Source organism: Cupriavidus sp. UME77 (assembly GCF_014170355.1).
Taxonomy (GTDB): domain Bacteria; phylum Pseudomonadota; class Gammaproteobacteria; order Burkholderiales; family Burkholderiaceae; genus Cupriavidus; species Cupriavidus basilensis.
Genome location: NZ_LZZU01000090.1, coordinates 228115 through 284699, shown reverse-complemented (window position 1 = coordinate 284699; position 56585 = coordinate 228115). Strand labels below are relative to the sequence as shown.

Here is a 56585-nt window from a genome sequence, read left to right as displayed (position 1 = left end):
GAGCGGCTGCGCGGAGAAGGCCGAGATGACGCCACCCAGCGAGACCACCGCCATGGCCACGGGCACCGCCGTGGCGCGGGCTGGCGTCATCCGCCTGGGGACGGTTTGCGAGAGGCCGAGCGCAATCAGGCCCGCGAGCAGGATCCAGACCCATCGGGGCGTTTGGTGGAGGATTTCAGTGAGCATGCGAGCGTCCAGTCTTGTCGGGGGAAACGCGATGGTGCTCATGTTCGGCTGACGCTGGCTCGGTGCGCTGGTCAGTGCGATGAAACGCCGGATGGTGTCGCGAAGTGCAGGCGGTGAAGGTCGAGTTGCCAGCGCTTGACTGCCGGTCCCGGGCGAGGTGGTCGGATCCGGGTGTATCCGGCTTCGCTTCTTGGGGGCGCCCGGGCCGGCCTCTATCCAGGCTGAGGAAACCTGGCCATGGAGATATCGGCCAGATAGGACCCGTCGGGCAGGCGTATCCGCTTCTCGAAACGTCCTTCTTGAACAAAGCCAAAGCGCGCATAGAGGACGCGAGCCCGCTTGTTGGTTGCGCGCACGCGCAGTTCGATCTTTTCTACGGCCGGCGTGCGATCCGCCCATTCCAGCAACGCTGTCATCAGCGCCCCTCCGATCCCAAGGCCAAGGTGCCCGGGATGGACGACGATCGTCAGCGTGAACACGTGCGCAATGGACTCCAGTCCCAACGGCTCAAGCAGCGCGTGGCCCACCGGTTCGCCGTCGACCTCGGCTACGAGATAGGCGCCTTTTGTGGAGAGGACTTCGATCTTTTGCTCGAATGCGGATTCGTGGAACTCATAGGGCTGCGATACAAGCAGTCCGGGGGTGGCGGCGGTTGTCCGCTCGGCGGAACAAAGCGCAGGGGCATCTGCCTTGGTCGCTTTCCGGATTTTCAGGGTCTCTGGCATGGCAGGCTTGTCTATGGAGTGCATTGGTACGGGAGGACGTCCCTGGCTGACGCAGGTTTTGCTACTTCCACGAACCTCGTAATCAGCTAGCACCACCCGATAAGCCGCAACGGCGCCACTGGAAAGAAACAGCCGGCGTGACTCAAATGCGCGCAGCCAGAATTGAACCACGGCCTGAGAAACGCCCTTCTGGTTTGCCGCTTGCTCGACAATATTGGCGACCTCGATTTCCAACAGCGCTGCATAGGTGTCTCTGCTGATGACAACCCGATGCCCATTCGCCGCCGCAACCATGTGAAACGGACCCGCGATCGGCACGTCGTAAAGCGCTCGCCGGTCGGCCGTGCAGAAGGAGTAGGCAAGGTTCTCTGCCTCGGTTCCTATCAGGCCAGCAATCGTCCCACGGCTGGAAAGTGGCAGTGCCTTGGCCGCGAACTCTTCCGTGCCGTAGATGCTGTGGAACGCTCCGGCTAATGCAACGAAGCCGGGATTGCCCCAGGCGCCAAGAAGCGCATAGGTTCCGATCAGATGCGCGGACAGTGGGCGGCCGTGGTGATCGATGTCATCGGCGCCCAGTTCTGACAGCACGTCCCGCAGCGTTGCCGCGTCAGCGATCTCACGGTTCATTTTTTGCCTGGCCTCATTTCGCACCAGGCAAATGATAGCCGCAGCATCGGCTGTAAACCATGAAAAGCCACCAAGGCTGGAGGCCGGTTGCGCGAAGTGCGCACGCCACTACGCCGCCTCGAAGACCGCCTCGACCTTTCCCTCGCGGATCGCAGACTTGAGCGTGGCGTGGTCCTGTTCGTTCTGGTCGGCGTAGGCAACAGAGAAGGCGGCGATCGCCTTGTCGAACGCGTCGCTCTTTCCCATGTACCCGCTGATCACGGCGGCATCCCCGGAGCGCGCGTGGGATAGCGCCAGCGAGTTGCCACAGGTCTCGGCGAAGAAGTTCATCTCGGTCGTGTGGAACGTCTCGACGGCGGGCTTGATCTTGACGTCCCGGAGCTGGCGGACATAGAAGTGCCGCCCTCCCTTCCCGCCCTCGAGCCAGCCGAGGAAGATGTCGCTGGCTGGCTGCATGAGCCGGTGGCCGTTCACGACACGCTCCCCGTGGTTCCGATAGACGCTCTTCCCCGCATAGGCTTCCAGGACCGAGGCGCGCGCCTCCTTGATCTGGAGAATGAGCGGATCTCCTGCGCGGGCCATCAGCAGGGCCACCCAGCAGGCGGTGCCGACGCTCCCGACGCCGACGACCTTGAGCGCGGCGTCCTTGATCTCGTAGCGGTCGAACAACATGCGATGGGCTGGCGTCAGGCTCTCGCGGTACCGGGCGATGCCGTGCGTGACGTCCGGATGGATCTCCCCCGGGTGGTGGCCTTTAATGTGGTAGATCGACGGGAGCTGGTCCTTGATGACCGGCGCCCCGCCCGAATCGCCTACGAGCTTCGGGAAGATGGCTTCCGAGGTGCTGCTGGCGCGCTCCTTCGCCAGGCGGTCGATCACGCGGCGGCGCAACCCCGCATCCTTGATGGTCGAGATCAGCATCTCGGCCTCCAGCGCGAAGTACCACAGCTCCAGCACTTTCATTTCGCTGTACTCGGCCATGTGCTCGCGGTAGGACCTGACACAAATGAGGGCCGCATCCCTGGCGGCGGATTCGGGCAGGCCGTTGTCGCGACTTGCAATCACGAAGCTCGCCGCGAGGCGTTTGAGGTCCCACTCCCAGGGCGCCGGGAGGGTCTCGTCGAGGTCATTGATGGCGAAGATGACTCGCCTCTCCGGGGTGGCGAGACCCCGGAAGTTGACCAGGTGCGAGTCTCCGCCGCATTGCACGTGCACGCCGGTAGTCGGAGTCGCCGCCAGATCGTTCGCCATGGCGAGCGCGGAGCCGCGGTAGAAGGTGAAAGGGGACAGCACCATGCGCCCGTGGCGAAGGGGAAGGAGCTCGGGGATGCGCCCCTCGTCCGCCTTCAGCACCAGGCGGACCGGGTCCGGCCGGTTGTGCGGTGGCTTCCATTCCGCGTGCGAGATTCGCGGACACTTTTCGCGCAACGCTTTGCCCATCGCCTTGAACTCGGCTAGCGAGCCAGCGCGCGGCGATGGCGCAGGCTTGGGGAAGGGGGGAGCCATGACGGGCATTTCGTCGGTGTGGTTGGCCATCGCCTTCTCCTTTGTGGTGATCGTGCTTTTAGTCCTCCAGGAATCGGTCGAGGGCATCGCACGATAATCTGGATGAGCGCACAAATAGAAGGTAGAAGCCGGGGCACAACGCATGTTGATCTATATCAGCGCGATGGCGGGTTCAGACCAAAAAAAGCCAATTGGGCACGCTTGCGGAATCGCCTCGGATCAGCACGGATGCGCCATGGCGGCGCCCCCCGGCTATTGGGCGGGAATGGTGATCAACGGTAGTGGCTCCTTGCTGCCGGTATCCGTCAACGTGAAAAACAGCATGATGGCCGAGAGAGCACGTTTGGTCGCCAGGTCGCCCTGGTCAATCCAGAACCAGTAATCACGGTAGCGCACGGCGGCATACGTCTCCGCCGGCTTGTCCTTGCCACTGTGAATCCGCACGCTGCCTTGCTGCGCTGCGGTCTGCGCGAGGCCCGGCAGTGCGCTGTGGTCTTTCATGTGTGCCTCCGGGACTTCCAGATAGCTGGAAAAGGCAAGCATGATCTGCAGCATCGAGCGGCTGTTCACAGACAATTCGTCGTCCGCGCCGCGGGCCGGGGAATACCTTAGCGTGAACCTCTGCGTCCCGGGTGACATCTTGAGCAAGCGACGGATCTCGGTCATCTTCTCCACGATGTCGGCAGGCATGTCTTCGCGTCGGAAGAACAATACGCCGGTCGATCCCTTGATTTTGTCGTCCTCCACGCGCATCGAGAACGCGCCGGCCGCCTGCACGTCGCGCAGGAGTTCGATGGCGCGCCGGAATTCCGGGTCTGCCTCCCGCACCATCCCGGCTGCCGTCGCGCGATTGCGCACGCCGTTGAGAGACTCCACCGTCATGCCCAACACAAAGTCGGCGGCGTAGCCGCTCTGGAGCATCAGAAAGATGTTCTTGGGATCGATCGGCTCCATCAGCCCGCGCACGAATTTCTGCCCGGTCGAAGGTGTGTAGGTAATGGTGGGCCGATCTGTATAGACGCCTTGTATCCCCGAAGCAAGAAGATTGCCCTGTACCGCATTGGCCGTCGAAACCGTGCCGCTCACGGACACACCGGCTTGCAGCGAATAGCCGCTGACAACCGACGCCACGTCCACAAAGATTGGCAGGTCCACGTAGCGGAGCTTGACGATGTTGAGCAGCGTTTGCTGTTTCCACGAATCGGCGATCGCGGCGCTGTAGTCGAAGCGGTCCGCAACGATGGTTGTGGGGCCAAGTGACGCGCAGCCAGGCACTAGCGCGCACGCGCCGAGCCATATCCAGAGTCTCCGGAAAATCAGGATAGCGAGGTCGCTAGTGGTGCCCGCGAGCCTTTGATCATGTGCGCGTGCGGATTTCATGGCTGTGCATGTTGACTGCTATTTCGGCGCTCCGATGCCGCGCGTCTTCGCGTCAGAATCCGCCGCTACCTGAAGCTCTCGCTTCTACATGTGATGCACCGGCTACAGAAACATGAGGGGGCAGCGGGATCCGAGGCGCAAGCCGTCACGACGAATGCCTCTGTACCTTATGCACCACATGCACCAAGCCGCGAAGGATCACACGATCCGCGCGAAGGCAACTTCCAACGCCGCGCGTACCTTCCTGTTCACTATAGAGTGCATTCGGGACGCAAGTTGATCTGACGAAGGTCTTTCCAGCCGAAGGGATTGACGTAGGACACGCTGACCTATGTCAATGAACCGATGTTCCACGGGTCTATGCTGACAAGGGGCAGTGCGCTCCAGAGTTGCCAGGCCGTGTGCTCACACTGCATCTACGGAGACTTGACTCATGGTCATCATCGCCGCGTTCCTCTTGATCGTCTTTCTCTACAGCTTGGTATCGCGGCGGCTGGAGCGGACGATTTTCACAGCGCCCCTCCTGTTTACCGCTGCCGGCGTGCTGATGGCGGCTTCGCCCGCGGCACTAAGTGAACTGGCGCTTGACCGCAAGGGCCTGCTGCTGGTCGCAGAGCTCGGGCTCGTCATGACGCTCTTCACCGATGCATCGCGCGTGCGTCCGAGTATGCTCAAGGGTAACGCGAATCTGCCCGTACGCCTGCTAAGCACGGGCATGTTGCTGACCATCGCGCTTGGCGCGCTTTGCGCGATGGCCATGTTCGGGACGCTCTCCTGGTGGGAAGCGGGAATCCTTGCGGCGATCCTGGCGCCGACCGATGCCGGGCTCGGGCAGGTGATCGTCAACAGCCCACATGTGCCACAACGGATCCGGCAGGCGTTGAACGTCGAGGCGGGGCTGAACGACGGGCTATCGGTTCCCATCATGATGTTCTTCATTGCGCTGGCCGTGGCCCAGGAGCAAAGCGCAGGCGGCGCCGTGCTCAGCCGCTTTCTCGTCGAGCAGCTTGGCTACGGCACACTGATCGGGCTCGGCGTAGGGCTTTTGGGCGGCTGGCTGCTGGGACTTGCGCGCCGCAGGGCGTGGATGGCAGAACCGTTTTCGCTACTCGGCGTCGTGGCGCTGCCGCTCGCTTGCGTGCTCGCTTCGGAGGCCACTGGCGCCAGCATGTTCATTGCCGCATTCGTCGCCGGGCTATCTACGCAAGCGGGCTTCGGCGAGGTTGGCGAACACAGCGTCGAGTTCACTGAAGAATGGGGTCAGCTCTTCAACCTCTTCGTCTTCTTCCTCTTCGGCTTGCTCGTCACTCGCTTCTGGGCGCAATTCAGCTTTGCCGTGCTGGCCTACGGCGTGCTGAGCTTGACGGTGATTCGCATGCTTCCGGTGGCGATTGCGCTCAGAGGTACGGGCCTTAGCCGGTCGACCGTTCTGTTCATGGGCTGGTTCGGTCCGAGGGGACTGGCGTCTATCGTGCTCGGACTCGTGTATCTCGAGGGAGAAACCAACCTGCCGGGAGAAACGACCATCAAAGTTGCCGTCGCTGCGACAGTGCTGCTCAGCATTTTCGTGCACGGGCTCACCGCGATCCCTGGGATCAGCCGCTACGCCACGGCGATTGCGCCGTTGGACAACAACGCGCCAGAGCATGAGCCGACTGGTCTGCGCGGGGAAAATACCGAGGCCGGCTGAGACACTGCCCGTTCGAACTCGCCAGCTTTCGCGTCGCAGTTCGACCCGCCGGGAACAACGGCACGATGGGAAGGCGGGCTCACAGCTTCATTAGCGTGGGAGCGACAATGAGACACACACATCCAGGGCCTGTCCGCGCCGCGCAACTGCGCGTCGTGAGTATGTTGGCGCTTCTGTCGTTCACCATCCTCGCTGTATTCGTCGTTCCATTCTCCATCGCGCCGACGAGCGTCCCGGCAAAGATGGCGCAGGACGTGCTCCTGTCGCTGGTTCTTCTGACCGGCGTGGTGGCTGTATCGGACCACCGCGCACAGACGGTGCCGATCGCGATCGTCGCCGGTGTGGCGCTACTCATCCGCTGGGCCGCATGGCTTTTGCCACCGGACATGACAACAGGGCTACGTGACGAAACGGCGATCGCTTCACTCGGCCTGCTTAGCGTGCTCATCGGGATCAAGGTGTTCGGCGCGGGCACAGTCGCAATCGACCGGATACTTGGCGCGATCACGCTCTACATACTGATCGGCGTGGTGTGGTCAGAGGCCTATCAGCTCATCGGCATCTACGACTCCGGTGCTTATGCCGGAATACCGCCCGGCGACATGCCGGCCGATCACTCCACGTGGATCTACTTCAGCTTTGTCACGCTCACAACCGTGGGTTATGGCGACATCACTCCGGTTGCTCACGCAGCCAGGTCGCTTGCGATCCTCGAGGCGTTGATCGGCCAGCTCTATCCAGCGATCGTGCTGGCGCGGCTGGTGTCGCTATACGTCGCGGTGGACCGCTCCGGCACGAACCAGGAGTGACCCTGCAATGGGCGGGCGGCGAACGCCACAGGCGTTTCTATTCAGGCGTCGCGGATTCCCCGCTGATACCTGGCGACAGCGTGCTCCAGATCAAGGAACATCCGCTCGCGCCCCAGCGTCTCGCCCAGCGGCGAGCGTTGCACCAGGGCCAGCACCCCAGGGTTCAATCCCACGAGCCACAGCTTCCAGCCGCTTTCGTGGGTTGTCTTCTCTGCTTCGGTCAGCATCTTGAGCGCCGTGTATTCGAGATCAAACACGGCGCTAAGATCCAGCGCAACGACGCTCGGCCTGGCCTCGGCAACCAACGGACGTATCTTCTGGGCGAGGCGCTGGGCATTGGCGAAAAAGATGCGCCCCTCCGGGCGCAGCATCAGCAGGCCAGGAAAGTCCTCGTCTTCCGGGTGTTCCGCGGTCACCGGCCGGAACACGTTGGTGCCCGGCTTGCGACGGACAACGTGGACTGGCGGGTCGGAAACCTGTTGAGCCAGTGCCACGAGCGAGACTACGATGGCCACCACGATGCCCTGCAGGGTGCCGAGGAGCACGACACCGACCATCGCGGCCAGCGCCCAAACGAACTCCGTGCGGCGCACTCTGAGGATGGCGCGAAACTCCGCTGGCTCGATCAGGCCAACCGAATACACAATGACCACGGCGGCCAGCGTAGCGTGCGGCATCTTTGCGATAAACGGTCCGAGTAGCAACATGGTTGCCAGCGCCAATGCGGCGGTGACCATTGCGGCCAACTGCGAGCACGCACCGGCGAGCCGGTTCACTGCGGTCTGCGATGTCCCGCCCCCCGCCGGCATGGCGCCCAGCAGGGCTCCGCCAATATTCGCCATGCCGATCGCCAAGAGCTCCCGGTTTGCCGCGGGTAGAGGCTCCCCACTCTTGGCAAACGCGCGGCCCGCCGCGATCGTCTCGGTAAAGCTCATCAGCGCAATGCCGATAGCGGGCGGCCAGAGATCCGCGAGCAGCGACATGTCGGGCATGGTGAGCGTCGGCAGGCCCGCCGGCACATGGCCGACCGTTTCGACGCCTTGGGCCGGCAAGCCGAGCAAGCTCACGCCGGCTATCCCTGCCGCTATGGCAATCAGCGGCGCCGGCGCCCGGGGCGCGAAATGCTCCAATGCCAGCAGCATGCCGACGGTGGCGGCGCCCACAGCTAGCGTGGCGACCGATGTGTGCGGCAGCCCTGCGGCGATGGCCAGCAGATTGTGGAGGAAGGCACCCTTTGCAAAGTGTATGCCCAGCAGCTTTGGGATCTGATCCAGCACGATGATGATGGCAATCCCCGCCTTGAACCCGGTCAGGACCGGGTCCGAGATAAAGTTGGCGACGAAGCCAAGCCGCAACAATGAAGCCAGCACCAGTATGCCGCCCACAAGCATGGTCAGCGTCGCTGACGCGATCATCAGGCTGGCCGGATCGGCGTCCGGTGCGACCCGGCCCAGGGCCGCCGCCCCCAGGATGGCCAGCGTTGCGGTTGTACTGACGCTCAGCGGGCGCGATGTTCCGAGGACGGCGTAGATCACCATCGGCAGGAACGCCGTGTAGAGTCCAACCTCGATCGGCAATCCGGCGACCGTTGCATAGGCCAGGGCCTTGGGAATGACCACGGCGCCGGCAGTCAGGCCGGCGATGATATCCGGCTTGATCCACGCCTTCTGGTACACACGGAGCCACTCTGGCACCGCAAGGTGAAAGAGGCCGTGGGCCGAGATTGGTGATTCCTGGTTCATGGGGTTGTCCCGCTGGTAACAACGACGATTCAAATCGGGATGGGGCCGCGCGCTGCTACAACAGACGCTCCGCCTCGTCGAGCAGGCGCATCGGCGACAGCATTGCCACGCGTGCGAAGCGCACCAGTGCAAAGGTGCGCACCAGCGGCGGATCGCCGCGGACCCGGGCCGTCAGCAATTCGAGATCGTCTCCAGGCGATGCGCTTGCCTCGGGCAACAGCACGTTCATCCGGCTCAGCCGCAGGCGCCCGCGATCGATGGAAATGTAGGACCTCGCATCCGCGAACACCTCCGCCAGGGCTTCAAGCTGACGCTCAAGCGCGCCGGACTGCTCGCCGAGTTCGCCCAGCTCCCGGCCGTTTTGCTCGATCTGCTCGCGCAGCCGGGTCCGCTCACCAGGATCCGTCTCGCCTTCTCCACACAGGACCGAGCGCATGCCAGCGCCTTGCCGCTCCAGCAGGCGCAAACGCGTCTTAAGCAACCCAAGCTCGCGCTCCAGCACATCGCGCCTGGTCCTGTCAGCGGCAATGTTGGCCAGGCCCTGCAGGGCCAGTTGATCCAGCATGTGCCGGGCGATTTCCTCACGTAGCGCGGAGTCCGAGCGTGCGCAGATCCTGACTTGATGGTCACTAAAGCTGATCGTGGTCTGGGGCACGTCCACGCGCATCACGTCGCCTTGCAGCGCCACGCCCAGGGTGCGTCGCTCGGTCATCGCCATCCCCAGCACGGCGTATGCCTCTTGCGCGTGCGCCGCCGTCTCGAAGAACTCGCGCAGGTCAGACGAGCGGCTGAAGGCAAGCTCCACGTCATGCGCCACGCCAAAGAAGGCGTGAATATAGGGATCCGAATCCCAGGCCGCCACGCTGGCCTCCCGTGGCGCGGGAAGGCTGGCGATGAGGTCTCTCGCGAAATCCAGTGCGATGCCGACCTTCGGCCCGAGCCTTTTTTCATAGCGGGGCACCAGCCGCAGGCGCGGACTGAGCCCGAGCACACGCTCCGTCAGCTCGGCGACTTCTTGCTTGTTGTGCCGGTGCGCGCCAGCCTCAGGCCGGCGTAGCCAGTTAAGGATGCCCATCAGACCGCTCCCTGTGCCACGCCCCAAGGCGGATCAGCCAAAGCGCTCCGTCATGACATGCGCGTTGACGGTACGGCCGTTCCAGAACATGTTGTGAATGCGCGGCTGCAGCTTGCGCAGGCTCTCCGGATCGAGGCAATGGAAGGTGAGCGTCACGGCCGGCCGCGTGCCGTCCCCAGGAACATGCTCGATTTCATCGAATGGCGGGAAACCGTACTTGACGAGGAATGCCTTGATTTCCTCGTCGGTGATGCCGTTGTCGATGTTTCCCATAAATAGCATGGACATGATTCACTCCCCTTCGAGAACGAGCGACATGGCTCGGCCTTTCTTCCACGTTTCAAGGTAACGCAGAGCGGAGAACGTACATTGACCTGCATCAACGAACCCGCTGGCTTCCATTGCTGGGCGGCAGTGCCGCAGCATGGCATCCCGGCGGGCGCTTTGTCATGGCGGCTTTGTCCCGCGCGGGTGGTCGAAAGCGCATGAGGCTGGGGGTTGGAATTGGCAGCGCTGTCTTCAGAACTGCTCCGGAACGTACTTGTAGGGATAGTGCGGGTCCTGGTAGCCGGCAGCCTTCTGCCGTTCCGGTAGCTTCACCTTCTTGGGCGGCAAAGCCTCGTAGGGAATCTTGCTCAGCAGGTGACTGATGATGTTGAGGCGCGCACGTCGCTTAATGTTCGAGTTGGCCACGTACCAAGGGGCGAGATCCGTATCGGTCGCAAGGAACATTTCGTCGCGCGCACGGGAGTAGTCATACCAGCGACTGTAGGATTTCAGGTCCATGCCCGATAACTTCCAGGTTTTTCGCCCATCGTTGATACGGGCCTTGAGGCGGCGGGTCTGCTCTTCCGGGCTGACCTCCAGCCAGTACTTGATCAGGATAATGCCGGAGTCGGCAACGGCTTCCTCCACCAGTGGCACCGCTTCCAGAAACTTCGCCACGGCCTGCTCATTGCAAAAACCCATGACCCGCTCGACTCCCGCGCGGTTGTACCAACTGCGGTCGAAGATGACCACTTCGCCGGCGGCAGGCAGATACTGGATGTATCGCTGGATAAACATCTGGCTCTTCTCGCGTTCGGTCGGGGCCGGTAAGGCAACCACGCGGAACACGCGCGGACTGACACGCTCGGTAATGGCCTTGATCGTGCCGCCTTTGCCCGCGCCATCGCGCCCTTCGAAGATGATGCAGATCTTGCAGCCGGTCGTCACAACCCATTCCTGCAGCTTCACGAGTTCCACGTGCAGGTTAAACAGCGCTTTCAGGTATTTCTTGTGGCTGAGCTTGCCTTCGCCGCCGGGATGGGATTCCATGGCCTGCTTCGTTGTTTTTGCCATGATTCCTCCTGATGCCGCTGAAGACCCGCGTGGAATAGGCATTGCATATGCGCTAGATTTACCCGCCTGCACGAAAGTTGCCTATTGAACCTTGGTCCAATATCGCAGCGACTTTCAACCATCTAGTCTAGAAAAAAATGTAGCTGGCGAACCAGGAATGTCGCAGCCGGTGGAAGACAAACCAGACCTGAAGCGCCGCCACGCCAGGTCAGGCCCCCGGCAACGCCTTGCCAGCCACATCTGCACTCGCGTTGTAGGCGCTCGCAGGCGCTCCCACCACGCACCGGGAATACCCGTATTGGAAGAATCGTCCAGCCGATCATAATCATGATAATTATGATCATAAATAGGTTGTAAGCGATGTCCAAGGATCCCAAGCCCCAAATCTCTGGCACCAGGCGCGTGAAGCGTTCAGACCAGGTGGTCAGTGACATCAAGCGCTGGATCGTCCAGACCCACCAGAAAGTCGGCGATAAGCTGCCGCAGGAGGCGGCCCTCATCGAGCAGATGGGCGTGGCGCGCGGGACCGTGCGCGAGGCGCTGGCCGCGCTGCAGGTGCAGGGCCTGGTCACCGTCAGCACCGGGCCCAACGGCGGCGCCACGCTGGCCCAGCCCTCGTACGATCGTTGCCTGGAGGCTGTCTCCAACTTCCTGTACTTCCAGCCGGTCGATATTGCCACGCTGTACGCCTTGCGCCGCGCGGTAGAGCCCGAACTGGCTGCCAACGTGGCACTGCGCCTGACCGACGCTGACCTGGCCGAGCTCGATGCGTTGATCGGGCTGAGCCATCCGGCGCACGGGGGCAGCGCGGACTGGAACGAGCGGCGCGAAGCGGACCTGCTGTTTCACGACCGGCTGACCGATGCGTGCAGCAGCCCCATGCTGGCACTGTTCTGCCGCTTGCTCAACGACATCATTCGCCGCGTGATCGTCGTGCGCAATGCGCAGGATAGCTTCGCGCGTTTTGACGATGAAATCATCCACAGCCACACGGGCTTGATGGACGCCTTTCGCGCGCGCGATTCCGAGCGGGCACGCGCGCTGATGCACGAGCATATGGAGCACGCCGAAGCCCTGGCCCTGGAGGCCGAATCACGCGTCGACCGGGCAAGCCTGCTGATGAGCCCTAGCGACTAAGCCACCGCTGCGCGGGCCCCGCTCGCCGGCATCCACCATCCGCCTCGCCAACTTCCCACTTCGCGTTTTGCATTTCGCATTTCGCATTTGGGGCGGGATCGCTTTTGCCCGAAATTCCTGGAGTCTCAACGTGAAAACCCCCGAAACGCTGTGGCGCTGGAGCGCCGTCGACATTGCCGCCGCCGTGCGCCGCCGCGACATTTCCTGCCGCGAGGCCACCGCCAGCGCGCTCGCACGCATCGAACAGCTCAACCCGCGCATCAACGCGCTTGCAGAAGTGCTGGCCACGCAAGCGCTGGCGAGTGCCGATGCGGCTGACCAGCAAGTCGCCAGCGGCGCGCAACTTGGGCCGCTTCATGGTGTGCCGGTCACGATCAAGATCAATGTGGATCAGGCCGGGCACGCCACCACCAATGGCGTGATCCCGCTCAAAGACAACATCGCGCGCGAAGACGCACCCGTGGTGGCGCACTGGCGCAATGCCGGCGCCATCATTGTCGGGCGCAGCAACACCGCCACCTACTCGTCGCGCTGGTTCACGGACAACGGCCTGCACGGCCGCACGCTCAACCCCTGGGATCACGATATCACCCCCGGCGGCTCCAGTGGCGGCGCCGCCGCCGCGGTGGCTTGCGGCATGGGCGCGCTAGCGCATGGCAACGACATCGGCGGCTCCATCCGCTATCCGGCCTATGCCTGTGGCGTGCCCGGCTTGCGGCCAACGGTCGGCCGCGTGCCCGCATACAACCCCAGCGCCAGCGCCGAGCGCAGCATCACGCCGCAACTAATGTCGGTGCAGGGTGCCATGGCCCGCAGCATGGCCGACCTGCAGCTTGGCTATCACGCCATGGCGCGCTACGACGCGCGCGATCCGGCGTGGGTACCCGCGCCGCTAGAGTTGCCACCACCAGCGGGCCCGATCCGCGTGGCGCTCTTCAAGCATTGCCCGGGCATTCCCATCGATCCGGCGGTGAGCCACGCACTGGACAGCGCCGCCCACTGGTTGCAGCAAGCCGGCTATGCGGTGGAAGAAGCCGCCTTGCCCGACTTCCTCGAAGCCGCCGCGCTATGGCGCACGCTGATCACGGACGACAGCCGCCGCAACATCATCGCCGGGGTGGACCAGCACGGCGACGAAGCCATGCGGCGCAGCCAGAGCAACATGATCGCGGGCATGGCGCAGACCAGCCGCGATGGCTTTCTCGATGCATTGGCGCGGCGCCAGGCACTGGCGCGCAACTGGTCGGTCTTCCTGGATAGCTATCCGCTGGTGTTGATGCCGGTGTCATGGCAGCGGCCCTGCACGCAGGACGCGGATATCGGCACGCTCGAACAAACGCACGCACTGCTCGACGCCCAGAGCCCGCTGCTTGCCACCGCCATGCTTGGCATGCCGGGCCTCTCGGTACCCACGGGCATGGCCGGCGCCGTCCCCGTTGGCGTGCAACTGATGGCCTGGCGCTTCAGGGAAGACCTGCTGCTGCGAGCAGGGCAGGTCATCGAAGACGCAGCGCGCTTCACCCCATTCACCGCCCGGTAATCCCCTCCCGCAAACCAACCAGGAGCATCCAATGAACGACCGCAACCATAACGCCGCTGTGCGGCAATCGCGCCGCGCCATGCTGGCCGGCACTGCCGCCGTCCTGTGTGCGGGCAGCGTGATGTCGCGTGCAGCATGGGGCCAGGCCGTCTCGCGCATCATCGTGCCGTTCCCGGCGGGCGGGCCAGCCGATTTCATGGGGCGCTTGCTGGCGGAGAAGCTGAAGGACGCGATGGGCCGCACCGTGATCGTCGACAACCGTCCCGGCGCCGGCACCCGCGTGGCGGCCGAAGTCCTGAAGAACGCGCCCGCGGACGGCAACGCCGTGCTGCTGGCGCCAGTGGATCCGATGTTCATCGGCCCGCTGATCTACAACAACATGCGCTTTAATCCCGTTACCGATTTCAAGGCCATCACCGATGTGGCTGGCGTTCAGTTCGGGCTGGCGGTGAGCGCCAGCTCGCCGATCAAGACGCTGGCAGATTTTGTCCAGGCGGCCAAGGCCCGTCCCGCCGAGTACTCCATCGGCATCAGTACCGTTGGCACGTTGCTTCATTTTCTTGCGGTGGAATTCGTCGCCCAATCTCATACGGGCAGCACCCTGGTGCCCTATCGCGGGGGCGGCGCCCTGGTCACGGACCTGATGGGCAACCAGATATCCGCCGGCATGGATGCAACCACCACCTTCGTGGAATACCACCGCGCCGGCAAACTCCGCGTGCTGGCCGTGGCCGGCGACAGGCGCGCCGATGCGCTGCCCAATGTGCCCACGTTCGCGGAGTCCGGGTTTCCAAACCTGGTGACCTCGTCGCGCTATCTGCTGTATGTGCGCGCGGGCACCGCGCCCGACGTGGCCGCGCAGTGGAGCGACGCCGTGCGCAAGGTCCTGGCCATGCCGGATGTGCGGGAGAAGCTGGCGCGCACCGGGTATGACCTGCTGCCTGGTGGCGCGCCGGATGAGGTGGCCAGGTATGCAAACGCGCTTGCCGCGCGCTGGACGCCGGTGATCAAGGCTTCGGGATTCAAGGGGGACTGAGGGCGCGCCCGGTTGCCCGCGCGCGCTGGCAGCCGGCGTCGCCCGGCCCATGCAACTTGGTCTGTCGTCTCCGACGATTTCGCCTATAACTGTACGGTGGTACGTCCGGCACACCAATGCAAGGGAGGCTTTCCATGGGCAAGCGCATCACCATCGACGTGGCCGACGGCAGCTTTGCCGCCTATCTGGCCACGCCAGCCGCCAACGCGCGCGCCACCGCCATCGTCGTGATCCAGGAGATCTTTGGCATCAACGCGGACATGCGGCAGACGTGTGACGACTTTGCCAGCCAGGGCTTCGTTGCCATCTGCCCCGACCTGTACTGGCGGCAAGAACCCAATGTGGAGCTGACCGACAAGACCGAGGCCGAATGGAAAAAGGCGCTGGCGCTTTACACCGCGTTCGACGTGGACAAAGGCGTGGCAGACCTCGATGCCACCATTCAGGCCGCGCGCAAACAGCCGGGCGTGCGCGGCGGCGTAGGCACGGTTGGCTATTGCCTTGGCGGCCTGCTGGCGTTCCTGACCGCGGTGCGCACCAACGCGGATGCCGCGGTGTCTTACTACGGCGTTGGCATCGACCAGCATCTGGCCGAAGCCAGCAAGCTGTCAGCGCCGCTGTTGATGCACATCGCCGAAGAAGACGAGTTCGTGCCACCGCAGGCGCGCGCAACCATCATCGAAGCCCTGCGCGACCGCCCCAAGGTGGAGATCCACACATACCCCGGCTGCATGCACGCCTTCGCGCGCAACGCTGGCGTGCACTACAACGCCGACGCAGCCAAGGCCGCCAACGCGCGGACGCTGTCTTTCTTCCAGGCGATGCAGTAGTCCGGCAAGTCCCGCTGCAACCCACAAGGAGGTCATTCCATGAGTGAGATCACGACCAAGGACGGCACGCACATCTTCTACAAGGACTGGGGCACGGGCCAGCCCATCGTGTTCCATCACGGCTGGCCGCTCAGCGCGGACGACTGGGACGCGCAGATGCTCTTCTTCCTCTCCAAGGGCTTCCGGGTGATCGCGCACGACCGCCGCGGCCACGGGCGCTCCACGCAGACCGACACCGGCAACGAGATGGACACCTACGCCGCGGATGTCGCCGCGCTGGCCGCCCATCTGAACCTGAAAAACGCCGTGCACATCGGCCACTCCACCGGCGGCGGGGAGGTGGCACGCTACGTCGCGCAGCACGGCGCTGGCCGCGTAGCCAAGGCGGTGCTGATCGGCGCCGTGCCGCCGATCATGGTCAAGAGCGCCGCCAACCCGGGCGGCCTGCCGATGGAGGTGTTCGACGGCTTTCGCAGGCAACTGGCTGCCAACCGGGCACAGTTCTACAAGGACGTGCCGTTCCCGTTCTACGGCTACAACCGCGAGGGGGGCAAGCCATCCGAAGGCATCATGGCGAACTGGTGGCGCCAGGGCATGATGGGCGGGATCAAGGCGCACTACGATTGCATCAAGGCGTTCTCGGAAACGGACTTTACGGAAGACCTCAAGAAGATCGATGTGCCGGTGCTGATCCTGCATGGGGACGATGACCAGATCGTGCCGATTGCGGATTCGGCTTTGCTGTCAGCGGAGCTGGTGAAGCAGGGCACGCTGAAGGTTTACAAGGGGTTGCCGCATGGGATGTGTACTACCCATCCTGATTTGATCAATCAGGATTTGCTTGAGTTTATTCGGAGGTAGGGGGATGACAAGGGGAATAGAGTGATATTTGGCGTGGCGCCTGCGGGTTTGGGGTTGCGCTGATGTGCGAGGTTTTTAGCCCCGCTGACGCGGGGGGTGTCTCTTGGGGGTGGGGTTTTACTGCTTCTAGCTGCTGTCGCGGCTGTACGGTGTTGGCCGTTTTGGAACGTGTGAGATGTCACTTTTCTTTACTCGTAAAGAAAAGTAACCAAAAGAAAGCGATCCTTGCAGGAGGCTGGCGTGGCGTCATTGGGAGCCCCAATGGTTTCGTCGTACGGCCCCGGGTGCTAATGGACTCGTGCCGTTACCAGTTTAGACCACCACGACGCAGCCAATGCCCAGGGATTCGTGGTGGTCCCCCCGGTAGCGGCCACCACGAACTTCAAGCCGTCTGTCGCTCGCGGGGTGACCGGCCACGAAGTTGCAGGCGTCCCGTTTCCGTCGTGGGCGCGGTGGCACCGAATGGATAGGACCAAGAACTTCTTCGCCGCGCCCACCCCACCACGAAACCATCACAGCGTGATATATCGTGGCACTTCGAGCCGGTACCGGCAGATGCGTGAATGAGCAGGGATGCCGCTACCGAGCAGCCTCACCACGAAACCGGTGTCATTGACAGGATCGTGGCCATTCACACCGGTAACGGCACGAGGCCATTAGCACCCAGGGCCTGACGACGAAACCACCGGGCTACGTAACCGCAATAAGCCAGCCTCCTGCAAGGATCGCTTTCTCTTGGTTACTTCTCTTTACGAGTAAAGAGAAGTGACATCTCACACGTTCTAAATCGGCCAACACCGTACAGCCGCGACAGCAGCTAGAAGCAGTAAAACCCCGCCCCCAAGAGACACCCCTCGCGTCAGCGGGGCTACAAGCGAACAAGTCTCGTCTCAGCGTCCAGGAACTAGCCTACCAACTCGAGGAACTTCGTAGCCGTGCGCAAAGCATCGCGCAAGATAGCTGCGCCGACCTGCTGCGCGTCAGTGCAGGGCTTGGTGCTGTTCTCAGGCTGCTGGATTTTGATAGCGACGATGTGGAGGACAGCCACGGTCTGCACTGTCTGCTGACCCCGTTGAAGCAGCAGCTGGATGAGGCTTTGAACCGCGTGCAAGGCATGCTCTAGGCCAGCGCGGCAGGGCGAGTTGTGCCACCCTCGCGCACGCGGGGGAGTGGCCGCTCGTAGCCGCCGTATCAGCCACTCAGCCACTAAACACCGCAATACACTCCACCTCCACCCTGGCCCCGAGCGCCAAGCCATTCGCCCCAAGCGCACTGCGCGCCGGATAGGGCGCCTGGAAGAACTCCTTGTAGACCTCGTTGAACACCTGCCATTCGCTGATGTCGGCCAGAAAGATGGTGCATTTGGCGACGTGCTTGAGCGACAGGCCGTGTGCTTCCAGTGTGATGCGGATGTTCATCAGCGCCTGCTTGGCTTCTTCGCGGATGCCGCCGGGCACCAGGCGGGTGCTGCCGTGGACGATGCCCATCTGTCCAGAGAGGTAGAGCATATCGCCAACGCGCACCGCCTCGGAGAATGGCAGCCCTGCGGGGAGGACTTTGCCGGAGTTCAGGAATTCCATAGTGCACCCTGTCGGTGAGAGCCTTGAATGCCGCTTTGCCATCCGCCGGCCAATGCGCAGCCGTGTGGTGGCAATGCGGTCTTCAAGTCTAGGACACGGGTGTTCAAGACCCCAACCGCCGGCCATCAAAAGTCCGCTTCGGTGCTGTCAGTGCTGTCGGCGCTGTGCCGCCCACGGCCGGCAGCACCAGGACGATCATTGCGCCGCCGCAAACCGGTCGGTAGCGGCAATCAGCTGATCCATGATGCCGGGCTCGGTCCAGGCATGCCCCGCCCCTTCAATCAGATGCAGATCCGAGTCTGGCCATGCCTGGTGCAGCGCATAGGCGTACCGGGCCGGGCAGGGCATGTCGTAGCGCCCGTGCACGATCACGCCGGGGATGCCGGCAAGGCGATGCGCGTCGCGCAGCAACTGGCCGTCTTCCAGCCAGGCGAGATGCGTGAAGTAGTGGTTCTCCAGCCGCGCGAACGCCAGCGCGAAATGGCCGTCGTCATGCTTGGCGGTGTTGGCCGGGTCGGGCAGCAGGGTGATGGTTTCCCCTTCCCATACGCTCCATGCGCGGGCGGCCTCCAGCTGCTTTGCCGTATCGCTGCCGGTCAGCACCTTGCGGTAGGCGGCCATCATGTCGCCGCGTTCGGCTGGCGGGATGGGCGCCTGGAAGCGGGCCCATTTCTCGGGGAACACCTCGGATACGCCGTACTGGTAGTACCAATCCAGTTCCGCTCGGGTGGCGGTATAGATCCCGCGCAGCACCAGTTCGCTGGTCCGCTCGGGGTGTTTTTGCGCATAGGCCAGCGCCAGCGTGGAGCCCCAGGAGCCGCCAAAGACCAGCCAGCGCTCCACGTTGGCGAGCTTGCGCAGGCGCTCGATGTCGTCCACCAGGTGCCACGTGGTATTGGCCTCCAGGCCCGCGTGGGGCGTGGAGCGGCCGCAGCCGCGCTGGTCGAACAGCATGACGTCGTAGCGCGCCGGATCGAACAGGCGGCGGTGGTCGGCCGATATGCCGCCACCGGGGCCGCCATGCAGGAAGACGGCCGGCTTGGCGCCGGGTGTGCCGACGCGTTCGTAGTACACCACGTGGCCGTCGCCGACATCGAGCATGCCGGTTTCATAGGGTTCGATGGCGGGATAGAGCGAGCGAGGTTGCGGCATGGATCGGGTTCCCAGGGTGAGCGCGTAGTGCAAGAGTGTATCGCCGTTGCCGGTGCCATCTCCACCCGGGGTGCCGCAGTGCAATCAGAGGGGTGGGGGCTGCCAGGCCGCTGCCATGCACGCCTGGCAAGCCCCCGAACGCGCTAGGCGTTCCAGGTGTCGTCGCTCAGGAAGTCGTCGTTGCCCGATGCGTCATCCAGAAGGCCGCTGTCCAGTGCCGCATCCGGCGAGCCCAGCGGCGAGCGGTCGTCATTGCCGTAGTAGTTGTTGACGACTGTCTCCGCTGGCTGCGCCCCTGCGCCTGGCTGTCCCAGAAAGCCGTTTGCGCCGTTGCCATTGCTGTTGCGATGGAACATGTTTTCAATGCCCTGGAACAGGAGCGCGCCGCCGGCCACGCCGGCTGCCGTCGTGGCAATGCCGCCCAGCGCGCCGCCCAGGCCGCCACTCAGGAAGCCGGGCCGGGATGGCTGCACGGGCGCAGGCTGGGGCGCCTGGACGGCCTGCGGCACTGCCACGGGCGCGGCCATCGGCGGCGCCATGACGGGGCTGGGTGCCACGCGGTTGGCACTATTGCCCCAGGCGTTTTCCGGGTCGAGGAAGCGATTGGCGCCGTTGGCTTGCGCCATCTGCAACTGGCTCTGCAGCGTGGCGATCTGCGCCTTTGCCGTCGCCAGGGCATGGTCAAGCATCATGGCGCGCTGGACCAGCAGGTAGGCGGCATCCGGCTGCCTGGCAACCGCGTCGGCGATGAGGGCGTCCGCCTGGGGGTCCTTGGCGCCAGCCCTGGCCTGCGTGAGTTGGGTCAGGAAGCCTTCCAGCGCTTGCATCTCTTGGGGGGTCATGGCAGCTCCTATCCGGGATCCGGGTTGTCTTGTGTGATCGCAGTCTACGGGCCGAGTCTTAAGCGAGCCTTAAAAATCCAGATCGGATGTGATTGTCGCGCCTCGCGGCCAATTCAGGCCAAATCAGGCCACGTTGGGTCGAGTTGGGCCGATTCGGGCCGGGCAGGCTTGCCGCCAGATACTTTGGCGGCGGTGTCGATTTCCGGTATCCCGATTCGTCGTAGTATCAGAGCCGCCCGTCAATCCTGATCCGGGCTAAGGACGTGCGGCACCCTCAATCCACTCAAGGAGAGCGACGATGCGTGTCATGGTGATGGTGAAGGCAACGAAAGAATCAGAGGCTGGCGAAATGCCCAGCACGGAGCTGCTTACCGCAATGGGCAACTTCAATGAAGAACTCGTCAAGGCCGGCGTGATGCTCGCGGGCGAGGGCTTGCACCCGAGCGCCAAAGGCAAGCGGGTGCGATTTTCTGGCAGCCGGCGGTCCGTGGTCGACGGACCCTTCGCAGAGACCAAGGAGGTGGTCGCCGGGTTCTGGCTATGGCAAGTCAAGTCCATGGAAGAGGCCGTCGAATGGGTCAAGCGCTGCCCCAACCCCATGCAGAGCGACTCCGAGATCGAGATTCGCCCGCTGTTCGAGCTTGATGATTTTGGTGCCGAGCTTACGCCTGAGCTGCGGGCCCAGGAGGAGCGCTTGTGGGCGCAGGCGCAAGACGCTGCGAAGAAGACGAGCTAAGGCTAAGCCAAGGGCAGCTCATGACCGTGTTGAGGCAGTGTTGAGGCCGTGTTGGGGCCGAGTCAATGCATGCGCACCAAGGCGCTCTGGCGGCGCCTTTCTGCTCTAAACTTGGCTTTTTCCACCTCACCATCAGGGAATCGAATGCCAAAACAGCAAAGCACATGGGCCCGGCATATCTCGGCGGGCGCAATCGTGTTCGCAACGCTCATGGCGGGATGCGCCGCCCAACCCCCCGTCAGTGCGGTGCCCAACCCGGGCCCGCAGGGCGGCCGTGGCACGCCAGAGGGTTGCCAGGCGGACAAACTTGGCGATGAAGCCCTGATCGGCAAGAGCGAGGCCAATGCCGTCGCCTTGCTCAACGGCTGCGCATGGCGATTTGGTGAGCGGGATGGCCAGCAGATGCCCGGCACCATGGACTACAACCCGCAGCGCCGCACGCTGGACGTCAAGGACGGCAAGGTGACCGCGGTACGCCGGGGCTGAGGCCGTACCAAGGCCTGGATCGCGTCGTGCTTCGCGTCTAGGACGCGATCCGCATTGCCTTGTGCGGCCATTCAACCGACGCGGATACCGGCTTGCCCGACAATCTCCGCGGCTTGTTCAACCGAGATGATGGCGCCCTTGAGCGAAGCCGCGGCAGCCATCAGGTTCAGTCCGCCGAGTTCGGCCAGGCTGCGCGCCGGCAAAGGTGCACATCAGGAATTCCACGGACGAAAAATCCAGCCCGCCATCGGCAAGACAGCGCTGTCCGAGGCGGCTCCAAAGGACGCGCTGGCGTATGCGCAGCTACGCTTTCACTTTCGCTGCCGCCTGGGCAATCCGGTCCCGCACGACGCCGATCGCCTGCTTGAGCGCGTAGACATCCTCAAAATAGCGCTCCGGAATCCGTATCCGGCTGGCATGCGCATCGATGTTCTCGATCTCATCGCGCCATTGCGCAATCTGGTCGGGGGTTGGCTGCGTGTTCATCCATATTTCATCTTCGAGCGCCTTGATTTCCCGGTACCAGACCACTAGCCGGTTTTTTATCCGCGCTCGCGCCATGCGCGGCAATGCCTGCAGCAAGCCGAGCAGCAAGGCCATGAAGGGGAGCAGGATCAGCAAGCGCCGCTCGATAAAGCTGGCAAGCCAGAACGGAAGGTAGCGCTGCAGGAAGGGACGGCCCGATTTGAAGTAGCGCGTGCTTTCGTCGGAAACGGGAAATTCACTGGTATTCAGGTTGGGAAACGTGCCGAGTGGCGTGAAGTAATCATCGCCGCCGTGGACGGATCTGGCGGCCTCCAGCAGCAGGTAGACCAGGGCGGGGTGCAGGGTGTCCTTGGAGACGAGCAGGGCCGTGGCTGCAAGCAGCGTGACATCGGCCTGCGGAAGATCGTTGACGATACTGGTGGAGGCGCGCGGAAAGACAATCTTGGACAGCGACGGGAATTTCTGCACGAGGGCGTCGGCCTGGGCAAAACTCATCAGCTTCAGATTGCTGTTCAGCAACGTTTGCTGCATTTCGGCATCAGGCCTGCCGATAAAGAAGGCCGCATCCAGCTGGCCCTCTTCGAGGCCTTGATAGGCCTGCATGGCATTCATTTCCAGCAACTCGGTATTGCTGGCCGTGATGCCGCTGTATGTGAGCAATACCCGGGCGACGTTGAGCAGGCCGCTGCCGGGAACGCCGATGGCGACCCGCTTGCCGCGCAGCTGTGCCAGGCGGTCCACGGTGGCCTCACCCCGGTAAAACACCCAGATCGGTTCATAGGAGACCGCGGCGATGGTTTGCAGGCCGTCTGTATCCTGCGGAGTGGCGGTGCCCGATTGGATGAAGCCTGCTTCGTATTCGCTGTCTGGATTCTTCAGCCGCTCATAGTTCTCGATCGACCCGGACGAGCCGCGGATATCCAGCTTGATGCCATCACGCTTCAGGATGGGGGCATAGCGCTCGGCAAAGCCGCGATAGATACCCTTGTCCGCTCCGGTGGTGATGACGATCGTGCGCTGGATGGCGGGCTTGAGCACGATCGTCAGCGCCCAGCCCAGCGCGGCCAGCAGCAGCATCGCGCTAACGATGAGAAGCCGCCGCTGCCCCGGTGTCATGGGGGCCTTCTGGGTACGATGCAGCGCGGGGTTGTGCCTGGGCATGGTTCGGCCTCACTTGTGCCGGGGCGCCGCCCAGCCATGTGATTTTGTTGATTTCGATGTTGGCAGGCTAGCTCACCGTGGTGCAAACGCAAGCGGTTAGCGTCATTTTCACGTTCGATCCACTTTGCCTGTTGGCGCCGCGCATCGGCAAACACGATCTCTACAGTCGCCAGTGTCACCACTGTCGCTGGAGCGTGTGGAAAAGTGAATTAGAAAGATTGTTCCAGTGATATAAGTCGTTTAAATTGCTGTGTTGGCGGGCCGGGGTGAGCTCAACTGCCTGCCGCCTCTTGCAAGGGCTGGCTCGCCAGCCAGGTCTGTAGCGCAGCCGCGGCCATCGGCTTGGCAAACAGGAATCCTTGCGCATACTTCACGCCTTTCCCGCGCAGGTAAGCCGCTTGCGTCTGCGTCTCGATCCCTTCCGCGATCAGCGTGACCGCAAGCCGCGCGCCCAGCGAGATGATCAGCTCCAGCACCGGCGCGTTGACCGCATCGGTATCGATCACCGAGACAAAGCCCCGATCGATCTTGATGTAGTCAACTGTGAATCTCTCCAGGTACGCCAGCGAGCTATGCCCCGTGCCAAAATCGTCAATGGCGAATTGCACGCCGGCCGCGCGCAGTGCCTGCATGTTCTTCAGCACAACGTCAGTATCCGGCACAACCTTGCGCTCGGTAATCTCCAGCACCAGTCGCGGTGCTTTGTCCCGCAGTCCTTGCTGCAACCGTTGTACGTCGGCAATCATGTCCGTGCTGGCCAGATGTTCGGCGGTGATGTTCACGCCAATATGGAAGCCGGGCGGAATCGCCAGCGCTTCCACGTCACGTTGTATCAATCCGAACAGGTGGCGCGTAAGCGGAAGGGCGAGGGCATTGTCTTGCGCCACCGCAAAAAGCAGGTCCGGCCGGATCGGCCCTGTACCTGGCTTGTCCCAGCGGATGAGGGCTTCCACGCCTGAGCATCGGCCCGTGGCGAGCTCCAGCACAGGCTGGTAATGCACGTGGAATTCGTTGTTGCGCATGGCGCGCCGGATCTCGGCGACCATGGACAGACGTTGCCTATGGAGGCGGTAGGCCGCGTACGCGAGCAGCAACGACGCCAGCAGCACGAACGGCGTGTAGCGCATCAGCAGCGCGTTGCGCAGGGCCACGATCACGGCGGGCCGCACGCCGGTGAGCACGGATATCGGGTAGCGCTCCGAAGTCAGCGCAGGGAGCCGGGCCAGGCCCGGGGTGTCTTGCGGCGAGCCGCCGGGCCCTGCCAGTATGTTGTCCGAGCCTTTGAGCGCGATGGCCGTGGCGAAGCGATCCCGGGGGCCGGCGGCGGCAAGGATATCCAGCAGGTATTGGCCGTCCAGCGCGGCGATGACGCCGCGCCCGTCCTCCAGGCCGAGCGCGACCAGCAAGGCGGGGCGGTCGGGCACCATGGGCGTGCCCGGGAGGAGGTACAGGGTTTGGCCTACCGGCAGCGGGCCGGGATGGCCGGTGAGCTCGGACACCGGCTGGCGGAACTCACCCGTAGCCGACGAGCAGTAGAGGGCGTGCTCGCGCACCAGTACCAGGGCGCGAAAATAAGGCCTGAATGTGCCAATGCGCTGGAGCTGGTCCTTGACCTGAGCGCAGGGTTGTCCCGCCAGCGTCGTCAGGGTGGCTGACAGGTTCGCTGCCTGACTGAGGATGGATTCGGCCTGGCGCAGCACGATCTCGTTGGCGGCATTGGCTCGCGCTTGCGCCTGTCGCTCGGACTCGTAGTAGGCCAGCGGCAACATCACGAGAAACGGCAGCGCGGCGGCCAACGAAATGGACAGCAGCCGCCAGCCTGTCAGCCGGCCCCGGATGATTCTCGTTGGCATGGGTTCAGCGCTCCGCAATTGTGCGATGAAGACGTCGATGGGCGACAGCCGGGGCTTGCATCGTGCCGCTCGCGGTGCGCGAGCAAGGTCAGGTCAGCCTGCTTCAAGGCGGGCTGTCGGCAGGATGCACCGCCAATGTGTAGTAGGACAGCGGAGCGTCGGCGTCCAGGCTGGGCATGCCCTCGTGGATCTCGCCGCATGACGCGCATTTGAAAGAGAAGGGCATGTTCTGTTCGGCGGGGTCCATGGAGTACTCGAGGTAGCAGGCCGCAAGCCATGTGGCCGCGAATCGACCCGAATATTCTAACTGGCGGATTGCCCTGCGTTCCGAAGTTGCCCGCCACCGCGCGAAAATGCGCCGCTGGCCAAAATGATCCCAGCCCGGGAGCCCCGGGCAAGGTCAATCACGCACCGCCGTCAAGCGGCTAAGCGTCGACGATCATCTCGAAGCCGCCAAAGATCATCCGCTTGCCGTCGAACGGCATCGGCTCCTGGCTGCGCAGCCTGGGGTCTTCCATCGTGGCCTTCATGCCTTCGTCCCGGGCCTTGCGCGATGGCCAGGTGATCCAGGAGAAGACCACGGTCTCGTCCTTCTCCAGCTTGACGGCCATCGGGAACGAGGTGAGCTTGCCCTCGGGCACATCGTCGCCCCAGCACTCGACCAGCCCCAGCGCGCCATGATCCTTGAACACCACGGCGGCAGCCTCGGCGTACGCGCGGTAGATATCGCGCTTGGCCGTGGGCACGGCGATAACAAATCCATCGATGTAATGCATGTCCGATCTCCTTTGGGATTGCCTGCGATGCGGCGAGCCTTGCGCGCGCCGTCATCGGGACGACGAACGGGAGCGGCCGAAATCGACAGGGCATGGGAGGAATGCCAGAAAAAATACGCGGGGCTGGGAGGGCGGCCAACCGGTTTGGGCCGTGCACTGCGCACCAAGTGATGAATGGAAATCTTTCTGGCGGCTTGTCCATTTTCCTGAACCGGACGCACGCAAGCGGGGCCGGCAGCGGGCGGCGCTCGGGGAAAGTTGTACTTTTCTTCTGATTCAGTGCGGCCAGCACTTGCAAATTTCGTTACGTTGGGTAGAATTCGCAACCTCACCTAGCCCAGGTGGCGAAATTGGTAGACGCACTAGGTTCAGGTCCTAGCGGTGGCAACACTGTGGAGGTTCGAGTCCTCTCCTGGGCACCAAGATTGAAAGCAAAAGGCCTGCATCCGTGCAGGCCTTTTGCTTTTTGTTCCTACCTCATTGCGTCCTGCCGCATTGCGTTTCCACCGTGCTGTGTTTCGCGCGTGGAGCGAGCATCAGCATCCGAATTCACTTGATGTAACATCACCCGACTCATCTAGCCAAGGAGCGGGAATGTCAAGAGGTCGGGTACGGGTATTGCTGGTTGTCGCGATGGCGGCGCAATTGCTGTCAGCCTGTTCGGGCGGCGTGACCGCCAATTCCATCCAGGCGATGGATCCGAAGCGCGTGCACTCCAAGGCCAGCGTAGGCGACCTTGTGCTGTGCCTGAAGCAGCGGCTAGGCGACGACGCCACCGTGATCGCGTACCCGGAACCCGGCAAGGTGGATATCCGGGTCGGGCGCGCGGACGCGGATGAATACAAGTTCTTCCACCTGATCAGCTTGCGCCGCGCTGCCGATGGCGCCGAAGGCTCCGACGTGGAGATCCGCAGCTCCGGGGAGTGGCACCCCATGATGAGCGCCAGCCGCATCTCCGGCATGGTGGAAGACTGCACGCCGGGAAGAGCGCACTAAGACGCCATTTCCAAAAAGATTCTGGCGTTCTGCGCTGATGCGGTCACGGCTCCATCGTGCGCAGAAGGTGCTCCTGCAGTTGCGATAATTCAAGCGCGATGCCGCCGGGGAACCCCTGGCGGCCGCCGCGCTTGTCGATCAGCAGGTCGGCCAGGAAATTCGATAGCGCGGCTGGGTCGGCCCAAAGCGCTGCCAGCTGGTTGCCGATGCGCGGATAGCTGCGGCACAGCTCCAGCGGCCGCGCCTGCGGCGGCAGCACAGCCAGCCATTTGAGCGCGGTGGCCGAGAGGGTCTTCGCTTCCGCGGTTTCGGGTTGCCGCCGGCCAGCCCAGTCGGGCTCGCCTGGGGTGGGCACGGTGCCATCCAGGATCAGCCTCGCTTCCTCGACGGTGACAATCTCGAATGAGAGGGGTTCCATGCCAACTCCGGATCAGATCTGTCGGGGGCGCCATGCCATGTGGCGCCGGCACCTATTCTATCGGTTACGGAGCGTTTGATTCTTTCTGTAGTGCTTGTAGTGCCCGTAGTGCCCGTAGTGCTCGCTACTGGTATGCATGCAGGTAGGCCAGCAAGTCCGCGATCTGCCGCTCGTTGCTGATCCCCCAGAAGCGCATCCTGGTGCCGGGCACAACCTTGCTGGGCGACTGGATAAACGCGCTCAAGGTTTTCTCGGACCACACCACGCCCGATTGCTTCATCTCGGGGGAGTACTTGTAGTCGGTCGTGCCGCCGGCGACCCTGCCGAAGATCCCATTGAGCTGAGGGCCAAAAGCGGCGCGCGCCGAGGGCCCGACGCTGTGGCAGGAGGCACACTTCGCGGTGAATACCGCCTTGCCGGCCTGCGCGTCGCCGGCGGCCTGCGCGGTTGCGTGCAAGGCCAGCGCCAGGGTCAACAATGCGGCGTTCTTCATGGGCGGATGCGGGGCAAGGGAGCGAACCTGCCATTATATTCGCCCCGTGCGTAGCTGACGTAACCTGGCTCACGTACCTCACGTACCTCACGTACCTCACGCACCTCACGTACTTTCCGTGCGGCAGCGGCGCGGGCATTCATGAGTCCAGTTCATAAAGGCTTGCGGTTTTCCGGGCATTTTCGATAGGCGGTACGTCCCTATCATCTCTGCTGACTCAACGCCCAAGGCTACGCGGCCTATCGCGCATCCAGGCATGGCGTGCCGGGACTAAGCAAAAGTGCGGTGCTCCCGTTGTGCAGTCCCGCAGCCAGCTTCGTCATCGGACATGCGCCCGCTGTCGATGGCGGCGACACGGCGCGATACGCGTCCGCGCCCTGGTCGATGCGCGGTCGGCTTGTTCGCCGACGGCACGCCGTGGCCGATGGGATGGGTCATCGCGCTGATGGGAACCGGTAGCCTGCTTTGCGCACGGCTTCTGGTGCCATCCACCGTCGTCATCGCGGGCACGGCAGCGGCGTGCCCTTGAACATGGCGCTCACGCCAGCGCGATCAGGATCATCCCTGCCCCAATGATGACGGCGCCGATGGCGCGCGCGGCGCGCTCGCCGGCCGGTGCGAGACGCTCGACGGTGATGGCTGCCGTCACGGCAGCCATTGCGCGCAGGTCCATGACCCCGATGACAAGGAGGATCGCCATCAGGCCCGCACAGCTGCAAACGCAGTGCAGGCCGAGTTGCAGGCCGAGTTGCAGGCCGAATCGCAGGCCGAATCGCAGGTCGAATTGCAGCCCATTCCTCCGCGCCGCGCCGACGTTCCCTCGCTGCCCGCGCCCGTGCCCAGGCATCTCCCGGCAGCAGGCAAGGTGGTGAGCCTTCCAGGCGGTGAACTGGAGTGCGCCGGCGCTCAGGACAACCAGGCCCGCTGCGACCGGAGCCGCGCGCGCCAGCGCCGGCAGCCGCATCTCGAGCGCCGCCAGCGCGGCGCCCAGCGCAAAGGTGGCCATGCCGAGCACGGCCCACACGAACAAATACCCCACGCCCACCAGCGCGGTCAGCCGGCCCAGTCGCGTCCCGCCTGTTGTGCCGACGGCCTGGCGGTAGCGCCACAGCACTGGCACCAGGGATGGCAGCATCATCGTTGCCATCATCACGACCCACATGCCGAGGAATGACGCCGCAACGCCGGGCCACGTCTGCCCGCACATCCGCATCCACGCCATCGACATCGTCCAGCCGCCGGGCATCGGCATCGCGCCCATCGCCGACATGGACGCGGACCAGGCGACCGTCCTCGCCGTGCAGGCCAAGAAGAGCAGCGCCGACGCGCCCAGGAAGGCTCGCTCGGAGGCCATGCTACGTGGGGCCTGCGCTGCCTCGGCGGCGCCTGCGTTGCCCATGGCCTGGCTCACCGCTCGCCGTACTCGTCGTGGCGGCGCCACCAGATGCCCGTCTCGTTGCGTCCCTTGGGGGCGCGGTCGAGCCATTGGTACATGCCCCAGAGGCCGTCCACCCCGCGCGCATAGGCGGAGTAGGTGTGATAGACCGCGCCATCCTCTAGCACGAATGTGCTCAGGCCCGGCCGATCGCGCGAGTACGTGGCTGCGTCGGTGCCGCATGTGGCTGCGAACCGGGCGACGGGTTCCGGGGCCGGTGTGGCGTCCATCGCGTGGCCGCCGCGCTTGTAGTTGTATTCGACGAACCCGTCGCGCTGTTGCGCCTCCGTGAAGGAGACGTTGGCATCGAAGTTGAAGTCGCTGCCGAGCGAGGACGCCCAGGGAAACGTCCAGCCCATTCGCCGCTTGTACGCTTGCAGTTTCGCCAGCGGTGCGCGCGACACCGCCGCAAGCGTGACGTCGTGGTTCGCCAGATGAACCACGACGCCGTCGAAGCCGTCCGCGATCGACGAGCAGGACGGGCACCCCGCCGTGTAGTCGGGCCCGAACATGAAGTGGTAGACCAGGAGCTGCGAGCGCCCCCGGAAGAGGTCTGCCAGCGAGGCGCTGCCTTCTTCGGTCTCGAACCGGTACGCCTTGTCGACCCGGACCCATGGCAGCGCCTGGCGTTGCCGCGCGAGCTCGTCGCTGCGCCGCGTCAGGTCCTTTTCCGCCTCGAGCAGCTCGAGCCGCGCTGCAAGCCACTCTTCGCGTGTCGCGGTCATGTGTTGCGTCATCATGCTTTCCTCCGTTGGGTGTCCATCGTCGTTTGCTCAGTACCTGGTACCAGGTACCAGGTGCGATGTGCGGGTTGGTGGTCGTGATAGATTAGTGCCGGGCATCCGAACGGAGGGAGTGACAAGTGTGGCGCGATTGGGATTCAGATGGATTCGCTGATCACGGCCGCGGCGCGCGCGCTCGCGGCGGGTGACCCGCTTGGCGCGCTGAACCGGGTCGCCTTGCGCAACGACGCGCCAGCGCTTGCGCTGCGCGGCATCGCGATGGCGCAGCTTGGCGATCTCGTGCGCGCGAAGGCGCTGGTGCGAAGCGCGGCGCGCGCCTTCGGCCCGAAAGAGGCCGTGGCCCGCGCGCGGTGCGTCGTCGCCGAGGCCGAGATCGCGCTGGCCTCGCGCGACCTGAGCTGGCCGGCGAAGGCGCTCGACGCAGCGCGCGCCACCCTGGAGGCGCACGGCGACCCGGTGAACGCCGCACACGCGCGGTTTCTCGAAGCCCGGCGCCTCCTTCTGATCGGGCGCCTCGACGAGGCCGAGCTGACGCTGGCCCAGCTCGACCCCGCGCCCTTTCCGCCCGCGTCCAGGGCCGTCCATGCGCTGGTCGTCGCGGGGATCGCGGTGCGGCGCCTGCGCACCAAGGCGGCACGCGCCGCGCTTGCCCGGGCCGAGCACGCCGCGCGCCACGCCGGCATCCCCGCGCTGACGGCGGAGGTCCAGATCGCATTCCTGGTCCTGAAAACGCCCGCGGCGCGCCTGATTACGCGTGGCCAAGAGCGGTTCCTGCTGCTCGATGAGGTGGAAGCGTTGCTGGCGTCCAAGGCGCTGGTTGTGGACGCGTGCCGTCATGCCGTGCGTGACGCGGGCACGGTGGTCTCGCTGGCGAGGCGTCCGGTGCTGTTCGCGCTCGCACGCGCACTGGCCGAAGCGTGGCCTGCGGACGTGCCGAGGGACGCGCTCATTGCGCGGGCATTCCGTGCCCGGCACGCCGATGCGTCGCATCGCGCGCGGCTACGCGTTGAAATCGGGCGGCTTCGCACCGTGCTCGGGCCGCTGGCCGGCGTGGGCGCGACCCGGCGCGGGTTTGCGCTGGTGCCGCACGTCGCCCGCGAGGTTGTCGTGTTGGCGAGGCCCGTCGACGAGGCGCACGCGGCGGTGCTCGCCTTCGTTGCGGACGGTGAGTCATGGTCTAGCTCGGCCCTGGCGGTGGCCCTTGGCGCCAGCCAGCGCACCGTGCAGCGCGCACTCGACGCGCTTGCGGCAGCAGGCAAGGTGCAGTCGTTTGGCCGCGGGCGCGCGCGCCGCTGGCTGACGCCGCCCGTGCCTGGATTCGCGACGACCTTGTTACTCCCCGCGCCACTGCCGGGTGACTAGAATGCACTTCATCGATTGCACTGCATCGATTGCCCTTCACTGCAGCGTCACGAGGATGGAAACATGAAACGATCAGCGGCCGAAATCATCCGTGAGTATGGTCCCTTTCCGGGTGTCGACAGCGTGCATGGGGTCACCTATGACGGTCAGCAAGTCTGGTTTGCCACCGGCGACAAGCTGATCGCGCTGGACCCGGCGAGCGGGACGACGCTGCGCGCGATGGAGGTCGCCTCACACGCGGGAACCGCTTTCGACGGCCAGCACCTGTTCCAGATTGCCGAGGATCGCATCCAGAAGATCGATCCGCAGACCGGCCGCGTGGTCGCCACGATTCCGGCGCCCGGCGGCGGCAACGACTCGGGACTCGCATGGGCCGAAGGGACGCTCTGGGTGGGGCAGTACCGGGAGCGCAAGATCCATCAGGTCGATCCCCAAACCGGGGAGATTCTTCGCACCATCGAGTCCAATCGCTTCGTTACCGGGGTCACATGGGTTGAAGGAGAGCTCTGGCACGGCACCTGGGAAGGCGAGCAGAGCGAGTTGCGCAAGGTCGATCCCCAAACGGGAACGGTCCTGGAGAGCATCGAGATGCCAGGCGGCGTCGGCGTGTCGGGGCTCGAATCCAATGGCGGCGACCAGTTCTTCTGCGGAGGCGGCGACAGCGGGAAGGTGAGAGCCGTGCGCCGGCCAGCGCGAGGCGGCGCGGCCGGCAGCAACGCCGGGATCCCTGTCGACGCCACTAGCAAGTAACCGAGGCGACCCTCACGGGCGACGGTGGCGGCAGCGGGGGGCACCTGATGCCCATCGTTAAACGGTATATACTGTTTAGCCTGTTTTTGATTTTGAGAGTTGCCGTGAATTCACCCATCATCAAGCCGCCGACGAACGAGGTCTTCTATTTTCCGACGAGCGCGCAAGTAGCCGACAGCGGCGCAGCCGCCCCCAAGGAGAAGACGCCAAGGGGCTCGGGCAGCAAGAAGGCAGTGTCCAAGGTTGCGACGAAGGCGCAGACCAAGGTTGCAACGAAGGCCGGGACCAAGGCCGAGACGAAACCGCAGAAGAGCAAACCATCGAAGGCGGAAGCTCGCGCCGATGTGGCCGTGCCGAAAAAAGCGCTGGGCGCCAAGAAGGAAAAGGTGCTGCGCGACAGCTTCACGATGCCGAAGTCCGACTACGCGAAAATCGCCGAGCTCAAGCAGCGGTGCGTGGACGCGGGCGTGCAAATCAAGAAGAGCGAGATCCTGCGCGCCGGCTTGCTGCTGCTTGCCGCAAGCTCGCCGAAGCAATTGCTGGCCGCGGTATCAAAAGTCGAAGCCATCAAGACCGGGCGTCCCGCGAAGGCTTAAGCGTCGCGCCCTGGGGCGGCGGGCTCCGGTCGCGGACAAAGCGCCTCGGGCCACGCCAGGCGCTTGTAGCGCGCCTGCGCGGCCTGCCGTCGCCGAAACATCGGCCTATCCGTGTTTTGCCGAGCCCTCGAACTTGGCAAACACCCGAGCCTGGACGGCATCCATGACGGCGAGCACCTGCGCATCGGCGGGTGCACTTGCTGTCACGCCAGTCGCGTCCTTTGGTTTTGAGCCGACCGGATAGCACACAAACTCCGTATCGAACCTGCCTGCGGATTCCTTCTTCAGGCGCCGGTTGAGTGCCTTCAGGTATTGCTTCTTGGTGGTCTTTGACATAAGTGCCTCGGTCCTCCGTGCAGTTGCAAATAGCGGGGCGCAAGCGTCGTGACGCATGGTCCCCGTTTTCGTTGAAGTGCTTCCACGACTCTCTTGTTCGCCGACACTAGAACATAGCCCAGGAAGTTCCCATTGGTCAAATGTGCGTCCCGGGGCTGCTGGAGGTGGCACCTGTCACTGGCTGGTGGGCCAGCTTTGCGTCACCGGGTACGTCAGCGTACCGACGCCTGGCGTGGCCGCGCGCAATCTAGCCTGTCGAAACTCGCGCGCTCAAGGTCCGTTCAAGGTCCGTTCAAGGTCATCATCCAGACTGGCCGACATGGCCTATGGCAACGCCCAGATAGTGCTGGCGGCCGCGGCGTGAGGCAGGGGGGGGAGGGGCAAGCACCCGGTCGTGGTGGCTTCCCGAACCCGCCATCAGGAAACCGGAGTCTGTCATGTCCAAACGTGTGCTATCCGTGGAGCAGGTGCTGCTCGAACTCGGCAAGCGGATCGAAGCGAGGAACCCGGCGGCGGCCGACCATCCGCTCACCGTGCCCTTGCCGCAGCCCAAACTGCATCGCCTGGACGCGGCCGGGCGCAACTGGGATATCCGTGAGACGAGAGAGCGCAGCCACTACGCCGAGTATGTGCGCGCCGTGGTCGAAGAGGCGCGACTCGAGTTCTATCTGACCAGCGCGGCCGATCATGACGAACTGCTGGGCGCAGCGTTTACGCACGTTTGACCGCTCCCATGGGCCGTCAGTTGGCCACGGTCGATGCCGTCGCCGGACGTTCACGGGCCAGCATGAGACATGCGACGGCCGCGACCAGATTGGCCAACGATCGCTGGCATATGGGCGCGGCCGAACGTTAGCTCAAGCCATCGGCCGCTATTGCTGCATGAGCATCAGGTCCAGGTTCTGAACCGCAGCGCCGGATGCGCCCTTGCCAAGATTATCGAACACCGCGGACAGCAGGACTTGCCCGTGTTCCATGTTGGGAAATACGCTCAAGCGCATGTCGTTCGTACCGTTCAGTACTTGGGGATCCAGGTGTTTCAAGGCGCACGATTCGTGCAGCGGCAAGACATGGACGTGGGCCGCCTCGGCATAGTGGCGTGCGAGGCATGCGTGTAACGTAGCGCCATCCACGCCGGGTGCCAGCAGCCGCAGCTCCAACGGCACCGTCAGCACGATGCCCTGGCGAAACGCACCCAACGCAGGGATGAAGATGGGACGCTGCGCTAGTCCGGCGTGCTGCTGGATCTCCGGGGTGTGCTTGTGCGCGAGTTCCAGACCATATACCTGGTATGAAAGCGCGTTGGCGGCACCCTGGCCCTCATGTTCCTCCACGCCGGCACGCCCGCGTCCGGAGTAGCCCGACACCGCATGAATGCTGATTGGGTAGTCGCCTGGTATGAGCCCAGCCTGCAACAGGGGACGCAGCAAGCCAATTGCGCCGGTCGGATAGCAACCGGGATTGGTGACCCGACGTGCGTTGGCAATGCGCTCAGCCTGTCCCTGCGTCATTTCCGGAAAGCCGTATGTCCAGTCGGGCTGTGTGCGGTGGGCCGAACTTGCGTCGATGACCCTGACGGCAGGATTCACAATGGCGTGCACCGCCTCGCGCGCGGCGGCATCAGGCAAACAGAGGATGGCGATATCGCAGGCGTTGATGGCTTGCGCGCGACGCCGCGGATCTTTGCGTTCCGCAGCGGCAAGCGTGAACAGCCTAAGGTCGGTCCGGTCGCGCAGCCGTTCGTGGATTTGCAACCCCGTGGTGCCTTGGTCGCCGTCGATGAAAACAACGGGAGAGCTCATACGTGGAATACTCCGGTGACTGTGGGTTTTGACAAGGAGAACGAGCCCCTATGTTCCACGGACCGCTAGAATAGAGAAAGTTGTATTTCATAACGTGAATATTCAGTTTTTCTGAATTTGGACGCCAACATGCGAGAGATCAGCCTGGACCGTTTGCGCACTCTGGTCGCCATTGCCGACCGTGGCTCATTTGTCGACGCGGCGCGTGCATTGCACCTGGCGCCGCCAACGGTCAGCCTTCACATCGCTGAACTCGAAGACCGCATTGGGGCGCCACTCCTGTCACGCAAGCGCGGACATGTCAGGCCGTCGGCGATAGGAGAGGTGCTGGTGGAGCGCGCGCGCCGGCTGCTGGCCGATGCGGAGCAGGCGTTGGACGACATTCAACGCCAAGTGCAGGGGCTCGAAGGGCGCGCGCGGCTCGGTGCGTCGACCGGGGTGATCGCGCACCTGTTGCCACAAGCGCTTGAGGTGCTGCGCCAGGACCATCCCGCGATCGACATTCAGGTTGCCGTACTCACGTCGCAAGAAACGCTGTCCCGGCTGGCGGATGGAACGCTGGATGTCGGGCTGATCGCACTGCCTCAGCCCCCGGTGGCTGGACTCGTGATAAAGCCTTGGCGCCGCGACCCCGTGATGGCCTTCTTGCCGGCGCATTGGCGGTGTCCGGCCCGCGTCACGCCGGAATGGCTCGCTGCCCAACCTCTGATTCTCAATGACGCGACCACGCGACTCTCGCGACTGACCGCGGAGTGGTTCGCGGCCGGGGGGCACCATCCTGCGCCGCGCATTCAGCTCAACTACAACGACGCGATCAAGAGTCTGGTAGCGGCAGGCTACGGCGCAGCGCTGTTGCCCCATGAGGCCACTACGCCATTGCCCGATGGGCGCATCGTCATGCGTGCGCTGCGCCCCGCGTTGTGGCGCCGGCTCGGCATTGCCCATCGTGCGGGGTACGTTGAGCGTTCCACGCAACACGTGCTTGATGTGTTGTGGGGTCTGCGATTGGCGTAGGCGTTGCCATTTGCCATTTTCCGCTTGCTACTTGCCACTTCGGTTCGTTCTCGCTGGCACAGTAGCGCTGCTGGGGTGTGCCGCATTGGACCAAAGTCCCATTGCGCTCACCGGGCAAGGTGACATCATTCAATCTATTCAGGTCGGATTCCCCGCCGCTTGCGGGGGGGGGCGATTGTAAGGCGGCCACTTGGGAAAGCGCAGCCATTCCCGACGGTTTGCTTTCGAGAGTTTGATTCGAACGTAGCCGGACGATCTCTTCAACCGATGTGCGAGGGACGATGTGGATCTACCGTATCGATGAGCCCCGCCTTGGCGTAATACGTGTGCGCGAATGGCGACGCCGTGCGCTCCACGCGATCAGCTTGCTCGTGCTCGTAATGATGGCGGCTGCAACGGGCCTGGCGCTGCTCGACCAGTCAAGTACCCCGATCACGACTAAAGCCTTCAGTGCTCTGTGGAACGGCGTCAACCTCGTCACGACACTTGGCGATTTTTCTGAATTCGACGAGCACCAGAAGCAATTCATGCTGCTGGCCATGCTTGCCACGATGCTAGTCGGTGGCTTCGCGGTAGCAAGGCTCACCGGGATAATGTCGGGTGACGACGTGATGAGCTACCGGGAGAACAGAGTCATGGAACGCAAGCTTGAAAATCTGACTCACCATGTCGTTGTCGCCGGCTACAAACCGGTCGGCGAGCTGGTTGCCGCTCACTTGCGCGCCGGCGGCGATACGGTGCTGGTGCTGGTCGCCGATGCAAGCCTTGCCAACAAGGCCGCCGAACAAGGGTACCTGGTCGTGCTCGGCGAACCCGGGGTGTTCGACGATGTGCTCAAACGCGCGCGACTCGAACACGCGAGGGCGCTGGTGGTGACGCCCGCCGACGCGGATAGTAATTTGGCGATCACATTGATGGCGCACACGCTCAATCCGAAGCTCAGGATTGCAGTGCCCGGGGAAAACAGGATGCGAAAGGTATTGCTGGAAAGCGCCGGCGCATCCGACGTCGTGATCGCGAACGAGCTGGTTGCGAACGCGCTGGTAGGACAGCTCGGCATCCCTCGCGAGGCATCGATATGAAACCGGCCGATCCGAAAGATACAGGCGCGTCCCGGCTGCCTTTCCTGCGTGGGCTACTACCCTTTAACCGGGCCCAGTTCCCGCACGACGTTGTCGCCGGCATCACGCTCGCGGCGCTCGGCATCCCGGAGGTGATGGGCTACACGAAGATTGCGGGTACCCCCGCCGTTACAGGCCTTTATACGATCCTGTTGCCGCTCATCGCATTTGCGTTGCTCGGTGGATCGCGCCACTTGGTCGCCGCTGCCGATTCTGCGACCGCGGCCATTCTCGCCGGCACGCTGGTGACGGTTGCCGCGTTTGGTAGTCCGGAGTATGTGAGCCTGACCAGCACGGTGGCACTTACAGTTGCCGTCATGCTGGTGCTCGCGCGCATCCTTCGTCTTGGCTTCCTTGCCGATTTTCTGTCGCGTAGTGCGCTCATCGGATTTCTGACGGGTGTCGGTCTGCAAGTCGCGATAGGCGAGCTGGCGGGGCTGATCGGCCTGCCGAAGGAGGGACACGGGCCGGCGGGTCAGATCGCATCGGTGGTTCAGCGCCTGGCGGACACGCACTACGCGACCCTGGTACTTTCCGTGGCAGTGCTTGCCGTCATCGTCGGGTTCGAGCGCCTGGCACCGCGCATTCCCGGCGCTCTCCTTGCCGTGGTCGGGGCCATCGCAGCCAGCGCGGCCTTCGATTTCGCGCAGCACGGCATCGCCGTCATCGGCAACGTGCCGAGCGGCTTGCCATCGTTGTCCGTGCCGGCGTTGCATCTGGAACATATCGATCAGGTGCTGGCAACCGCAGCGTCATGCTTCATTGTCATCCTCGCGCAGAGCGTCGCGACCGCACGCGCGTACGCCAACCGCTACAACGAGCGCGTGGACGCCAATCTCGATATTGTCGGCCTCGCGGGCGCAAACGCCGCCGCGGCCGTGACCGGTACATTCGTGGTCAATGGCAGCCCAACCAAGACGGAGATGGTGGACTCCGCCGGCGGGCGCAGCCAGGTAGCGCACCTGACCACTGCGGCGATCGTGCTGCTGGTGCTGCTCTTCCTGACCAGGCCGCTCAGTTTCATGCCTTCCGCCGTGCTCTCGGCCATTGTCTTTCTGATCGGCGTGAAGCTGGTCGACCTGAAAGGCATGAAAGAACTGTACCGTCTTCAAAAGGACGAATTCATCCTTGCGCTGATCACCGCGGCCGTGGTCGTGTTCGTCGATGTCAAGCACGGCATCATCGTCGCAGTATTGCTCTCGTTCATCGACCATGCGCGCCACAGCTACCGGTTACGCACGCGTGTGCTGACGCGCGACGCGGCCGGGAAGTGGCAGGCACATCCGGTGGCGCCCCAACTGTTTGCGGCACCGGGGATCGTTGTCTACCGGTTCGAAGCCGACATCTTTTATGCAAACGCCGGCCGCTTCATGGAAGAAATCCTGAAGCTGGTGGAGAATGCAAATCCGCCGGTGCGCTGGCTTGTGGTCGACGCCTCCGAAGTCAACAACGTCGACTATACGGCCGGCAAGATGCTGCTCCAGTTGGGCGACGAACTCTCCCGGCGCGGTATTGGCATCGCGTCGATCGCGATACCCGAGGGGGTGAAGGCGGAGCTTGAGCGCTATCGAAAATTCGCAGGAGGGGTGGGGCGTCAGGAGATCTTTGCGACGGCCGATGCTGCGCTCGACGCGTTGCGCGATGCTGCACCGCCATCCCCCGCGACCGGCGAAAAATTGGCGTTAGGCGGTTGAAGCGGACTTGTCCAGGTGAAGGAGTCGCCGTGCCTAAAACCACTGGCACCAAACCACCCGCAGTGCCTGTTGAGCATCCCGATCCGAAGTCCGAGGGCGTCGGTGAGCTCTCCAGCGAGTTTCGCGGCCGAGGTTCGCGCGCATCGCGGATTGACGCCGGCAAGGCGGCCCGACAGCGGGTGCCGCGCGCCGAACTCGCTGTCTGCGCACGCATGGAGCGCGACCCTATCGCGCTGCTCGAGGCAGGCGATGCCGGACGATTGCCGAACCTCGTGCCGATCCGCTACGGCCGCATGGTGGCGAGTCCGTTCGCGTTCTATCGCGGCGCGGCCGCCGTCATGGCGCACGATCTGTCCACGTTGCCCCGCACAGACGTCATGGTGCAGCTCGGCGGCGATGCGCATCTGGCCAACTTTGGCCTGTTTGCCAGCCCGGAGCGGCGCGTCATGTTCGGTCCGAACGATTTCGACGAGACACTGCCAGGACCGTTCGACTGGGATATCCGGCGGCTTGCCACGTCGTTCGTGGTTGCCGCACGCGAGCGGGGCTTCGGCGTGCGCGTGCAGCGCGATGTAGTGCGGCGGTTGTGCGCCACGTTCCGGCAACGCATCGCCGACTTCAGTGTGATGGACACGCTTGACGTATGGTATTTCCAGTTCTCAGCAGAGAATATGCTGGCGATTGCCGACACGCCGCAGAATCGCAAGAAGGAGCAGGCCGTCGTCAGCAAGGCGATGAGCCGGACATCTCGCACCGTGGCGAGCCACACGACCGAGCTGGTGAACGGCAGATTGTGCATCAAGGATGAGCCACCACTGGTTTACCACAGATCTGTAGCCAATCGGCAAGAGGCCCAACAGTTCGAGACCGAGATACGCCGCTTTATCGCGGAGTATCGAGCGACGCTGCTCGTGGATCGGCGCGCGCTGTTCGACCGTTACGAATTGGTCGATTTCGCGGTGCGGGTGGTTGGCGTGGGGTCGGTAGGCACGCGCTGTTATGTCGCGCTGTTCATGGCAGATGGGAAATGTCCGCTGTTCCTGCAGATCAAGGAGGCGCAGCGTTCGGTACTGGAGAAATATCTGCCTGCTAGCGAGTTTGCAAATCATGGCGAGCGCGTTGTGACCGGGCAGCGCCTGCTGCAATCTGCCAGCGATATTTTCCTCGGGTGGTCGAAGTCGCGCCTCACAGGGATCGATTTTTACGTGCGCCAGTTGCGCGACATGAAGGGATCATTCGATTTCGGTACCTTTGACCCCGACGATCTCAGCGAATATGCGGTGTCCTGCGGCCATGCGCTTGCGCACGCGATGGCAAAAGCTGGCGACTCCGCGGTGATTTGCGGGTATCTCGGGAAGTCCGCCGCGTTCGACGAAGCAATCGGGCAATTCGCACTCGCCTATGCCGAGCAGAACGAGGCTGACTGGTCCGCGCTGAAGGCAGCAGTAAAAACGGGCCGGATCGACGCCCTACGTAACGCATGAGCGATGCTGCCCGTGGAACCGTTGCCGGTCGACGCGGATGCCTATTCGAGGGGATGGGACATGACATACATACAACGATGGTTGGAGCAGGCCACGCGGCTGCGCAACTTCGGTATGGTCATTCTTCTGGCGCTGCTCATCATCACAGTGTTCATTGTCCCGGTCGTCGTCACGTCGAGCAGCGTGATCGACCAGATCTCACAGGACGTACTTCTGTCGTCGATTCTCGTGAGCGGCGTGACGGCGGCCTCAGACCGCTCGAAGGTGTTCGAGTGGATCGCGCTGGTCGTCCTCGTCGCTATCGTCGTGCGCTGGATGGGATGGCTATCGCCGAGCGGGCCCGGGCTGGCGATACGCGACGGAGTCGGAATCCTCTCACTGACGCTGCTATGCGCGATCATGGGTGTGAAAGTGTTCGGCGCGGGTACTGTGACACGCGACCGGATAGGGGGAGCAGTCGCACTTTACATGTTGGTCGGCCTCATTTGGGCTGACGCGTATCAACTCGTCAGCATCATGGTTCCCGCCTCTTTTACTGGCATTCCGGCGCATGACGGTTCCGTGGATCGCGCGACCTGGGTGTACTTCAGCTTCGTCAGTTTGACGACCACGGGATATGGCGACATCGCGCCCGTCGCGCGCGCGGCGAGGTCGCTGGCCAACCTCGAGGGGCTGATCGGTCAGTTATATCCGGCTATCGTGCTCGCCCGGCTGGTGTCATCGCAGGTTTCGGGCGGAGCATCAGGCGAGAACCAGTCGTAGTAACGTGGCTCGTGCGCAGGCTGGTCGCTTCCAGATGGAACAACAGCGTACACGGTGCAACGGGTCGATACAGCCGCCAAGATCGTTGCCATTCGGCAAACCAATACCGCTACCGCTGGCGGCCATCCCTGCGCGCGACCGACTAGTTGCTAGCCTCGCACCGCGCTTCTGAAGGCGGCTGAGAGCGCGGCCATCGCACGCACGCCGCAAGGTTCGGCAAGTGTGGCAAGCGGCAGGGGCTCGCCGGCGCGATGCTCCCAGCTTGGCGCTGCGAACCAGCCGAATTTCTCGTCGGCAAGAATTTCGCCGTCGCTTCGACCAGCATGTAAGCGGACGATCACCGCGTCGAGTTCCCGCCGGTCGAAACTTTGAAGGAGGTCACCCGACGAGCCGATCCCGATCTCGATCAGCAGCTGCGGGTCTTGCGCGTTCATGCGCGCGATCAGCGCGGGGAGCTCCGGCCCCGCAACATGGTCACTGATACCCATGACGAGGCGCTGACGGACCCCGGCAAATCCAGCCAGCGCGCGATCGTGTACCGCCAGGAGTTCGCGAGCGTGTTCGAGAAAGCCGGTGAACTCGTCACCGCGCGAAGCGCATCATCGTCGTTCAGCAATGCAGCAACAAAGCGCTCCGTAATCGGCGACCGTCGCGTGCAACGTAGTCGTCACAATCGGCGCCTTGAATCGTGGGGATGCTCGGGAGGTGCCGTGTGGTGCATGTCCCCGTCGGGAAAGGGTTCGCACAACATACCTCTCTGCGCTGGGCCAATACCGACCGACGGTAAACGACGTTATGTTGGCCACTCAAAAGGCGTGGGGTAACGTACAGAGCGCAGGGCGATAAGGCATAAGCTCACGTTATGCGAGGCCAGGGGCCATCTGCGATGACGACCAACGCGAAAGCCGATCCAGTGGCAGTGCGTGCGACTCGATGTCACACCCTGTTCCAACTGAATCACGCCCAAAGCGTCCTTTCAGACGACGGCTCGCCACTATAATCAGCCACCCATTTTTTCGGCACAGTATGTCGTTCGCACATCGGCTCATCTTGTGGCTTGCGCTGCTCGGCATGGCGCTGCATGCGCCATGGCCGATGATGGCCCACGCGCAATTGGCAGAGGGGATGGTAGATCACACCATCTGCAGTGCGAGCGGCATACGCTTCGTCTCGGTGGACGATCAAACGTCCACAAGCCAGGATATCCCAGGCAGCCACCAGAGCCTCGACGATTCCCTCTGCTGCCTGGTGTGCGCCGATCTCGGCAGCACCGTTGCAATACCGCACGTGCCGTTTGTCTTCCAGCCTCACCTGAGACCGCTTGGCCTTGTGCGGCCGGTGCTACAGCCGGATGCCTATCTGCCTCCGGGCATTCTTCGCGCGACGGCCCGAGCGCCGCCTTCGGCATGAGCGTCATAGCCTGAAATGCCGCGCGCTACACACAGCGCGCGCTCGTGCCACGGGCGGACTAACGGTCCGCCCCCGTATTGCCCAGAACACCATGAATCCGATCCTTCGCGCCGGCACCGCAGGTGCCGCATTGCTGCTTCCCTCGTTTGCGTTCGCCTGTGCCACCTGCGGCTGCTCACTCAGTGCCGATGCCGCTATGGGCTACTCCACAATGCCGGGCTGGCGCATCAGCTTCGACTACAGCTTCATCAACCAGAACCAACTGCGCCATGGGACAGGATCCGTCCCCGCTACGCAGGCTGCCGCAATCAACGACGCCGGCGGCAACCAGGAGGTGGAGAAGCAGACCATCAACCGTTACTACAACCTGGGCGTGAGCTACAGCCCGAATAGTAGTTGGAGCTTCAGCACGATCGTCCCCATCATCGACCGCAGCCACACCACGTACGGCAACGCGACCTCCGACCAGCTCACGCCGGACAACGTGAGCGGTGTGACCGCCAGTGGCCTGGGCGATATCAAGCTCATCGGCACCTACCAGGGCTTCCTGCCCACTCGAAACCTGGGTGTGCAACTTGGCGTGAAGCTGCCCACGGGCGCCTACGGAGGCCAGAATGTCGCCACCGGCGCCACTGTGGGGCGCAGCCCGGTGTTCTTCTCGTCAGGCCCGAATGCGGCTGCGGGCCAGGCGCTCGACGCCAGCCTGCAGCCCGGTACCGGCAGTACCGACCTGATTCTTGGCGCGTACTATTACCAGCCGGTCAGCCAGAATTTCGACGCCTTCATCAATGGCCAATTCCAGGCGGCGGTGATGCAACGGCTGCACGACTTCAATGCGGACTATCGTCCCGGCAATCTCCTGACCGCGAGCACCGGCCTGCGCTACGTAGCCAACCCAAAGGTGGTGCCCCAACTACAGTTCAATTTCACCCACAAGAGCGCAGACCAGGGTGCACTTGCCGATACCATCAGTACAGGAGGTAGCGTGCTCTACCTGAGCCCCGGGGTCACCGTCGCCGTGAGCGAGCACGTTCGCGTGTACGCCTTTGTGCAGAAGTCGATCTATAGCAATCTTCAGGGGTATCAACTCTTCCCTCGCTGGACTGGCAACTTGGGGGTGTCCTATGCGTTCTGACCTCTCGTCTCGTCGCGACTGGATCCGGAAGGCCGCCGCTCTTGCCTGCGGACCGTCTCTTGTTGGCTGGCACACATCGGCGAGTGCGGAGAGCCTGGCGGTGGGGCGGCCTGCGCCACCGCTGGTGCTGCGCACGCTCGACGGGCGCACCATCGATACGCGGGACCTGCATGGCCAGGTAGTCGTACTCACGTTCTGGGCGACGTGGTGCGGCCCGTGCCACACAGAGCTTCCTGTCTTGTCGGCCTATGCGGCGGCTCACGCCCGCGAAGGGCTCACCGTGCTCGGCTTCAGCCTGGACACGCCGGACTCGCTCGCCGACGTGCGCAAGATGGCTGCCAGCCTCGCCTTTCCGGTAGGGTTGCTAGGTAGCGCCTATGCGGGCGGCTACGGCCGGGTCTGGCGTCTTCCGGTGAGCTTCACCATCGACCGCGCGGGGATGCTCGCCGATAACGGCTGGGATGATGCCAGTCCGGCATGGACAGCCGAGCGACTGGAGCAGGTCGTCACGCCGCTGCTAAAGCGGTAGCTGGACAGAGCCTTGGGCAACATGCACAGCGGACGGAGTTCTTGGCCGTTCCGATTCGCGGCCGATCAGACTTCCACAGGAGTGCCGCTCCAGAACGTGCTAGCGGGCGCCCGCCTGGGAGGAGCGCCAAAGCTGCGCGAGGTCGCCATGAATGGCGAATAAGTTGGCTGAGAAGCGGCATGCATTCTCGAACGGCGGCCTTTCGCACTGACACCCGCCACGGCAGCGTCCGCCTTGCTTTATGGCCGGTGGGCGCCGCAAAGCGCAAGCGGCGCTTCAGGCGTGCGACCAGAAAAGCGACGGCCCCGCACGTCCGGTCGGCTATCATGCCATTCCTCTCCGAAGTGGCTCCCTATGATTTCCGTCCGTAATGTCACGCTGCGTCGTGGCGTCAATGCCGTACTCGACCGCGCGTCCGTCACCTTCAACCCCGGTGAAAAGATTGGTCTTGTCGGCCGCAATGGCGCTGGCAAGTCGTCCTTCTTCGCCCTTCTCAACGGCACGCTGCACGAAGACAGCGGCGAGTTCTCGATTCCCGCGGCATGGAAGATGGGCCAGGTCGCGCAGGATATGCCGGAGACCGAGCAAAGCGCGACGGACTTCGTCGTCGAGGGTGACACCGTGCTGCTGGCCGCGCAGGCCGAAGTCGCCGCCGCCGAGGCCAGCGACGACGGCATGCGCATGGCGCACGCCTACATGGCCCTGCACGACGCCGGTGCACACGATGCCCCCTCACGTGCCCAAGCGCTGATCCTGGGCCTTGGCTTCAGTGCTGCACAGCTTAGTCAGCCGGTCAACAGTTTCTCCGGCGGCTGGCGCATGCGACTGCAACTGGCGCGCGCGCTCATGTGCCCGTCCGACCTGCTGCTGCTCGACGAGCCGACCAATCACCTGGACCTCGACGCGCTGGTCTGGCTGGAAGCCTGGCTCAAGCGCTATCAAGGAACCATGGTCGTGATCAGCCACGACCGCGAATTCCTCGACGCGGTGACGCAGGTAACGGTGCACGTCGACAACGCCAAGCTCGTGCGTTATGGCGGCAACTACAGCAAGTTCGAAGACATGCGCGCTGAGCAACTCCTGTTGCAGCAGGCCGCGATGGCCAAGCAGGCAGACAAGATCGCCCACCTGCAGAAATTCATCGACCGTTTCAAGGCCAAGGCCTCGAAGGCGAAGCAGGCGCAGAGCCGGGTCAAGGCGCTTGAACGCATGGAGAAGATCGCACCGGTGCTTGCCGACGCAGAGTTCAACTTCGAGTTCAAGGAGCCACTCAACGTCCCGAACCCGCTGTTGTCGATGCTGGACGCGAGCTTTGGCTACCCGGCGCCGACCGACGCACTGCCGGGCACGCCGCCCACGGTCATCGTGCGGGGCATCAACCGTTCCGTGCTGGCCGGGCAGCGCATCGGCATTCTCGGTGCCAACGGCCAAGGCAAGTCCACGCTGGTGAAGACGGTGGCGCACGCGCTGGCGCCGATTTCCGGCGAAATCAGCGAAGGCAAAGGCCTGAATATCGGCTACTTCGCACAGCAGGAACTCGACGTGCTGCGCCCGCTCGACACGCCGATGGAACACATGATCCGCCTTGCCAAGGACACGCCGGCGCACATGCGCGCCCCCGGCCAGAGTGGCACCGAGCAATCCCTTCGCACCTTCCTCGGCACATTCAGCTTCAGCGGCGACATGGTCCATCAGGCGGTCGGCACGATGAGCGGCGGCGAAAAGGCGCGGCTCGTGCTGTGCATGATCGTGTGGCAGCGTCCCAACCTGCTGCTGCTCGACGAGCCTACCAACCACCTCGACCTGGCCACACGCGAAGCGCTAGGCATGGCGCTCAACGAATTCGAAGGCACGGTGATGCTGGTCAGTCACGACCGGGCCCTGCTGCGCGCCGTATGCGACGAGTTCTGGCTGGTCACCAACGGCGGCGTCGAGCCCTTCGACGGGGATCTGGACGATTACCAGCAGTTCCTGCGCGACGAAGCCCGTCGCATGCGGGAGCAGTCTGCCGCAATGAGCGCTGCCTGAGATATTCACCGGCCGCTTTGGGTCGACCACGGAAGTTCGTAGTTCAGGCGGGGCGATCGAGCGCTGGCCGGCGACGAACTTCCGGGTCCGGCCAGTTTGCGTCGATCCTCGCTCGTGATCGATTGACTGCGGCGGGCACGAAGACAGCCACACGTTTGCGCGCCGGCTCATGACCCTGTTCGTTCGACAGGCGTCTACAAAATCCCCCCAACTATCCTTGCTCAAGCCATCTGTGGTTGCCTTCACTTCTAACCACTGAAAGCGCTTTTCACATTGCGGAATTCACGCCGGGTTTCCGCGGTGTTTTGTTTTCGTTCCTCGAAAACGCGTTCCACATCACGAAATTCAATGTCTATCTCATTGAAAAATAAGGGAAAACCAACTCTTATGTCTTATATAAGACTTCGCCGTGATGCACCAGAAGCGCCATACAATGATTCCACGCTGCTTGCTTCGACATCCATAGATCCGTAGCGGCACACGCACCCCTTTCTTCAAACACGCTTAGGAATTCGACATGTCCCAGTATCAAGACGACATCAAGGCAGTTGCTGGCTTGAAAGAGAACCACGGCAGCGCATGGAATGCCATCAACCCCGAGTACGCCGCCCGCATGCGTGCCCAGAACAAGTTCAAAACGGGTCTGGACATCGCCAAGTACACCGCCAAGATCATGCGCGCCGACATGGCCGCCTATGATGCCGACTCGTCCAAGTACACCCAGTCGCTGGGTTGCTGGCACGGCTTCATCGGCCAGCAGAAAATGATCTCCATCAAGAAGCACTTCAACAGCACCGAACGCCGCTACCTTTACCTGTCCGGCTGGATGGTGGCCGCGCTGCGCTCCGAGTTCGGCCCGCTGCCGGACCAGTCGATGCACGAGAAAACCTCCGTCAGCGCGCTGATCCGCGAGCTGTACACCTTCCTGCGCCAGGCCGACGCCCGCGAACTGGGCGGCCTGTTCCGCGAACTGGATGCTGCCCAAGGACCTGCCAAGGCCGCCATCCAGGCAAAAATCGACAACCACGTCACCCACGTTGTGCCCATCATCGCGGACATCGACGCGGGTTTCGGCAACGCCGAAGCAACGTACCTGCTGGCCAAGCAGTTCATCGAAGCGGGCGCATGCTGCATTCAGATCGAGAACCAGGTGTCCGACGAGAAGCAGTGCGGCCACCAGGATGGCAAGGTCACCGTGCCGCACGAGGACTTCCTGGCCAAGATCCGCGCCATCCGCTACGCCTTCCTGGAACTGGGCGTGGACGACGGCGTCATCGTGGCCCGTACCGACTCGCTGGGCGCTGGCCTGACCAAGCAGATTGCCGTGACCAGCACGGCGGGTGACCTGGGCGATCAATACAATTCCTTCCTCGATTGCGAAGAACTGTCGGCCGACGAACTGGGCAATGGTGACGTCATCATCAAGCGCGACGGCAAGCTGCTGCGCCCCAAGCGCCTGCCTAGCAACCTGTTCCAGTTCCGCGCCGGCACGGGCGAAGCGCGCTGCGTCCTGGATTGCGTCACCGCACTGCAAAATGGCGCTGACCTGCTGTGGATCGAGACCGAAAAGCCGCATATCGCCCAGATCGGCGGCATGGTCAGCGAGATTCGCAAAGTCATCCCGAACGCCAAGCTGGTGTACAACAACAGCCCGTCGTTCAACTGGACCCTGAATTTCCGCCAGCAGGTGTATGACGCGATGAAGGCCGCGGGCAAGGATGTGTCGGCGTACGAGCGCACCCAGCTGATGAACGTGGAATACGACCAGACCGAACTGGCAAAGCTCGCCGACGAAAAGATCCGGACCTTCCAGGCCGACTCGTCGCGCGAAGCCGGTATCTTCCACCATCTGATTACGCTGCCGACCTACCACACCGCCGCACTGTCGACCGACAACCTGGCCAAGGAATACTTCGGCGACCAGGGCATGCTGGGTTACGTGGCTGGCGTGCAGCGCAAGGAAATCCGTCAGGGCATCGCCTGCGTCAAGCACCAGAACATGTCCGGCTCGGACATCGGCGACGACCACAAGGAGTATTTCAGCGGCGAAGCAGCCCTGAAGGCGGCAGGTAAGGACAACACCATGAACCAGTTCTGATACCAGTAGTACGCCCCAAGACATAACGCCAACCCAAAGCGGGTTGGCGTTTTTCTATTCGGCGACATAGCTCGCGGGGGACTCATCGAACGATATCTAGTGCGCTTACATGCTGAAGCTCTACGTGTGGCTCGATAGAGAACGACGCGCGGCGGATTCGCAGACGGCGATTCGATGAAGATGCTTTGCGCGACGCCGGCCGCTTGCTCCGCTTCGAGCAATCCGGAGCCGCCGCTTTTGAATTGGGTAGAGACGTTCGCAGAACTCGGCCAAGGGTCTGGAGAGGGGCGGGAAGGGACGGCTGGGAAGCGGAGGGCGAGGTCTCTTCCCGGCCCAAGTGCGGTCAGTCGACATCGATGCCTGGATCGTTGACAATCGTTTTCCTAGCGTAAGCAACCAGGAGCCCACTTTGCCTTCAACGAATCTGCGTCTCTACGCCGACGCTCAATTCGCAAGTCCATATGCGATGTCGGCCTTCGTGGCCCTTCACGAAAAGGGATTGTCGTTTGAGCTTGCAACCATCGACCTGGCCAACAATGCGAACCTCGAACCTGGTTATGCACAGCGCTCACTCACGCAGCGCGTACCTACGCTGATTCACGGCAGTTTCGCTTTGTCCGAGTCGTCAGCAATCACTGAATACATCGACGAGGTTTTTCCGGGCACCTTGTTATACCCAAAAGACGCGATCAGTCGCGCTCGGGCTCGCCAAGTCCAAGCGTGGCTGCGAAGCGATCTCATGCCCATCCGGCAGGAGCGCCCCACTGAGGTGGTATTTTATGGCGCTCCCGCGGCGCGCTTATCTGCTGCAGCACGTACTGCTGCAGGAAAACTGTTCTCTGCTTGCGAGGTGTTGCTTGCCGACCACTCACCGGACCTCTTTGGCGAGTGGTGCATCGCAGACGTCGACCTTGCTCTGATGCTGAACCGGCTCGTCCTCAATGGTGATACGGTACCGGGAAGGTTGGCTGACTACGCTGCGCATCAGTGGCAAAGGCCGTCTGTTCAGCGTTGGCTCGCCCTGAATCGCCCCCCGCTGTGAAACCCTCGAACTTGCCGCAGGTGCTTCGTTGTCTCTGTTCATGCTGGCGTTTTTGACTTAGAACACGCTGCGTCAGGCGATTGGAGCGGTGGCAACGCCGGTCGGCACGGTTGCCGGCCTGCAATACCCGAGCGTGACATGAAGTCGGCTAATGTCAGATGAGAAACGGAGTGTCCATTGAAATCCTTTAGTCACGTGTTCCTGTTCCTGGCTGTGTCTGTGCTTATCTGTGCCCGGGCGCATGCGATTGAGTCCGGCGACCTGTCGCTCGCGCCAATCAAGCAATGCAGGCCCTCTCCCAAGGCACCTCCTTACAAGCAGTTACATCGGGAGTTTCAGGCCGCCAACACGCCGTCCAATAGTCCATTCATTCGGGCCATAGACATCAATGGCGACGGCTGGTGTGACTGGGTAAGCACTGCGGCCATGCCTCCCCATAGCGGAGACATCGATGAGCCGAGCATGCAGAGCTTTATTTTTCTCGGAACGGAGACCGGGTGGCGCAAGTTTGGGGATATGCAGAAATTCAAGTCTGACCCGAGCGCCATGTCATTTTCTCTGCCACTTCTAACCAGTACAGACAGTGCAGCGTCTTTCATTGCCCCTGTTGCGGTGTATTCGAAGAAGCGCGCATCGCCATACATTGCAAGCATCTTCTTGAACGAGGATGTCCTGGATCCGTATTTGGGCAGCGTGTCCGTCTACCAATGGGACGATAGTTTCGACTCGCCGCGACGGGTGAGCGAGGAAGATCGATCGACGGTCATCACGTTTCTACAAGAAGCCATGTGCAAGCCAGGCAAGGACTATGGCCATGCCGTGTCTGTTGCTGGGGCGATCTGCGGCAAACAGCCCGAGCTGGTCAAGTAACGCATTGGCGGGTCGTCGAGTGCCTCCGATGATGTATAACCCGGCCCAGGCGCTGATGTTCAGGCGCCGCACAATCTGAGCGTTCACGATAGCCCGATACGGAGCAGCTTTTTCATTGCCTTTCCCATGAAAGCGGCAGGGTCGAATGAGGCCTACCTGTTCACGCCTGGATCGGCGCTGTTGGACGGACGCCCCACGCTTGTGCCAACACATGAGTTCATGTCACTCACCCGCAAATACATGATGGCACCCCATTCACTAAGAACGAATGGGTCGAATTCCTTACCAGAACACTATCTCGCCTGCCGTAAGACCGGCTTTGCCTGTGTGTCACGGGTAGCCGTTGCAGCTACTCCGATCCAGGATCATTCGCTCAATGAAAAGATTCGATGCAACCAGCCAGTCACAAGCCATGCCCAGCAACTCGATAGGAAGGAGTTCCAATAGGGCAACGTTGATGGTCGTCCTATGCGCCAGTTTCCTGGTGGCGGCCTGCGCCTCGGCCAAGTCATCGCTCAGCGACATCAGTCAAGAAGAGGCCATCGCGAAACAGCAGGGCTGCAAACCGGTGAAGTACCAAAGAGATTTCATGGCACTTCAAGTCATGGCTCAAGGCAGTGGGCGGCAGTGCCTGGTGCAAGATCTGGTGCAGCGGCATGCCTGGTCCATACCAGAGGGTTTCCGCGAGCGAGGACGGCCCGATCGCGTGGTGACATTTTTTGAAGCCGACCATCTGGACCTTGATTTGCAGGGTCATCTCATTTCCGGCGGCCCTTTCGATAACGTCACTGGCATTGCATTGAATCAATCCACCTCCGAGGCATCCTCTAGCCGGCGGAAAGTCTTTCCGCAGTATCTGAGCGTACGAAATGGCATCGTCAAGACACCAGGGCCATTGGGCGTAGGTGTCTATCTTGGCTTTCGCAAGAGCTTTGCACTATCCACTCGACTTTATGAAAGTGCTTACGAGCCGGTGCTGGAAGATCAGCCGCCCATGACCGAGATGCGTCCCTATGAGAAAGGCAAAAAGATTGCGTATACGCAGCCATGGGACTATCAGCCTGAGACCTACTTCTTGCTCGACAGCCTGAAAATATCTTCGGGTGGGCGAGGGGTCATCATGGTTGGCGCCAACAACACACTCCGCAACAGCACCATTGAAGTCGATGGCGACACGGCAGTCTATCTTTATGGTCCCAACGCGTTGGTCGAAGGTAATACGTTCATCATTCACATGAAGCCAGACAGTATCTCCAAAATGCCTTCCGTATTGAAATTGCGCGACGCGGATGGTGCCATCATCCGAAACAACAAGTTCATTGTGAAAAGCGGCGCCGGCCGACAGGAAGTGGCCGCTATCAATCTGCTGGCCTCCAAAAACGTGCTTATCGAAAACAACGTGACGACGAATACACGCCAACTTATCCGCAAGGATGATGAAAGTACCATTGTTGAACGAAGCGATGCCCAGTAGTCGGGAGCGATAACGCGCTGGCCGGCGACGAACTTCCGGGTTCGGCCAATAGGGGGCATTGGATGTAGAAGTCTGGATCGTTGACAATCTACCTCCGGCGTTTTTTCCTCGGAGCTAGTTGTATTCGGAGGCGAGATAACTTGCTACGGTGCGGCCGTCGAATACGACTACAAGGATGTTGTGGAGGAAGCTGGCGCTCTAACTGTTAGCCTCGGAATTGATGACGAGTCGAATTTTGACCGCTTTCAGCGGGCGAATATCACCGGCCTCGTCATCACGCCCGACGGAGAGTTCCACGCTTATAACGTGAAATCTGGGGTGCACTTTGTACGGCCCGGCGCTTGATTGACGAATGGCCGCTATAGGCATGCAGTGTCGTTCGCCTGCACCGTCATTAGGACATTCGGACGTCTCTGCTCCGCGCCTTCTTCCCGGCATCAGGCGCGACGTCGATAGCCCATAGCCTTGGTGCTTGGCGCTTTCCTCGACTTGTGCTGCGCGGCATGACTGCAACAGTGGGCCGTTGGGGGTTGGCAACGCAGTCCGCCTAAGGGCCGGCCCGGCCAACATCATCTGATGTCGAACCGAATCTCTCCCCTTGGAGCGGAGGGAACCTTTATGAGAAGATTGTGCGCCACAAGCGCCGCGAAAGATGTCCGGGTGCCGTGTTGCGCCCGGAGCTTCTCATAGTTGCCAAAACCAGACCATAGGCAAGGTCATGCATTGGCGTCTTGTGCGATGTCGTTAGCAGGGTTCGGTTACGCAGCATTCATCAGGAGACTCCATGAATCCGAGATCAGGATTGCGGTGGTTCACCGCGATTGCATCCCTTTGTCTGACGACGAGCTTCGCGCCGTCGTCGTACGCTGCTTCGGTGGCGCCGGTCGCCGCCGAGAACGGCATGGTCGTCACCGCGCAGCACCTGGCTACCAGGGTTGGAGTCGATGTGCTCAAGCGCGGTGGCAACGCTGTCGATGCCGCCGTGGCGGTGGGGTACGCGCTGGCCGTGGTGTATCCGGCCGCGGGAAACCTCGGCGGTGGCGGATTCATGACCATCCAACTGGCCGACGGCCGCAAGACATTCCTTGATTTCCGGGAGGTTGCGCCAAAGGGTGCGACCGCGAACATGTACCTGGACAAGGACGGCAACGTGATCAAGGGCGCCTCCACCAAGGGACATCTGGCCGTGGGCGTGCCCGGCACCGTGTCCGGCATGGAGTACGCTCGCCGGAAGTATGGAACGATGAAGCGCGCGGACCTGATTGCCCCTGCCGTCAAGTTTGCTGAGAACGGCTTCACGCTAGAGCAGGGCGATGTGGATATGCTGCTCACCGCAACCAAGGACTTCCAGGAGGACCCTGCCTCCGGCGCAATCTTCCTGAACAAGGGGCAACCGTTCCAGGTGGGCCAGAAGCTGGTTCAACGCGACCTGGCCAAGACGCTGCGCGCGATCAGTAACGGGGGAACCGAAGGCTTCTACCAAGGCTGGGTGGGCAAGGCAATCGTCGCCTCCAGCCAGGCTGGGAAGGGCCTGATCACGCAGGCAGATCTTGACGCCTACAAGACGCGCGAGCTTGCGCCGGTCGAATGCGACTATCGCGGCTATCACGTCGTGTCGGCACCTCCGCCGAGCTCGGGCGGCGTGGTTATCTGCGAGATGTTGAACATTCTGGAAGGCTACCCGCTCAAGGACCTGGGCTACCACTCTGCGCAGGCCGTGCACTACCAGATCGAAGCCATGCGCCACGCCTATGTCGATCGCAACAGCTACCTGGGTGATCCGGACTTCGTGAAAAACCCGCTGGACCGCCTCCTGGACAAGAACTACGCCGCCAGGATTCGCGCGGCAATCGACCCGAAGAAGGCAGGCGTTTCGAAGGACATCAAGCCCGGCGTGGAGCCGCATGAAGGCAGCAACACCACGCATTACTCAATTGCCGACAAGGATGGCAACGCCGTTTCCGTCACGTACACGCTCAACGACTGGTTTGGCGCGAAGGTCACTGCGGCCACGACAGGCGTGGTCCTGAACGACGAGATGGACGACTTTACCGCCAAGGTCGGCGTGCCGAACCTGTATGGCCTTGTCCAGGGCGAAGCCAACTCCATTGCCCCAGGCAAGCGCCCGCTGTCCTCGATGAGTCCGACCATCGTTACCAAGGACGGCAAGCCGGTGATGGTGGTGGGCACGCCAGGCGGCAGTCGTATCATCACGGCTGTACTGCTGACCATGATCAACGCCATCGACTACAACATGAACGTGCAGGAAGCCGTGGACATGCCGCGCTTTCATCAGCAATGGCTGCCGGACCTGACCAATGTGGAGGACTACGCTTTGTCCCCGGATACGCGCAAGATCCTGGAGGACATGGGGCATCGGCTCGGCCCGCCACAGCCTGCCAACCACCTGGCGACGATCATCGTCGGCGCACCGGCTCTCGGTGGCAAGCCGGTCGGCAACAACCGCTTCTATGGCGCCAACGACCCGCGCCGCAACACCGGGCTGGCGGCCGGTTATTGATTCGGCATGGCACGTTGGTTGCACGCTTTGGCGTGTAAGAAGGATGCAAACGGCGCGAGACCAGTCGGCTCACGCCGTTTGCTTTTTCGGCGCCGCTCATCGCTGGAATCCGTTGATGCCACGCTAAGGGCGCTTTCCTATAGCGGCTATTCGACGCCGCGGCGTCAAATGACCGAGAAGGGAAGGAGCCGTCGGGAAGCGCCGGGCCGAGGTTCCCTCCCAGCCACAACCGCCCATTGAGCGAGCCGCACGATGCGCCGTGCAGCGCCTGCCTTGCTCCCCAACCGCCGAAATCCCAACAAACGCTAGGCAAGCAACAACAAGGCATCAGCGAGCGAGAGCACTGTTGTGCGCGAATCGAATGCCGTTGAAAAAAGATGATCGTGCACGACCTGATCCGGGTCGTAGCAGCAATCCTTGACCGTGAATAAACGGAAGTCCGCATCGCTCGCGTACGCGACCGACGACAGCACCACACCGGTCGAGGCAATGCCCACCATGAGCAAGGTATCGATGCCCTGCGCGGAAAGCCGCACCTGCAGGTCGGTACCAAAGAACACGCTGGCACGATGGGCGATGATGAGCGGTTCAGTGGCCTGTTGGCCGAGTTCCGGCGAGATCTGGTCGTCGACGAAAAGACCCAGTTGCTTGATTCCCTGCCCGTTCCTGTTCAACGGACTGACTTCCGGATAGCCTGGGCCAAAGTGGATCTTGGCGAAATAGACGCTGACGCCCTTGGCGCGCGCGGCGTCACACAGCTTGCGCGTATTGGAGAGCAAAGCAGGCGCGACCGATGGAAACAACGCCAGGATGTCGGTCTGATAATGCATGACCACCAAAGCGGTCTGCGCGGGAACAATTGCCGGAATCCGCGTGGTCACACGGTGCGCATCAGCGGCGCTTTCCATGCCTTGTTGATGGTCTGATGAATCGGCGGGCCCACGTTCAACGGGTGGCGACATAAGGCTACGCGATAGAGGATGACGATCGACTCTACCACGATCAATTGGCCATTGACCATTGGCCCGGAAGGGCGCCGGACGTGGTCCGGCGCCCTTGTTTGCCGCTTGTTTGCCCCTTGCTTGACGCTATGTACGCAGATCGAAGCGGTCGAGGTTCATCACCTTGACCCAGGCGGCGACAAAGTCCTTGACGAACTTATCTGCCCCGTCCTCGCTTGCGTAGACTTCGCTCAGGGCCCGGAGCTGAGAGTTTGAGCCGAACACCAGATCCACTCTTGATCCGGTCCACTTGACCTGTCCCGTCTTGCGGTCACGGCCCTCGAACACATTCTGGGCGAGCGGTTTCCATTCCACGCCCATATCGAGCAGGTTGCGAAAGAAGTCGTTGGTCAGCGTTTCCGGGCGGTCGGTGAAGACGCCGTGCGCATCCTTGCCTGTATGGACGTTCAGCACGCGCAGGCCGCCGATCAGCACCGTCATTTCGGGCGCGGTCAGGGTCAGCAACTGCGCCTTGTCCAGCATCATCGCTTCCGCCGGAGCGCGAACCTTCGGGTTGAGGTAGTTGCGAAAGGCATCGGCAGTCGGTTCGAGGGCGCCAACCGATTGCACGTCGGTCTTTTCCTGCGAAGCGTCCATGCGGCCCGGCGAGAAGGGTACGGTCAGCTTTCGCCCGGCCTTCTCCGCTGCCTTCTCGATGCCGGCGCCGCCCGCCAGCACGATCAGATCAGCCATCGAGATCTTCTTGCCACCCGACTGGGCACTGTTGAACTCGCTCTGGATACCTTCCAGGGTCTTCAGCAGCTTGCCCAGCTGATCCGGCTCATTGGCCGCCCAGTCCTTCTGCGGAGCCAGGCGAATGCGCGCGCCATTGGCCCCGCCGCGCTTGTCGGAGCCGCGGAACGTCGATGCCGATGCCCAGGCAGTCTTCACTAGTTCCGAGACCGCCAGCCCCGATGCCAGGATCTTCTGCTTGAGCGCCGCCACGTCCTGGTCATTGACCAGCGGATGGTCCAGCGCCGGAATGGGATCTTGCCAGAGCAACTCTTCGGCCGGAACTTCCGGGCCGAGGTAGCGGGCGCGCGGTCCCATGTCCCGGTGGGTCAGCTTGAACCAGGCACGGGCGAATGCATCGGCGAATTCCTCGGGGTTCGCCATGAAGCGCCGCGAGATTTTCTCGTAGATGGGGTCGAAGCGCAGCGACAGGTCCGTGGTCAGCATTGTCGGCTTGAGCTTCTTCGACGGATCGTGCGCGTGCGGAACCGTCTCGCCGGCATTCTTGGCCACCCACTGGTTGGCGCCTGCAGGGCTCTTGGTCAGCTCGTACTCATAGCCAAACAGGTTTTCGAAGAAGCCACTGTCCCACTTCGTGGGCGCGGTCGTCCAGGTGACTTCCAGCCCGCTGGTGATCGAATCCGCGCCCTTGCCTGTGCCGAAGCTGCTCTTCCATCCCAGACCCTGTTCTTCAAGGCCGGCGGCTTCGGGCGCCGGGCCTACGTGATCAGCGGGACCGGCACCGTGCGTCTTGCCGAAGGTGTGGCCGCCGGCAATCAGCGCGACGGTCTCCTCATCGTCCATGGCCATGCGGCTGAACGTATCGCGGATGTCGTACGCCGCGGCGAGCGGGTCCGGATTGCCATCGGGGCCTTCCGGATTCACGTAGATCAGGCCCATCTGCACGGCACCCAGGGGATTCTCGAGGTTGCGGCCGGGGTCGGTGCGGCTGGCTTCACTGCCGTGCAATTGCTCGTCGGCCACGATCACACCTTCGCCGCCGTCCTTGCCGGCGGCGCCCTTGCCGTAGCGGACGTCGCCGCCCAGCCAGGTCTTTTCGTTCCCCCAATAGACGTCCTGATCCGGTTCCCAGGTGTCTTCACGGCCGCCACCAAAGCCGAACGTCTTGAAGCCCATGGTTTCGAGGGCGACGTTCCCGGCGAGGATCATCAGGTCGCCCCA

The 56585-nt window shown here is 62.9% G+C and carries 52 protein-coding genes, 1 tRNA gene and 2 pseudogenes (2 of these 55 only partly in view); 30 read left to right on the top strand and 25 right to left on the bottom strand.

Annotated features, from left to right (window positions below):
• From A9975_RS35010 to A9975_RS34995, 4 genes are all read right to left on the bottom strand, one after another.
• Positions 1 to 186: the 5' portion of a DUF6622 family protein gene (locus A9975_RS35010; RefSeq protein ID WP_183036732.1), read on the bottom strand. 327 nt of this gene lie to the left of the window's left edge; the window shows 186 of its 513 coding nt (coding positions 1-186); it begins with the start codon at positions 184 to 186; its stop codon lies off the left edge, out of view.
• A gap of 212 nt (positions 187 to 398) precedes the next feature.
• On the bottom strand, positions 399 to 1538 hold the full coding sequence (locus tag A9975_RS38420) for a GNAT family N-acetyltransferase (RefSeq protein ID WP_255504225.1): 1140 nt from the start codon (positions 1536 to 1538) through the stop codon (positions 399 to 401).
• A 108-nt stretch (positions 1539 to 1646) separates the two neighbouring features.
• The gene (locus A9975_RS35000) at positions 1647 to 3074 is read right to left on the bottom strand and encodes a DUF2252 domain-containing protein (RefSeq protein WP_255504224.1); all 1428 of its coding nucleotides are present in this window, start codon (positions 3072 to 3074) and stop codon (positions 1647 to 1649) included.
• A 222-nt stretch (positions 3075 to 3296) separates the two neighbouring features.
• Positions 3297 to 4424 carry a hypothetical protein gene (locus A9975_RS34995; RefSeq protein WP_255504222.1) on the bottom strand — a complete coding sequence of 376 codons (1128 nt, stop codon included), beginning with the start codon at positions 4422 to 4424 and terminating at the stop codon, positions 3297 to 3299.
• Positions 4425 to 4857: 433 nt separating this feature from the next.
• On the opposite strand from A9975_RS34995, the gene A9975_RS34990 reads away from it, so the two are divergent.
• Both A9975_RS34990 and A9975_RS34985 read left to right on the top strand, forming a co-directional pair.
• Positions 4858 to 6114: a sodium:proton antiporter gene (locus tag A9975_RS34990; protein ID WP_183036731.1), complete on the top strand. Its 1257-nt coding sequence runs from the start codon at positions 4858 to 4860 to the stop codon at positions 6112 to 6114.
• A gap of 107 nt (positions 6115 to 6221) precedes the next feature.
• Positions 6222 to 6923, top strand: coding sequence for a potassium channel family protein (locus A9975_RS34985; protein ID WP_174425495.1), 702 nt, complete (start codon positions 6222 to 6224; stop codon positions 6921 to 6923).
• A gap of 41 nt (positions 6924 to 6964) precedes the next feature.
• Here A9975_RS34985 and A9975_RS34980 read toward each other — a convergent pair whose 3' ends face one another.
• The 4 genes from A9975_RS34980 to ppk2 form a co-directional block, all read right to left on the bottom strand.
• On the bottom strand, positions 6965 to 8665 hold the full coding sequence (locus A9975_RS34980) for a SulP family inorganic anion transporter (RefSeq protein WP_183036730.1): 1701 nt from the start codon (positions 8663 to 8665) through the stop codon (positions 6965 to 6967).
• 55 nt (positions 8666 to 8720) lie between these two features.
• Positions 8721 to 9740 (bottom strand): hypothetical protein, encoded by a 1020-nt coding sequence (locus tag A9975_RS34975; RefSeq protein ID WP_183036729.1) that lies wholly within the window; start codon positions 9738 to 9740, stop codon positions 8721 to 8723.
• Positions 9741 to 9773: 33 nt separating this feature from the next.
• Positions 9774 to 10028 (bottom strand): RNA-binding protein, encoded by a 255-nt coding sequence (locus A9975_RS34970; RefSeq protein ID WP_183036728.1) that lies wholly within the window; start codon positions 10026 to 10028, stop codon positions 9774 to 9776.
• A 231-nt stretch (positions 10029 to 10259) separates the two neighbouring features.
• Positions 10260 to 11081, bottom strand: a complete 822-nt coding sequence (gene ppk2, locus A9975_RS34965; protein ID WP_183036727.1) for a polyphosphate kinase 2 — start codon at positions 11079 to 11081, stop codon at positions 10260 to 10262.
• Between the two features lie 402 nt (positions 11082 to 11483).
• Between ppk2 and A9975_RS34960 the strand changes: the two genes are divergently transcribed.
• The 6 genes and pseudogenes from A9975_RS34960 to A9975_RS34935 all read left to right on the top strand — a co-directional run.
• On the top strand, positions 11484 to 12218 hold the full coding sequence (locus A9975_RS34960; protein WP_370565968.1) for a FadR/GntR family transcriptional regulator: 735 nt from the start codon (positions 11484 to 11486) through the stop codon (positions 12216 to 12218).
• Positions 12219 to 12348: 130 nt separating this feature from the next.
• Positions 12349 to 13758 (top strand): amidase family protein, encoded by a 1410-nt coding sequence (locus A9975_RS34955; protein ID WP_183036725.1) that lies wholly within the window; start codon positions 12349 to 12351, stop codon positions 13756 to 13758.
• Between the two features lie 31 nt (positions 13759 to 13789).
• The gene (locus A9975_RS34950; RefSeq protein ID WP_183036724.1) at positions 13790 to 14794 is read left to right on the top strand and encodes a Bug family tripartite tricarboxylate transporter substrate binding protein; all 1005 of its coding nucleotides are present in this window, start codon (positions 13790 to 13792) and stop codon (positions 14792 to 14794) included.
• Positions 14795 to 14928: 134 nt separating this feature from the next.
• Complete coding sequence (locus tag A9975_RS34945; RefSeq protein ID WP_183036723.1) at positions 14929 to 15624, top strand: dienelactone hydrolase family protein; 696 nt, start codon at positions 14929 to 14931, stop codon at positions 15622 to 15624.
• Between the two features lie 39 nt (positions 15625 to 15663).
• A complete protein-coding gene (locus A9975_RS34940) occupies positions 15664 to 16485 on the top strand; it encodes an alpha/beta fold hydrolase (protein ID WP_183036722.1) in 822 nt (273 codons plus the stop codon).
• Positions 16486 to 17368: 883 nt separating this feature from the next.
• Positions 17369 to 17608, top strand: a pseudogene (locus A9975_RS34935) (DUF1484 family protein); the annotation flags it as partial.
• A 76-nt stretch (positions 17609 to 17684) separates the two neighbouring features.
• Here A9975_RS34935 and A9975_RS34930 read toward each other — a convergent pair.
• The 3 genes from A9975_RS34930 to A9975_RS34920 all read right to left on the bottom strand — a co-directional run bounded on the left by A9975_RS34930 (position 17685) and on the right by A9975_RS34920 (position 20059).
• Positions 17685 to 18065, bottom strand: a complete 381-nt coding sequence (locus A9975_RS34930) for a RidA family protein (RefSeq protein WP_150993268.1) — start codon at positions 18063 to 18065, stop codon at positions 17685 to 17687.
• A 195-nt stretch (positions 18066 to 18260) separates the two neighbouring features.
• Positions 18261 to 19217: a prolyl aminopeptidase gene (pip, locus tag A9975_RS34925; protein ID WP_183036721.1), complete on the bottom strand. Its 957-nt coding sequence runs from the start codon at positions 19215 to 19217 to the stop codon at positions 18261 to 18263.
• Positions 19218 to 19360: 143 nt separating this feature from the next.
• The gene (locus A9975_RS34920; protein ID WP_183036720.1) at positions 19361 to 20059 is read right to left on the bottom strand and encodes a DUF2076 family protein; all 699 of its coding nucleotides are present in this window, start codon (positions 20057 to 20059) and stop codon (positions 19361 to 19363) included.
• A gap of 298 nt (positions 20060 to 20357) precedes the next feature.
• Between A9975_RS34920 and A9975_RS34915 the strand changes: the two genes are divergently transcribed.
• Together A9975_RS34915 and A9975_RS34910 are read left to right on the top strand one after the other, a co-directional pair.
• A complete protein-coding gene (locus A9975_RS34915) occupies positions 20358 to 20795 on the top strand; it encodes a YciI family protein (RefSeq protein WP_183036719.1) in 438 nt (145 codons plus the stop codon).
• Between the two features lie 210 nt (positions 20796 to 21005).
• Positions 21006 to 21281 (top strand): hypothetical protein, encoded by a 276-nt coding sequence (locus tag A9975_RS34910; RefSeq protein ID WP_255504238.1) that lies wholly within the window; start codon positions 21006 to 21008, stop codon positions 21279 to 21281.
• A gap of 71 nt (positions 21282 to 21352) precedes the next feature.
• Here A9975_RS34910 and A9975_RS38415 read toward each other — a convergent pair whose 3' ends face one another.
• From A9975_RS38415 to A9975_RS34890, 5 genes are all read right to left on the bottom strand, one after another.
• Positions 21353 to 21484 carry a hypothetical protein gene (locus tag A9975_RS38415; RefSeq protein WP_255504218.1) on the bottom strand — a complete coding sequence of 44 codons (132 nt, stop codon included), beginning with the start codon at positions 21482 to 21484 and terminating at the stop codon, positions 21353 to 21355.
• A 100-nt stretch (positions 21485 to 21584) separates the two neighbouring features.
• Positions 21585 to 22883, bottom strand: coding sequence for a TAXI family TRAP transporter solute-binding subunit (locus tag A9975_RS34905; RefSeq protein WP_183036717.1), 1299 nt, complete (start codon positions 22881 to 22883; stop codon positions 21585 to 21587).
• A 317-nt stretch (positions 22884 to 23200) separates the two neighbouring features.
• Complete coding sequence (locus A9975_RS34900) at positions 23201 to 24781, bottom strand: EAL domain-containing protein (RefSeq protein ID WP_183036716.1); 1581 nt, start codon at positions 24779 to 24781, stop codon at positions 23201 to 23203.
• Positions 24782 to 24884: 103 nt separating this feature from the next.
• Positions 24885 to 25028, bottom strand: a complete 144-nt coding sequence (locus A9975_RS34895) for a hypothetical protein (RefSeq protein WP_183036715.1) — start codon at positions 25026 to 25028, stop codon at positions 24885 to 24887.
• A 178-nt stretch (positions 25029 to 25206) separates the two neighbouring features.
• Entirely contained in the window at positions 25207 to 25557 is a 351-nt protein-coding gene (locus A9975_RS34890) for a DUF1428 domain-containing protein (protein ID WP_183036714.1), read from the bottom strand.
• Between the two features lie 335 nt (positions 25558 to 25892).
• Here A9975_RS34890 and A9975_RS34885 point away from each other — a divergent pair.
• Positions 25893 to 25979: transfer RNA gene (locus A9975_RS34885), tRNA-Leu, on the top strand.
• A gap of 172 nt (positions 25980 to 26151) precedes the next feature.
• Positions 26152 to 26553, top strand: coding sequence for a hypothetical protein (locus A9975_RS34880; RefSeq protein ID WP_183036713.1), 402 nt, complete (start codon positions 26152 to 26154; stop codon positions 26551 to 26553).
• A 43-nt stretch (positions 26554 to 26596) separates the two neighbouring features.
• Here the strand turns inward: A9975_RS34880 and A9975_RS34875 are convergent, their stop codons facing one another.
• The 4 genes from A9975_RS34875 to A9975_RS34860 form a co-directional block, all read right to left on the bottom strand.
• Complete coding sequence (locus A9975_RS34875; protein WP_183036712.1) at positions 26597 to 26971, bottom strand: hypothetical protein; 375 nt, start codon at positions 26969 to 26971, stop codon at positions 26597 to 26599.
• A gap of 124 nt (positions 26972 to 27095) precedes the next feature.
• The gene (locus A9975_RS34870; RefSeq protein ID WP_183036711.1) at positions 27096 to 27464 is read right to left on the bottom strand and encodes a cytochrome c family protein; all 369 of its coding nucleotides are present in this window, start codon (positions 27462 to 27464) and stop codon (positions 27096 to 27098) included.
• A 538-nt stretch (positions 27465 to 28002) separates the two neighbouring features.
• Positions 28003 to 28863 carry a DUF2182 domain-containing protein gene (locus A9975_RS34865; protein WP_183036710.1) on the bottom strand — a complete coding sequence of 287 codons (861 nt, stop codon included), beginning with the start codon at positions 28861 to 28863 and terminating at the stop codon, positions 28003 to 28005.
• Positions 28864 to 28871: 8 nt separating this feature from the next.
• Positions 28872 to 29636: a DUF899 domain-containing protein gene (locus A9975_RS34860; protein WP_370565974.1), complete on the bottom strand. Its 765-nt coding sequence runs from the start codon at positions 29634 to 29636 to the stop codon at positions 28872 to 28874.
• A 147-nt stretch (positions 29637 to 29783) separates the two neighbouring features.
• On the opposite strand from A9975_RS34860, the gene A9975_RS34855 reads away from it, so the two are divergent.
• The 3 genes from A9975_RS34855 (at position 29784) to A9975_RS34845 (ending at position 32350) form a co-directional block, all read left to right on the top strand.
• Positions 29784 to 31004: a helix-turn-helix domain-containing protein gene (locus A9975_RS34855; protein ID WP_183036708.1), complete on the top strand. Its 1221-nt coding sequence runs from the start codon at positions 29784 to 29786 to the stop codon at positions 31002 to 31004.
• A 63-nt stretch (positions 31005 to 31067) separates the two neighbouring features.
• On the top strand, positions 31068 to 31754 hold the full coding sequence (locus A9975_RS34850) for a PQQ-binding-like beta-propeller repeat protein (RefSeq protein WP_183036707.1): 687 nt from the start codon (positions 31068 to 31070) through the stop codon (positions 31752 to 31754).
• A gap of 104 nt (positions 31755 to 31858) precedes the next feature.
• Entirely contained in the window at positions 31859 to 32350 is a 492-nt protein-coding gene (locus A9975_RS34845) for a hypothetical protein (RefSeq protein WP_183036706.1), read from the top strand.
• Between the two features lie 105 nt (positions 32351 to 32455).
• On the opposite strand, the gene A9975_RS34840 is transcribed toward A9975_RS34845, so the two are convergent.
• A complete protein-coding gene (locus A9975_RS34840; protein WP_183036705.1) occupies positions 32456 to 32686 on the bottom strand; it encodes a hypothetical protein in 231 nt (76 codons plus the stop codon).
• A gap of 437 nt (positions 32687 to 33123) precedes the next feature.
• Here A9975_RS34840 and A9975_RS34835 point away from each other — a divergent pair, with 437 nt between their 5' ends.
• Entirely contained in the window at positions 33124 to 33411 is a 288-nt protein-coding gene (locus tag A9975_RS34835) for a hypothetical protein (protein ID WP_183036704.1), read from the top strand.
• A 147-nt stretch (positions 33412 to 33558) separates the two neighbouring features.
• Here A9975_RS34835 and argC read toward each other — a convergent pair whose 3' ends face one another.
• Entirely contained in the window at positions 33559 to 34488 is a 930-nt protein-coding gene (argC, locus tag A9975_RS34830; RefSeq protein ID WP_183036703.1) for an N-acetyl-gamma-glutamyl-phosphate reductase, read from the bottom strand.
• A 129-nt stretch (positions 34489 to 34617) separates the two neighbouring features.
• Between argC and A9975_RS34825 the strand changes: the two genes are divergently transcribed.
• The 5 genes from A9975_RS34825 (at position 34618) to A9975_RS34805 (ending at position 40563) form a co-directional block, all read left to right on the top strand.
• Positions 34618 to 35502 (top strand): LysR family transcriptional regulator, encoded by an 885-nt coding sequence (locus A9975_RS34825; RefSeq protein WP_183036702.1) that lies wholly within the window; start codon positions 34618 to 34620, stop codon positions 35500 to 35502.
• 281 nt (positions 35503 to 35783) lie between these two features.
• Complete coding sequence (locus tag A9975_RS34820) at positions 35784 to 36584, top strand: NAD(P)-binding protein (protein ID WP_183036701.1); 801 nt, start codon at positions 35784 to 35786, stop codon at positions 36582 to 36584.
• Positions 36581 to 38317, top strand: a complete 1737-nt coding sequence (locus A9975_RS34815; protein WP_183036700.1) for a SulP family inorganic anion transporter — start codon at positions 36581 to 36583, stop codon at positions 38315 to 38317. The genes A9975_RS34820 and A9975_RS34815 overlap by 4 nt, the downstream gene beginning before the upstream one ends.
• A gap of 29 nt (positions 38318 to 38346) precedes the next feature.
• Positions 38347 to 39801 carry a DUF2252 domain-containing protein gene (locus A9975_RS34810; protein ID WP_183036699.1) on the top strand — a complete coding sequence of 485 codons (1455 nt, stop codon included), beginning with the start codon at positions 38347 to 38349 and terminating at the stop codon, positions 39799 to 39801.
• Between the two features lie 60 nt (positions 39802 to 39861).
• Positions 39862 to 40563 carry a potassium channel family protein gene (locus A9975_RS34805; protein WP_183036698.1) on the top strand — a complete coding sequence of 234 codons (702 nt, stop codon included), beginning with the start codon at positions 39862 to 39864 and terminating at the stop codon, positions 40561 to 40563.
• A 188-nt stretch (positions 40564 to 40751) separates the two neighbouring features.
• Here A9975_RS34805 and A9975_RS34800 read toward each other — a convergent pair.
• A pseudogene (locus tag A9975_RS34800) lies at positions 40752 to 41132 on the bottom strand (LysR substrate-binding domain-containing protein); the annotation flags it as partial.
• A 457-nt stretch (positions 41133 to 41589) separates the two neighbouring features.
• Between A9975_RS34800 and A9975_RS34795 the strand changes: the two are divergent.
• The 9 genes from A9975_RS34795 to ggt all read left to right on the top strand — a co-directional run bounded on the left by A9975_RS34795 (position 41590) and on the right by ggt (position 53670).
• Complete coding sequence (locus A9975_RS34795) at positions 41590 to 41973, top strand: DUF2946 family protein (RefSeq protein ID WP_183036697.1); 384 nt, start codon at positions 41590 to 41592, stop codon at positions 41971 to 41973.
• A gap of 91 nt (positions 41974 to 42064) precedes the next feature.
• Entirely contained in the window at positions 42065 to 43108 is a 1044-nt protein-coding gene (locus tag A9975_RS34790; protein ID WP_183036696.1) for a transporter, read from the top strand.
• The gene (locus A9975_RS34785) at positions 43098 to 43637 is read left to right on the top strand and encodes a TlpA disulfide reductase family protein (RefSeq protein WP_183036695.1); all 540 of its coding nucleotides are present in this window, start codon (positions 43098 to 43100) and stop codon (positions 43635 to 43637) included. Before A9975_RS34790 ends, A9975_RS34785 begins: the two co-directional genes overlap by 11 nt.
• A gap of 354 nt (positions 43638 to 43991) precedes the next feature.
• Positions 43992 to 45665 (top strand): ABC-F family ATP-binding cassette domain-containing protein, encoded by a 1674-nt coding sequence (locus tag A9975_RS34780; RefSeq protein ID WP_183036694.1) that lies wholly within the window; start codon positions 43992 to 43994, stop codon positions 45663 to 45665.
• A 517-nt stretch (positions 45666 to 46182) separates the two neighbouring features.
• A complete protein-coding gene (locus A9975_RS34775; RefSeq protein WP_183036693.1) occupies positions 46183 to 47763 on the top strand; it encodes an isocitrate lyase in 1581 nt (526 codons plus the stop codon).
• Between the two features lie 409 nt (positions 47764 to 48172).
• Complete coding sequence (gene yfcF / locus A9975_RS34770; RefSeq protein WP_183036692.1) at positions 48173 to 48805, top strand: glutathione transferase; 633 nt, start codon at positions 48173 to 48175, stop codon at positions 48803 to 48805.
• A 177-nt stretch (positions 48806 to 48982) separates the two neighbouring features.
• The gene (locus A9975_RS34765) at positions 48983 to 49675 is read left to right on the top strand and encodes a hypothetical protein (RefSeq protein WP_183036691.1); all 693 of its coding nucleotides are present in this window, start codon (positions 48983 to 48985) and stop codon (positions 49673 to 49675) included.
• A 376-nt stretch (positions 49676 to 50051) separates the two neighbouring features.
• Positions 50052 to 51149 carry a right-handed parallel beta-helix repeat-containing protein gene (locus tag A9975_RS38410; protein WP_255504217.1) on the top strand — a complete coding sequence of 366 codons (1098 nt, stop codon included), beginning with the start codon at positions 50052 to 50054 and terminating at the stop codon, positions 51147 to 51149.
• A gap of 784 nt (positions 51150 to 51933) precedes the next feature.
• Positions 51934 to 53670, top strand: a complete 1737-nt coding sequence (gene ggt, locus A9975_RS34755; RefSeq protein ID WP_183036690.1) for a gamma-glutamyltransferase — start codon at positions 51934 to 51936, stop codon at positions 53668 to 53670.
• Positions 53671 to 53975: 305 nt separating this feature from the next.
• Here the strand turns inward: ggt and A9975_RS34750 are convergent, their stop codons facing one another.
• Positions 53976 to 54578 carry an isochorismatase family cysteine hydrolase gene (locus A9975_RS34750; RefSeq protein WP_183036689.1) on the bottom strand — a complete coding sequence of 201 codons (603 nt, stop codon included), beginning with the start codon at positions 54576 to 54578 and terminating at the stop codon, positions 53976 to 53978.
• Between the two features lie 180 nt (positions 54579 to 54758).
• A protein-coding gene (katG, locus tag A9975_RS34745; RefSeq protein ID WP_183036688.1) for a catalase/peroxidase HPI crosses the window boundary here: on the bottom strand, positions 54759 to 56585 show its 3' portion. Its footprint extends 429 nt past the window's final position; the window shows 1827 of its 2256 coding nt (coding positions 430-2256); its start codon lies off the right edge, out of view — the gene reads right to left on this strand; it ends in the stop codon at positions 54759 to 54761.

What these genes read in the sequence shown, in the direction of transcription:
- A9975_RS34865 (WP_183036710.1), bottom strand. Translation starts at nt 28,863, where the DNA reads ATGGGCAACGCAGGCGCCGCCGAGGCAGCGCAGGCCCCACGTAGCATG.
- A9975_RS34855 (WP_183036708.1), top strand. Translation starts at nt 29,784, where the DNA reads ATGGATTCGCTGATCACGGCCGCGGCGCGCGCGCTCGCGGCGGGTGAC.
- A9975_RS34950 (WP_183036724.1), top strand. Translation starts at nt 13,790, where the DNA reads ATGAACGACCGCAACCATAACGCCGCTGTGCGGCAATCGCGCCGCGCC.
- A9975_RS34850 (WP_183036707.1), top strand. Translation starts at nt 31,068, where the DNA reads ATGAAACGATCAGCGGCCGAAATCATCCGTGAGTATGGTCCCTTTCCG.
- A9975_RS34995 (WP_255504222.1), bottom strand. Translation starts at nt 4,424, where the DNA reads ATGAAATCCGCACGCGCACATGATCAAAGGCTCGCGGGCACCACTAGC.
- A9975_RS34890 (WP_183036714.1), bottom strand. Translation starts at nt 25,557, where the DNA reads ATGCATTACATCGATGGATTTGTTATCGCCGTGCCCACGGCCAAGCGC.
- A9975_RS34900 (WP_183036716.1), bottom strand. Translation starts at nt 24,781, where the DNA reads ATGCCAACGAGAATCATCCGGGGCCGGCTGACAGGCTGGCGGCTGCTG.
- ggt (WP_183036690.1), top strand. Translation starts at nt 51,934, where the DNA reads ATGAATCCGAGATCAGGATTGCGGTGGTTCACCGCGATTGCATCCCTT.
- A9975_RS34940 (WP_183036722.1), top strand. Translation starts at nt 15,664, where the DNA reads ATGAGTGAGATCACGACCAAGGACGGCACGCACATCTTCTACAAGGAC.
- A9975_RS34915 (WP_183036719.1), top strand. Translation starts at nt 20,358, where the DNA reads ATGCGTGTCATGGTGATGGTGAAGGCAACGAAAGAATCAGAGGCTGGC.
- A9975_RS34895 (WP_183036715.1), bottom strand. Translation starts at nt 25,028, where the DNA reads ATGGACCCCGCCGAACAGAACATGCCCTTCTCTTTCAAATGCGCGTCA.
- A9975_RS38410 (WP_255504217.1), top strand. Translation starts at nt 50,052, where the DNA reads ATGAAAAGATTCGATGCAACCAGCCAGTCACAAGCCATGCCCAGCAAC.
- A9975_RS34975 (WP_183036729.1), bottom strand. Translation starts at nt 9,740, where the DNA reads ATGGGCATCCTTAACTGGCTACGCCGGCCTGAGGCTGGCGCGCACCGG.
- A9975_RS34980 (WP_183036730.1), bottom strand. Translation starts at nt 8,665, where the DNA reads ATGAACCAGGAATCACCAATCTCGGCCCACGGCCTCTTTCACCTTGCG.
- A9975_RS34815 (WP_183036700.1), top strand. Translation starts at nt 36,581, where the DNA reads ATGAAACCGGCCGATCCGAAAGATACAGGCGCGTCCCGGCTGCCTTTC.
- pip (WP_183036721.1), bottom strand. Translation starts at nt 19,217, where the DNA reads ATGCCGCAACCTCGCTCGCTCTATCCCGCCATCGAACCCTATGAAACC.
- A9975_RS34905 (WP_183036717.1), bottom strand. Translation starts at nt 22,883, where the DNA reads ATGACACCGGGGCAGCGGCGGCTTCTCATCGTTAGCGCGATGCTGCTG.
- A9975_RS34785 (WP_183036695.1), top strand. Translation starts at nt 43,098, where the DNA reads ATGCGTTCTGACCTCTCGTCTCGTCGCGACTGGATCCGGAAGGCCGCC.
- A9975_RS34945 (WP_183036723.1), top strand. Translation starts at nt 14,929, where the DNA reads ATGGGCAAGCGCATCACCATCGACGTGGCCGACGGCAGCTTTGCCGCC.
- A9975_RS34780 (WP_183036694.1), top strand. Translation starts at nt 43,992, where the DNA reads ATGATTTCCGTCCGTAATGTCACGCTGCGTCGTGGCGTCAATGCCGTA.
- A9975_RS34860 (WP_370565974.1), bottom strand. Translation starts at nt 29,636, where the DNA reads ATGACGCAACACATGACCGCGACACGCGAAGAGTGGCTTGCAGCGCGG.
- A9975_RS34820 (WP_183036701.1), top strand. Translation starts at nt 35,784, where the DNA reads ATGTGGATCTACCGTATCGATGAGCCCCGCCTTGGCGTAATACGTGTG.
- A9975_RS34880 (WP_183036713.1), top strand. Translation starts at nt 26,152, where the DNA reads ATGTCAAGAGGTCGGGTACGGGTATTGCTGGTTGTCGCGATGGCGGCG.
- A9975_RS34775 (WP_183036693.1), top strand. Translation starts at nt 46,183, where the DNA reads ATGTCCCAGTATCAAGACGACATCAAGGCAGTTGCTGGCTTGAAAGAG.
- ppk2 (WP_183036727.1), bottom strand. Translation starts at nt 11,081, where the DNA reads ATGGCAAAAACAACGAAGCAGGCCATGGAATCCCATCCCGGCGGCGAA.
- A9975_RS34825 (WP_183036702.1), top strand. Translation starts at nt 34,618, where the DNA reads ATGCGAGAGATCAGCCTGGACCGTTTGCGCACTCTGGTCGCCATTGCC.
- A9975_RS34790 (WP_183036696.1), top strand. Translation starts at nt 42,065, where the DNA reads ATGAATCCGATCCTTCGCGCCGGCACCGCAGGTGCCGCATTGCTGCTT.
- A9975_RS34985 (WP_174425495.1), top strand. Translation starts at nt 6,222, where the DNA reads ATGAGACACACACATCCAGGGCCTGTCCGCGCCGCGCAACTGCGCGTC.
- A9975_RS35000 (WP_255504224.1), bottom strand. Translation starts at nt 3,074, where the DNA reads ATGGCCAACCACACCGACGAAATGCCCGTCATGGCTCCCCCCTTCCCC.
- A9975_RS34910 (WP_255504238.1), top strand. Translation starts at nt 21,006, where the DNA reads ATGGCGGGATGCGCCGCCCAACCCCCCGTCAGTGCGGTGCCCAACCCG.
- A9975_RS34795 (WP_183036697.1), top strand. Translation starts at nt 41,590, where the DNA reads ATGTCGTTCGCACATCGGCTCATCTTGTGGCTTGCGCTGCTCGGCATG.
- A9975_RS34875 (WP_183036712.1), bottom strand. Translation starts at nt 26,971, where the DNA reads ATGGAACCCCTCTCATTCGAGATTGTCACCGTCGAGGAAGCGAGGCTG.
- A9975_RS34930 (WP_150993268.1), bottom strand. Translation starts at nt 18,065, where the DNA reads ATGGAATTCCTGAACTCCGGCAAAGTCCTCCCCGCAGGGCTGCCATTC.
- argC (WP_183036703.1), bottom strand. Translation starts at nt 34,488, where the DNA reads ATGAGCTCTCCCGTTGTTTTCATCGACGGCGACCAAGGCACCACGGGG.
- A9975_RS34835 (WP_183036704.1), top strand. Translation starts at nt 33,124, where the DNA reads ATGTCCAAACGTGTGCTATCCGTGGAGCAGGTGCTGCTCGAACTCGGC.
- A9975_RS34805 (WP_183036698.1), top strand. Translation starts at nt 39,862, where the DNA reads ATGACATACATACAACGATGGTTGGAGCAGGCCACGCGGCTGCGCAAC.
- A9975_RS34840 (WP_183036705.1), bottom strand. Translation starts at nt 32,686, where the DNA reads ATGTCAAAGACCACCAAGAAGCAATACCTGAAGGCACTCAACCGGCGC.
- A9975_RS34920 (WP_183036720.1), bottom strand. Translation starts at nt 20,059, where the DNA reads ATGACCCCCCAAGAGATGCAAGCGCTGGAAGGCTTCCTGACCCAACTC.
- A9975_RS34870 (WP_183036711.1), bottom strand. Translation starts at nt 27,464, where the DNA reads ATGAAGAACGCCGCATTGTTGACCCTGGCGCTGGCCTTGCACGCAACC.
- A9975_RS34970 (WP_183036728.1), bottom strand. Translation starts at nt 10,028, where the DNA reads ATGTCCATGCTATTTATGGGAAACATCGACAACGGCATCACCGACGAG.
- A9975_RS34750 (WP_183036689.1), bottom strand. Translation starts at nt 54,578, where the DNA reads ATGGAAAGCGCCGCTGATGCGCACCGTGTGACCACGCGGATTCCGGCA.
- A9975_RS34990 (WP_183036731.1), top strand. Translation starts at nt 4,858, where the DNA reads ATGGTCATCATCGCCGCGTTCCTCTTGATCGTCTTTCTCTACAGCTTG.
- A9975_RS38420 (WP_255504225.1), bottom strand. Translation starts at nt 1,538, where the DNA reads ATGAACCGTGAGATCGCTGACGCGGCAACGCTGCGGGACGTGCTGTCA.